Here is a 43807-nt window from a genome sequence, read left to right on the forward strand (position 1 = left end):
GAAGACCTTGCCGAGGTCTCCCTTCGCCGTCGAGCTCTCATAGAGCCCGCGGATGTCACCGCCGGCACATAGGCCGCGCTCGCCGGCACCTTCCAACAGCACGACCGCGATATCGGGATCGCTCTCGAACCGGTCCAGCGCGGCGTCGACCCCCAGGGCCATCTCCAAGCTCAGGGCATTGATTGCCTTCGGCCGGTTGAGCCGGATGACGCCCGCAGTCCCTTCGCGCCGGACGATCAGGTCGCCTTCTGCTCCCACCACATCATTCATCGTTCACTCTCGATCATATTGTGCGACATGACCATCGCGACGGTTCTTGGCAGCGTCAAAGGGGCCGCGCAGAGGAGCCAGGCCTATAGCCTCAGGATCCGCGTCCGTGGATATGGCACCTGGAAGTTGAGCGCAGAGCCGGACCCTGACTGTAGATGCCCCCCGCGCGGTAAGCGCGAAGACCTTCTTGCCGCCGAGCAGGCCCTGTGGTCCGGATGCCGTAGATGAAGGTCTCGCCCCATCGGGCGACGTGGTCAATCCAGGCCTTCAGCGTCGACGCCGACCTTCTTCCGCCTCAACAAATACAGCTAGTGCGCGTTGCCCAAAGGGGCCCTTGGAGGCCACATGCAAGAGCATATGACGAGAACAGAATCGACCCCGTTCACGCGACTTGCAAGGCAGGACTTCTGCAAAAACAGCTTGGCGCCGTTGGCCTCATCTGATCTAGTTTTATTATCGAACTCGGTATCCAGCCAACCATAGCGCCCACTCTACCGACACTGAGACACTCACTAAGATGCGACAAAGGCTTACAAAGGAAGTTCGCGAAAATCAGATACTCGATGCGGCAGCCGAGCTCTTTCGGGAGCGGCGTAGCTTTGCCGCTTCGACGCTTGAAATAGCGCAGAAGGCGAACGTCGTCGAAGGTACCTTGTTTCGCTACTTTCCGACAAAACGCGAACTTCTGCTGCGCCTGGCAGAGCGCTCATACCTGAGGACTCTCGCGGATTACGACGAGCAGCTTGCCGGGATCAAGGGCACATGGAACCGCCTTCGCTACATGGCCTGGCGTCAGCTCAAGAACATCCAGGATGATCCGGTCCTCTATCGATTCATTCACAACGACATCAAACTGGACCCCGAATTTCGATCGACGCGCATTTTCCATTTGCATCGCTCCTTTACCAAGCGAACCTTGGAGATCGTGAAGACCGCGATGGACACTGGCGAGTTTCTATCCGACATTCCGGTAAGACTTGTGCGGGACACCATATATGGCGCGATCGACCATCATGTCTGGCGCTACCTGAGAGGAGACGGATCGATCAATATCGATCGCATCGCCGATGACGTCACCACTCTGGTCTACCGCGGCCTCTCGTTGCAAAAGGGAGATCACAAGCAGGAAGAGGCAGCTTCGAAGATCGAGTCTCGACTGGCTCGCATTGAAGCCAAACTGAACCAGCTAACGAAAGCCTCCGAAAAAGCGTAGCGATCAGCACGACCTTTATCGATCCACGCTGGATCACCTGCTGCTGGTCGATATCGAAACCCGGAGCCGGTAGCGCTTGAATCGACTTAGCGATACCACTCAATCAGACGCTGCCTGATGGTTCCGACTATTCCACGCCTGAAGACCATCACGCATAGTATGAAGATGACACCCACCACCGCCGGTACCGGAAGGTCCGTCACCGCAAGGTAATTCTCAAGCGCAAGCGCTAGAGCCGCTCCGACCACCGGACCCGTAAGCGTACCCATCCCCCCCCAGAAGCGTCATCAAGACCACCTCCCCCGACATCTGCCAGGTCACGTCGGTCAACGTAGCGAGTTGAAACACCAGACTCTTCGTCGCCCCCGCCAAACCGGACAGCCCCGCCGACAATACGAAGACGACCAGCTTAAATCGCTCAGCTCGATAACCGAGCGATATTGCCCGAGCTTCGTTGTCCCGGATCCCCCGCAATGCGTGCCCAAAGGGCGAATGAACCGTACGCCAAACTACCCCAAAGCCGAAGATGAAGATCGCAAGCACCGTATAGTACATCGCGTACGTATTGCGGAGATCAAGGACGCCGAACAGATAGCCGCGTGGAATCTCCTGGATGCCATCCTCACCGTGAGTAAAGGGCAGTTGCAGCGCAAGGAAATATATCAGCTGCGACAACGCCAGCGTAATCATTGCGAAGTAGATGCCTTGCCGCCTGATTGCAACTAAACCGAAGGCGCTTCCGAGTAGGATCGAAGTCAGCGTACCAAGCAGAATGCCAAGCTCTGGCGGGAGGCCCCACACCTTCAGAGCATGCCCGGTGACATAGGCTGCGCTACCGAAAAACGCGGCATGACCAAAAGACAGCAGTCCGGCATAACCGATCAGCAGGTTGAATGCGCAGGCGAAAAGCCCAAAACATAGAACCTTCATCAGGAAGACTGGATAGACGACAAATGGCGCGGCTATGCCGACCATGATCGCAACAACAAAGCCGAGCTTGACGTTGCTTCGGCACATTACCTTTTCGCGGGCTGCAGCTCTCGGCTCCGCAGTTGATTGCACGCTCACGATCAAGGCTCCCGTCCGAAGAGCCCAGCCGGCTTGACGATCAGAACGATCGCCATCGCGATGAATATCGCGACGTTGGAAGCCGCAGGATAGAACACCTTGGTCAGGCCCTCGAGCAACCCCAGACAGATTCCTGTTACGATGGATCCCATAATCGATCCCAGGCCGCCGATTACTACTACCGCGAAGACAACAATCACGAGGTTGGAGCCCATAGTGGGGCTGACTTGGTAGATCGGCGCAGCCATTACGCCCGCCAGACCAGCAAGTGCGACGCCGAGTCCATATGTGAGCGCGATCATGCGAGGAACGTTGATACCGAACGCCTCTACCAGGATAGCGTTTTCGGTTGCCGCACGCAGATAGGACCCGAGACGGGTGCGCTCAATCAGGTACCAAGTGCCAAAGCAAACCGCCAGCGACATCGCGACGACCCAACCGCGATAGGTCGGCAGATAGACGAAACCAAGATCATTGCCGCCCCTCAACGCCGCCGGAATCGGATAGGGAAGGCCAGACGCGCCGTAGTTGTACCGGAACATGGACTCGAGCACTAGCGTTAGTCCGAACGTCAGAAGCAGACCGTACAGGTGATCCACCTCGTACAGATAGCGCAGGAAAACGCGCTCTATGACCATTCCAAGAACTCCGACGACGAGCGGTGCGATGAGCAGAGCTCCCCAATAGCTAATGCCAAGGTAGGTCAGCATCATCCAGGCGGTGAAGGCCCCGACCATGTACAAGGCGCCATGAACCATGTTGACGATGCCCAGCATGCCGAAGATCACGGAGAGGCCGAGGCTGAGCATTGCATAGAAGGACCCGTTGATGAGTCCGAGCAGCAATTGGCCGGATAGCGCCTGAGCTGGAACTCCCAGAATCGTCGTCATTTGAATCCCTTCGTTGACTGCAGGCGTCTACAGCCCGAGGTACTGATTGAGGATCGCCCGTTTCGAGGCGAGCTGGGCGTTTGGTATCATGTCAACAACGTGCCCCTCTTCGAGGATATAGTGACGGTCGGCAACCTTCGAAGCGAAGCGAAAACTCTGCTCTACCAACAGGATCGTAAACCCACGATCTTTTAGAGTGCGAATCGCGAGTTCAATCTGATCGACGATAACCGGCGCCAGGCCTTCCGTCGGCTCATCGAGCAAAATAAGCTCGGCTCCCGTCCGCAGCACACGCGCGATGGCAAGCATCTGCTGCTCGCCTCCCGACAGGCGGGTCCCCTGGGTCGAAGCACGTTCGTTCAGATTGGGAAACAGCGCGAATATCTGCTCGAGCTCCATACCCCCCTTCTTGATGATCGGAGGCAACAGCAGGTTCTCGATAACGTTGAGCGATGCGAATATGCCGCGCTCTTCCGGTACATAGCCGATGCCGAGCCGCGGAATTTGATATCGAGGAAGACCGACCAGCTCTTTGCCGCAAAGCCGGATCGAACCGCATCGCTTCGGCACGATACCGAGGATCGATCTCATGGCCGTCGTCTTGCCAGCTCCATTCCGTCCGAGGAGCGTAACCACCTCTCCCCGACCTACATGGAAGCTCACGTTGTGGAGGACATGACTTTCCCCGTAGAAGGAATTCAAGTCGTTGATTTCCAACATCGCTGCAGACGCCGTATCAGTCACGGCTCTCGTCTCCCTTGCCAAGGTAGGCTTCCATGACTTCGGGATCCTGTGACACGACGGAATAGGGGCCTTCGGCCAAGATCTGTCCCCGACGAAGCACCGTGATGCAATCCGACAAGCTCGCCACTACCGACAGGTTGTGTTCGACCATCAACACCGTGCGATTTTCGGCGAGGCGCTTGATCAACGCAGCAATTACCTGAATGTCTTCCCGGCCCATTCCAGCCATCGGTTCGTCGAGCAGCATAACGCGCGGTTCGAGGGCAAGCGTTGTCGCCAATTCCAGCGCTCGCTTCCGCCCGTACGGCAATTCGCCGGCTGGGACGTCCAGCCAACGAGTGAGGTTGACGGCGTCAATCAGCTGACGGGCTTGATCGTGCAGACAATGAAGGGATCGATCGGATCTCCAGAAATAGAACGACGTCCCGAGTTGTCGCTGCAAGGCGAACCGAACGTTTTCAAGTACGGTCAGGCTCGGAAATACGGCCGAAATCTGGAAGGAACGGACAAGCCCCAGTGATGCTACTTCGGCCGGCGTGAGCGAGGTGATATTCCTGCCCTCGAAGAAGATATCACCCTTCGTCGGGCGGTGAAATTTCGTCAGCAAATTGAAGACGGTCGTCTTGCCGGCCCCGTTCGGACCGATAAGTGCGTGAATCGACCCTCTTCTGACACGGAGGCTCACATCGTTTACGGCAAGAAATCCCGCAAAGCTTTTCGTTAGCCCCCTAGCCTCAAGAACGAACTCGCTTTGCTCCGCCCCCACCTCGCTCCTCCGTTACTCTCGTCGAGCTACGCTTCCCTTGAAGGTTAGACGCATTCCTTCCCCTACAACGCACTCAGCGAGAGGGGCCCGACTTCGCCTCTTATGCTCGCGCTGTCTTCCCTGCAAACGCGGGGCGCGCCGGCATACCAGCAAACACGCCCTACTTGTCAGGAGTCACGCACCCCGAAACAAAGGAACGAGCGTTCCGTCCTCGGTGGGCTGAAAGGTGACCGTGACCTCGCTGCCGATCCCGATCTTTTCGGGGTCCGTGTCGACAATGCTCGTCAGCATGATCGGACCTTCGTCCAACTTCACGTAGGCCACGATCGACTTGTCCTTCGTGAGGACCGTAAAGCTGTAGACCTTGCCTCGACCACTGGCTTTCTCCAATGCGACGTCCTGGCTGTAGCAATGGGGACAGAACGGCCTCGGATACCAGTGGGACCTATTACACGCGCGACAACGTGGCACCATGAATTTCCGTTCAGCCGACGCTTTCCAGAATTCAACCGTCTGCGGACTGGGGATCGGTGAAGGACGCTTGCTGGATAGCATCTTACTGCCTCTCAAGAATCAACGTTGCGGCCGCGTGGCGCGTGCCTACGATTGCACCAATACCGTTTGCGAGGACGACGTCGCAGTTCTTTACCTGCACGGCGGGGTGCGCCTCGCCGCGAACTTGCCGCACAGCTTCAATGATCTTCGTGATGCCGCCGCGGTTTGCCATGTGATTGTTGCAGAGGCCACCGCCATCGGTGTTGAACGGAAGCGCCCCTCTACCCGAGATCAGGTTTCCATCGGCAACGAAAGGCCCACCCTGCCCCTTCTTGCAGAAACCGAGGTCCTCGATCTGCAGCAGCGCGGTAATGGTGAAGCTGTCGTAGACCGACGTATACTTGATATCTGCCGGCGTTCGCCTCGCCTCAGCGAATGCTCGCGGTCCGGAAACCGACGTCGCCGTCGTGATGATGTGCGGCTCGCCGGCGCCAAAGTGGAAGATGGCTTCTGCCGCCCCGGCGACCTTCACGAGTGGGCGCTTCAACGAGCGCGCGATCTCAGATCGCGCCATCACGACAGCGGCACCTCCATCGCTCACGACGCAGCAATCAAGTCGATGCAGAGGGGAAGCGACCACTGGGGAGGAGAGCACGTCATCAACGGTCACCGGCTTTGGCAGCATAGCGTGCGGATTGTGCTGCGCGTGCTGAGAAGCAGCGACTTTGATCCAGGCAAGCTGCTCGCTCGTCGTACCGAACTCATGCATGTGCCGGGCGGCTGCCATAGCATAGAAGGCAACCACGTTCGTGTTGTACGGCACTTCAAACTGAGCATCTGGCTCAGCCATATCGGGCGAGCTTACGGGAACCACGGCAGCCTTGCTTGCGCGCGGACGACCGCCGCACGTAATCAACGCAACATCGCACCTGCCGCTCCTGATCGCATCCCGAGCATGTGAAACATGCGCCAGGTAAGTCGACCCACCGACATCGGTGGAATCGAAGTGGCGCAACTTCATGTTGAGATACGTCGCCATCGGTAACGGACCGAGACCCGTTGCGTCACCGCCACAATAGTATGCGTCCACATCGGACATCGAGAGCCCGGCGTCAGCCAGAGCCCCAAAAGCCGCCTCTGCGTGCAACTGCGGGACCGAGAGATCGGTAGCGAGCCGTGTCGGGTGCTCGAATATCCCAACTATATACGCATCGTCAGCCATTGCTGCTCCTCTGGAATTTCACGTAAGCGGCAGCACCGTGCCGCAATCGTTCGACCATGAACTTGCCGCCCTGCTGCACCACCGGCCGGCGCTTCCTTGACATTTCGGCATGAACCTCTCTAGCGAACCCAACCGAATTAGATCGGGGGTATGGTTACGCTCAAGCGGAGAATTCGACTTGTCATCCCCGAGCTGATGCTTTTCACAACCATGGAATCTTTCATCCGCTCTTCGACCTCGCGCAAGCTCCATTCAAGCCGACGCGTCCTCCGCATCAACCGGGCGTTATCACCACGCATCGACAAATGGCCGCTTTTTGTCTGACGAAGCAAAGCGCTTCGGGGCAGTCTTCAGGCCATGCATGATCCAACGGCGCGTATCTGCCGGATCGATCACGTCATCGATCTCCATGTACGACGCCGCGTTCATCGCCTTCCCTTGCTGATACAGTTCAGCAACGTAGCTCGAATAGGCGGCCTGACGCTTCTCGGGATCATCAATCGAATCCAACTCTTTCCGGTAAGCGAGCTGAACGGCCCCCTCAAGTCCCATCGGCCCCATTTCTCCGGTCGGCCAGGAAACCGAGAACACGGCGGAGCTGTAGGTACCGGCAGCCATCGCTTGTGCTCCCAAGCCGTAGGCCTTGCGCAACACCACGACCATCATCGGTACCGAGAGGTTCGCACCGATCACGAAGAGGCGCGAGAAGTGGCGCACTGTGGCGAGCCGCTCCGACTCAGGCCCAACCATAAAGCCCGGAGTGTCGCTAAGCGAAACAATCGGCAGATCGAAGGCATCGCAGAGCTGCATGAAGCGAGCCGCCTTGTCCGCGCCGGGAGCGTCGATAGCGCCGCCAAGGTGAAGGGGATTGTTGGCTATGACACCAACCGGACGCCCTTCGATTCGCGCGAGCGCCGTGATCATTCCGGGGGCAAAGTCGCGACGAATCTCGAGCAGCGAGTCCGTATCGGCGAGCGTCGCAAGTGCCTGACGCACGTCGTATCCACGCAGCCGGTTCTCTGGAACGATCCTACGAAGCAACCGCTGGTCCGGGCAGCTCCAATCCTTTAGATCTCCTTGAAAGAAGGAGAGATAGTGCTTCGCGACGCGAACGGCATCCTTCTCATCTTCAACAATAATATCGATCACACCGTTTGGAGCCTGCACCTCAACAGGCCCGACCTCATCCGGAGAGAATGCCCCAAGCCCGGCTGCCTCGATCATGGCGGGCCCGGCCATTCCGGTCGTCGAATTGCGGGTCGCAATGATCACATCGCAGCCGCCCAGCAGAGCTGCGTTTCCCGCGAAACATCGGCCAGAAGTCACGCCCACGAGGGGAACCCTCGCGCTAAGCCGGCCGAAGTGCCAGAAGGTCGGCATATTGAGGCCGGCTGCGCCGACAAAGTCCGTGTCCCCCCGGTCGCCCGCCACCGCCCTCTGCAAACAGCACGAGAGGCGTTTGCAGCTCGTCCACCAGGCTAAACATGCGATCCTTCTTCGCATGCGCTTGAAAGCCCTGGGTACCGGCCAGAACCGTGTAGTCGTAAGCCAGGACCGCGCACCGCGAACGTTCGCCAAAGAGCTTTCCGTTCACATCCCCGAATCCGGCAATCAACCCATCAGCGGGACTGATGGTCTTGAGCTCCTCGATCGACCTGCGACCGCGCTGCATGGCGAGAATGAAGGCTCCGTACTCGACGAAACTCTCTTCGTCGCAGAGATCGGCGATATTCTCCCGTGCCATCCGGCCGCCGCGCGCGTGACGCTTGGCAACTGCCTGCTGTCTTCCTGCGTCCGACACCTCGAATTTGCGCCTGAGCACTTCATCAAGATCCGGCCGGATTTCATCTAAGTTGACGGAATCCTGCTCTGATGCCTTGCCTTCGTGGCCTTCGGTCGGCTCAACAAAGGCGAGAATGTCCCCGGCCTTTACCAACATGCCAGGCGCGACAATGACCTGCCTGACGATTCCCGGAATCTCGGGGCGAACGGCCAACTGAGACTTCATCGCCTCAATAATGAATGCGTCTTTGGCCACGCTGACAGCGTCGTCGGGACCGACCATGATTTCGACGATCAATCCCGGGGTCGGAGACCGCAGAGGCATCGTATTGGGCTGACCTACGGGCTGAGCCGAACGATCTGCACGTCGCTTCGCTCCTTCGCCGACCGGAAAATTGAGCGTTTCCGAATCGTCGAGCTTCAGTGTTCCGGCGCCTTCCTCGATGAAGCGGGTATCGACGTTGTTCGATCTGACATCCGGGTTGCTTAGAAGCCCTCGGAGCAAGCCCAAGTTGGTCTCGACTCCCGAAATTCTGAACTCCGCAAGCGCTCGTTCCGCTCGTTGAACAAGCGTGCCGAACTCCGGTGCACGCACCACCACTTTTGCCAAAAGAGAATCGAAGCCGATCGCGGTTTCGTAACCAGTGTATCCGAAGGTATCAACTCGCACTCCGGGTCCGCCGGGCGGATCGAACACCTCCAATGTGCCCGCACTCGGAATGATCCCGCCGTCGGCGTTGGTCGTCTCCATATTGACCCGCAGTTGCACGGCAAAGCCGCGCGCTTCCGGTACCGACGCACCCGACAGCCCTACCTCGGACAGCTTCCCTCCATTGGCAAGACGGAGCTGCGTTCCGACGAGATCAACCCCAGTTACCTCTTCCGTTACGGTGTGTTCCACCTGGAGTCTGGGATTGCACTCGATGAAGATGAAATCCTCATCGGAGACCGCATTCTGTGAAACGAGAAACTCGAAGGTGCCAAGGCTTAGGTATTTCGCTCGGCTGGCCATTTCCTTTGCAGCCCCGAGTATTTTCTGCCGCAGCTCGGGCCTAAGGCTGGGACTGGGAGCGTACTCGACAAGCTTCTGGTACCGGCGCTGCAGGGTGCATTCACGCTCCCCCAGCACCGCGACCTCACCTGTCCCATCGCCTACTACCTGGACTTCGATGTGTCGCGCTTTGGGGACGAGCTGCTCGATGTAGACGGCGTCGTCTCCAAAGGCAGACAACGCCTCCGAACGGCAACGCGCAATTGCATCGGCGAGATCGTCGACGGCCAGAACGCGCCTCATCCCTCGCCCACCGCCGCCGGCGGCCGCCTTCACCAGCACGCCTTGTCCCGGTGGGAGCGACAAATAAAACTCTTTCGCCTCTTCGAGAGAAACTCCAGATTTGGTTCCCTTTGCGACTGGAACTCCGCATTTCCTGGCGAAAGCCCGCGCCTTTGACTTGTCGCCAAAGAGCTCGAGAAGATCCGCAGACGGCCCTACGAACCGGACGCTCGCGGACTCAAGCGCACGCGCAAACGCGGGATTTTCAGACAGAAAACCATATCCCGGATGAACCGCATCGCATTGTTCGGCGCGAGCAATGCCGACGATCTGCTCGATATCCAGGTAGCCGGCTGCACCTCGCCCCTCCAGCCGCACAGACTTGCTGGCGCGCTTGACGTGGAGCGATGCCGCATCGTCACCACTGTAGATCGCGACTGTCTCGATCTCCATCTCTGCCGCCACTCGCGCGATCCGGATTGCGATTTCGCCGCGGTTGGCGATCAAAAGCCTCCTTATGGGCCCGCCCAACAGATTCACCAGACTCTACCTTCCATTCGATGATCGAAACCGTGCTGCGATGTCGCCCCAAACCGCAATCCGCGACGTTCAGGTGCGAATGAGATACGTAACTGGGACGAGGGGAGCCGTTAAACGAGCGCCGAGTTCCGGCCCGCCCAATAGGGCATCCTGAGCTCGCGCTTGAGGATCTTCCCGGCACCCGAAACAGGAAACGGGTCGCTTCGAAATTCCAACGAGCGAGGGCACTTGTAGCCGGCGATCAGCCCATGGCAGTGGTTGATGATTTCTTCGGCCGTGGCCTGATGTCCTTCGCGCAGCATCACGACTGCATGAACGGCTTCGCCCCAACGTTCATTGGGAATACCGATCACGACCGCGGTGGCGATGGCCGGATGCGTCGCGAGCGCATTCTCGACTTCGGAAGAATAGATATTCTCGCCCCCGGACACGATCATGTCCTTTAGGCGATCGATCAGAAAGACGAAGCCCTCTTCGTCCATGTACCCGGCATCACCGGTCCGAATCCAGCCATTGTCGATTGTTGCCGCCGTTTCCTTCGGCTTGCGCCAGTAACCGAGCATGACGTGCGGTCCCCGCACTCGCAATTCGCCGACTTCACCGCGCGGCAATTCCTTGCCATCTGAATCGGCGATATAGGCCTCGGAGCAATACCCGACCTTGCCGATCGATCTGAGCTTGCCGGAGCCTGGTCCGTTCAGCACATGGTACTCGGGCCGCAAGGTTGATACATACGGAGCGAGCTCGGTTTGACCGTACCCGTGCTGCAGGTCGACGCCCGGAAGCTTTTCCATCGCCTCTTCTGCTTGCGCCTGCGACATTGGCGCGGCCCCGTACACCATCACTTTCAGGGCGGAAAGGTCGCGCTTCCTTTCGCCAATGCTGTCGAGGATCATACGAACCATCGTCGGGACGATCGAGGTGTGAGTAATTTTCTCGTCCTCGAGAGTTTGAAGGAACGTCTGAGGCAGGAAGGACGGCAGGAACACGTTGCAGCCGGCCCCGATAACGGTTGTAAGCACCGGCAAGACCCCACCGCTGTGGAATAGCGGCATCACGTTGAGCGTCCTTGAGGTATCCCGGGTTAAATCGCGAATATCGTTCCCGAAAGCTATGGCACTCGACCAAAGATTGAGGTGCGAAAGCATGACACCCTTCGACCTCCCGGTTGTGCCTCCGGTGTAGCAGATCATGGCCATGGTCTCGCCGGGCACAACGGGCGCATCAATGTCGTGACCAGCTCCCGCCAGCGCCTCGTAGGCAAGCACCCCTCCTCCAGGGCTGGGCCTATCGGCCATCAAGATCAGATGACGTACACCTGGGCAGCGCTGTCGCAATTGGCTCGCGATCTCGAAATGAGCGTCGTCACAAAGGAGAATGGTCGGCTCGGAATCCGTCAACCCATAGGCGAGTTCATCTACACTCCAGCGCGCATTCAAAGGAACGCACGCCGCCCCAAGCCAGAAGATGGCGTAGTAGGCCTCGAGGTAGCGCGCAGAATTCAGCGAAAGGACGGCTACTCGATCCCCACTATGGACGCCCAGATCAGACAGCCCCTTAGCGAGACTGCGAACGCGCCGTCCGACCTCGTTCCAAGTACGCCGATCAACGCCATCCACGGTCGCCGTTCTTGAACCACCGACCTGGACTGCGCGCCTGAACGACTGCGTAATAAACATCCGTATCCCCCAGCCCAAACTTCTTTATGTTCAGATGAGCCACATTAATGTGTGACACTCATTTACCTTTGTCAAACGCCCTTCAGCGCTCCTCCTCGCCCCCCTCAAAACCGTCGATCACCCCCACAGCCTTCCAGTAACAACAGACCTGCTGCCAACGTCCCTGAAAATAGCGAAGTAATCGCAAATCATTTAGCTTCCGCAGCGACCAAGAATCGAGCCATGCACCCGCGAAGTTTATCGCGCAGTGTACCGCGCCCATGCAGGCGGCCCGATTGACGCGCCTCAAAATCGGCGTGTAATGAGTCTTACATCACTAGTGTGTATTACATCACTAGCGTTCACGAGCCAACGAACTGCCGGCGAATTCAGGGAGATGAAAATGACTATTCGGTTCGATGGAAGAGTTGCGATTGTCACGGGCGCCGGCAACGGGATCGGCAAATCGCACGCGCTCGGGCTTGCCGCACGCGGAGCGAAGTTGGTCGTCAATGATTTGGGCAGTGCGACGAACGGTCTTGGCACCTCGTCCGCCGTGGCTCAGGCCGTAGTGGACGAAATCATTGCGGCCGGTGGCGATGCCATTGCGGACGGGGCAGACATTACAAACGAGGCTCAAGTTGAAGCGATGGTTCGACGCGCGACCGACAAGTGGGGACGCGTCGACATCCTCATCAACAACGCTGGAATTCTGCGTGACAAGACCTTCTCCAACATGACGATGGAAGACTACCAGAAGGTCCTGGACGTGCATTTGAATGGCACCGTCATCTGCTGCAAGGCCGTATGGCCGATCATGCGGGACCAGAAATACGGCCGCATCGTCCTGACATCTTCGACTTCCGGATTGTACGGCAACTTCGGTCAGGCAGCGTACGGGGTCGCAAAAACCGCGATGGTCGGCCTAATGAACGTGCTTCACCTCGAAGGCGCCAAGAACGACATTCGCGTCACTATGCTCGCGCCGTCCGCGATCACGCGCATGACCGAAGGGTTGTTGCCAGAAGACGCCGTCAAACTGATGCAGCCCGAAGCAATCACCCCGGGCGCGCTCTACCTAGTGAGCGAGGACGGACCTTCTCGATTTATCTTGAGCGCCTCATCCGGCAGCTTTGCTCGGATCATGCTCTATGAAACCCGACCGGCCTATTTCCCTGCGGATCAACGGACGCCCGAGGCCATCGCCTCTCATTTTGCCAACGAGATTTATGGCAGGGACATGCTCTACATGGAAAATGCCTTCGAGCAGAACAAAAGCCTAGTTGGCGAAGCGGCCAAGAAGCACGGCTTCACGGTGAGCTTCTAAACAATACCAAGACCGGGTGCCATTCAATCGAACGGCACTCGGGACGGCTGGGCGCCAAATGTCGATCGGCGCTGAATCGGTACCAAGTCTTTCATTTTGGATGGGCTCGACCAAAACTCAGCGAGTATTTCGGCTCCACCTGAGGCGGCCTTTTTTGTGAGGCCGACGCTGCTTGGCCCCGCTCCCGCGAAGACACGATCGCACGGCACGAGGTTTTTGGGCCGGTTCTGTCGCTCCTTCCGTTCCAGGATGACGCCGACGCAATCTCGCTTGCCAATGACACGCCATATGGTCTTGCGGCGGGCGACACGACCGATCGTCCTTATCGGCTCGATTAGGGCAGACCGGATCGCGCTTCTTCTCGCCATCAGGCTGACGTGATTTCCAAGACTCCTTGCTGTACAGACTGTTCTCGCCCTTTGTCAGACGCTTGGCCGAGCAGAAAGTCGAACACGGCCTGGACCTGCGCAGGAAGTACAGCCCCACGCCTAACGCAAACCCGTACCTCGCGCTTCGCCCAATCCTCGGAGAGCGGGAGAGCGACGATGCGATCGTGTGTTGCGTTGGTGACAAGGCCCGACGGTTGAATCATAGCTCCAAATCCAGCAGCAACCATGCTTTTGGCAACCTCATTCGTTTGGACCTGGAAGCGCAGATTGAGCTGCCGTCCAAGATCGGCGGCCGCACGGCGTAATTGGTTCGTCACCGAACTGTTGACATGGACGCCGATCAAATCGATGTCCAGCAACTCCGCAAACCCGGCGGAACGACGCGCTGCCAAGGGATGATCCTCCGGCAAAAAGGCCATGAGCTCATCCCGTTTGTACGCAAAGCTGCCGATCTCGTCTGCGATCTCCGGCGGCGTGGCGAAAACACCGATGTCGGCTATTCCCGTCGCCACTGCGTGCACCACCTCCGGACTAAGATGCTCCCGAATATCAAGGTCGACGCTGGGATAGGCGTCCGAGAATTCCTTCAAATGGGGTGCCAGCGAACCCACAAGCGCGGATGGAATAGCTGCAACCCGAACGTGCCCTTTGATACCCTCGGCAAACTCGCTCAAGTCGGTACGTACTTTGTCGATCAGGTGGAATATCTCGCGAGCATGATCGGCAAGCACCTGGCCCACAGGGGTCGGAACAGTTCCCTTTGCGTTTCGGTAGAGCAACTTGACGCCGAAGAGATACTCGATTTCCTGAATCCGCTTGCTCGTTGCGGATGGAGCAATTCTCTCCCGCTGAGCTGCTCTCAGAATACTCTGTTCTTCGCAGACCGTGAGAAACAGCCGAAGACTCAACAAATCGAGCTTGGCAATGGTCTTTTTAAGTGCCGGAGCTGCCATCCAGTCTCTCTTCAAGAGCAGGCTCTGCAAACAAGAGGGCACCTGCGCAGAGACGCGCGGTCGCCCTGCTTTCGGCGCCTGGAAAGGAAAGCGCGTGCGAAGAAGGGGATATTGCTAGTTCGGTTCAGCTTCGCAGATTTCGGAAGGAGATGGGCCCTTCTCTCCGTGTGGGGCGTCGTTGGCTGGCCGGCAGTGGAGCGCAGTATCAGCATCGTCAAATACCCTCTTCCGGATCCCCCACGGTCTCCAAGCGGACTCGCAGGAGATGAAAGGCGGGCCGGATACATACGGCCCGTCAAGAACGTTTCTCTCTCATTTCTTGACGAGTGGGCACTCGCTGGCCTCGAGGGGCCGAAAGGCCTCATCGCCGGGGACCGCCTGAACAAGATTGTAGATATCGAAAGCATTCTTCGCATCGGAAGGCTTCTTCGCGGTCAGGAGATACATGTACTTTGGGATCATCCGGCCATCGTCACGGATCTTCCCTTCGATCGCATAGAAATCCTTGACAGGCATCTTTTTCATTTGAGCATTCACGGTGGCGCCGGAGTCGGTATTGGCTTCCTTGACAGCCCTTAAGTAGTGGAGCGTGGCCGAATAGGCCGCGACCTGATTCTGGGACGGATAGCGCTTGAACTTGGCCTCGAATCTCTTGGCGAATGCCTTGCTGTCCTCGTCACGATCGTAGAAGAAAGACTCCGTCACCATCAACCCTTGAGCCACCGGCAGACCGAGGCCGTAGATATCCGTGTTGTTGGTGATCAGACCAATCAGATTCTGCCCGCCCTTGCGAATACCGAACTCTTCCGCCTGCTTGAGCGAATTGAGCGTGTCCGCACCGGCATTTGCGAGTGCGACGATATCTGCCCCAGATGTTTTGGCCTGCAACAGGAACGAACTGAAATCGGTCGTTCCAAGCGGAGCGCGAACACTGCCGACCACCTTTCCGCCAAGTCGCTTGATCTCCACCTCGGCATCCCGCTGCAGCGCCTCACCGAACGAATAATCGGCGGTTATGAAGAACCATGTCTTCGCGCCTGCATCGGTCCCGGCCTTGATGCTAAGTTTGGCAGCCGCATACGTATCGACGAGCCAATGGGTCATCAGAGCGTTGCATTGCTTGTTGGACAGATCGGCGCTGACGCCGCCAGCGTTGAGGAGGGCGACGTCATTGTCTTTCGCAACGGCAATCCCGGCTAGCGTGATGGCGGTGCCTGCCGAGGTCAGCAGAACGTCTACCTTGTTTTCATCGATCCATTTGCGCGCCGTCGTCGAGGCGATGTCTGCCTTGACCTGCGTATCGGCGTTAAGCACCTTGATGGGCTTACCATTGAGGGTGCCTCCGAAGTCGTCGATCGCCCATTGAACTGACTGTACCAGTCCCGGCCCGAGCACGTCAGAGTACGGACCGGTCATGTCGTTCAGAATGCCGAGCACCACTTCATCATTCGAAAAGCCGTCACGCGCGTGCGCAAATCCGGAATTGACGAGCGCCGCCATTGCGGTCAGCAGAATGGTGCCCTTGAGACGAGAAAGCATCGAGAAGTTCCCCCTGAGATATTCAAGCGCTGCTTGGACCCGCTTGCTCGCCAAAAGGTTAGCGTATCGCGCGTTCAAGTCACGCCTGCAGGCGAGCTAGATGCACGCATCGGGCCTCTTTTTAGATACGTGAAATGTCACCTGCTTTGCTTGTTACGAGATGCAAGCTCCCGAGCGACCAACGGACTTTCGAGTGCGGCCGAAAGTTAAAGAAGTAGCACTCATTAATTTCTCTTTCCCGGCCATTTCTGATGGCTTGCGGCGTTGCCTAATCGCCAAACTTTGCTAGATTTCTCATAGCCGCGAACCGAAAAGTTCGAACTTTTGCAGGGCAAGCTCGAGCATGACGCCTGATGTCGCGGAGAGCGCCAAAAGAGACAAAAATATAACAAAATCAGTAATATCGGTGAGGGAAATGAAGTCTGTTTCGCGTGGCACGGAGGAAGATTTGTCGACCATCAAATCGGCCCGACGCGTTCTACAGATACTGGAATACCTCAAGGAAACGAGGCAGCCAGCCAACACCACAGATATTGCAATGGCACTCAATTGCCCGATATCGAGCACGTCTCTCCTACTTAAGTCGCTCGCAAGCCTCGGGTATCTGGTCTTCGATCGTCAGACACGCACGTACCAGGCGAGCCTTCGAGTCGGTCTACTCGGCGGGTGGACTTATGATGAAGATTTCGATTTGGCGCGACTGAACGCGATCACAGGACGCCTCACAGAGGAAACGGGTGCAGACGTGTACCTCGCGGTCCGCAACGACATTCACATTCAGTATATTGGAGTAATGTCGATCCATAAGCTTCGTAAGGACACGGCACCCACTGTCGGAGACAAGCTCTATCTGACGGAAACGGCGATGGGCTTATTGCTGATGTCCACGTTTGACGACGAACTAATCGAACGCATCACCCGTCGCATTAACGCGGAATCACCCGTGCGCCGCCCGAGATTAAGCTACGCGGAAGTAAGCACCAGGATTGCCGCGATCCGGGAACGAGGCTACACCTACATGGCCGTGGATGAGGCGACCGAACGATCGATCGTCGCAAAGCTGATCGAGACCGGCTCACCGCAGCGGCTGGCCGTGGGTCTGTCAAGCCCGCGCGATGATGTCGCAATCAATTACGCCCAAATCGCAAACGCTTTGGACGATGCGCTTATCTGTATGCGCGCGCAAGATCCGTCAAACGCCAATGTTGTTGCGGCACGCCGCACTCGATACGGAGTTGCGGCGTCTCAGTCCATCAGCGTCGTATAGGCTGCGGTGAAATAGTCGGTATTTCCGAACTGCGCCTCGATCATACGAGCGCGCCTATAGTAGTGCGACACCGGCATTTCATCGGTCATTCCCATGCCGCCGTGCAGATGTAGGCACTGGCCGGCGACCATCGTCGCGATCGAGCCAGCCTGTATCTTTAGGCCGAAGATCGACCGTGCACGCAGCGTACGGGCCGAAGACGATTGCGAAAGAGCGTCGAGCAAAGACCAGCGAAGCGTCTCCGTCTCGACGAACAGGTCCGAAATCCGATGTTGTAGCGCCTGGAATTCGATCAACGAACGCCCAAATTGCTTTCGGTCGGCAAGATAGTCCTTGGTTTGAGTTAAGACCGCCTCACACAAGCCGATGGCCTCGGCACCGACCCCGAGCAGCGCAACATAGATGGCGTCGTCGAGCGCGCTCGCATAGCCAGGAGCCCCCACGAGCAACTCGGCTTCGGCCAGATCGAATTCCACATCCGACACCCAGTCGTTATCGACCGTCCTGTAGTGGCGCGTGGCTACACCAGTTCCACCCATAGGCACAGCAAAGAAGGACGGACCATCTGGGGTAACCGCGGATACGATCGTCTCGTCCGCAAAGCATCCCGAATAGACCAACCGTTTGCGGCCGGTCAAACGATAGGAGGAGCCTACGGCGATCCCGCGCACCGTTGGCGAATCCATCATTCCACGGCTGCCCGGCTCCAAGTGTGCAACGGTCAGATGCCTTTCACCTTCGGCGCTCGCCGCGAGTCGCTCCCGGGCTCCCCTGGAGTCTGCATTACGCAGCAACGCACTTGCGATACTCGCCGAAAGATAAGGCCCAACGTACAGATGCCGGCCGGCTTCCTCCATCAGGATGGCGAATTCCACCGCGGAGCCCCCAAGTCCCCCGGCTTCTTCGGGTAGCCAGGCTCCCAGCCAGCCGAGGTCAACAAGCTTGCTCCAGACGCCACTCGGGGCATCGTCAGCGATCAGTAGTTTCCGTCGATCGAACGCGTATTGGTCGCGAAGAAAACGCGCTGCACTTTCCTTGAGGAGCTTCTGTTCTTCATTCAGATGCAGATCCACGTCACGCTCTCGCAAGTTGCTTGAAGATGATGCTACGCTGGACCTCCGAAGTTCCAGCGTAGATGGTTCCTGCACGCCGATACAGCGCCTGCGCCATCAATCCAGGCGCCTCATCCTGAGCCCAGCTAAAAAAAATTGCTGACGGCCTCCTGCTCCGGATCCGGATAAAACGGGATTGCGTCCAATCCAAGCGCATCGAGTGCCAGGTCAAGGATGTTTTGGAGCAGCGCGCAGCCCTTGAGCTTGAGCGCCGACGCCGCAGCAGTTGGGTCAGGGACGTCACTATGCAGCATGCGCAAGACTCCCCATTCCAGCGCGCGCAACTCAATCTCAAGCCTTGCGGCCCGATTGCGGAAGCCTGAAACGTCGAACAATGGTTGGCCGTTGAACTGAGCCTTTTGGGCAATTTTCTTCGTTCGCCTGTAAGCGCGTTTCGAATGGTGGACGAAGGCATTCACGGTGCGCTCATTGTCGAGCAGGAACTTGGCGTAACTCCAGCCTTTACCTTCCTGGCCAACGAGGTCATCAGCGGATACCTTCACGTTGTCGATGAATACCTCGTTGACCGTATGCCCTGCATCCAATGTGCGGATCGGGCGGACTGTGACGCCGGGATCTTTCATGTCGAGCAGCAGGAACGAGATGCCTTCCTGCTGCTTCCTCCCCTGGCTAGTGCGCGCCAAGCAAAACATCATGTCGGCGAAGTGCGCATCGGTCGTCCAGATCTTGCGGCCGTTGACGACGTAGTCGGCACCATCCCGCACGGCTCGCGTTTGAAGGGAAGCCAGGTCGGAACCTGAGCCCGGCTCCGAAAAGCCCTGACACCAAAGCGTTTCCCCCGACAGGATCGCCGGCAAATACTTCTTCTTCTGGCTGTCCGATCCGAACGTGTAGATTACCGGACCTACAAGCCTCGTTCCGAACGGACTGACAGGGGGCGCATCAGCCGCGAGACACTCGTCGTCGAAAATATACTGTTGTATCGGACTCCAGCCCGTTCCTCCGTGCTCGACCGGCCAGTGTGGTACGGACCACCCCCGCTTGTGCAAGATCGCTTGCCAAGCTTGCAGGTCTTTTTTGGGAGGATGGTAGCCTCTGGAGAAACGGCGCGCGATATCCTTGGGAAGATTCTCGCTCAGAAAAGCTCGTATCTCATCACGAAATGCGATGTCCTCGGCAGAGAAGTCCAGATTCATTTTGCCTCACCAGATGAAGACTTCGCCGTAGCGGACCAGCGACACGCGGTCTAGCGATGTAATTTGGTTTCAAGCCGGATTTCGCATCCGTGAAAAATGTTTCTGGATCCCTTGCCTTGGCAGTAGGTTGCAACACTACCTTACCGATCTGCGCACGATAATCACTTTCGGTTCGGTAAACTCCTCGACCGCAAAGCGCACACCTTCTCGACCGAATCCGGACGTGCCTACGCCTCCGTAAGGCATGTGGTCGACCCGCCACGTGCTTGGCCCATTGACGATAACGCCACCGGCATTCACCTCTTCGCAGAACCTAAAAGCGGCATCGATGTTGGCCGTATAAATGCCGTGGTGAATGGCGCCGCTGACCGCGTTGATCTCAGAGATCGCTTCGTCGATCGACGAGACGGTCGCTACCGCGACTACCGGCCCGAAGGCTTCCATGCGCATCAAACTCATATCGGCGCTGGCACCGGCAACGAGCGTCGGCTCGAGATATGAACCTGTCCTCCTACCACCGCAGGCTACGGAGCCACCGCGCTGTACGGCGTCCTCGACTAGGTTCTGGACGCGGATAGCTGCGCTTTCATCGACCATGGGGCCGATCGGCGCACCGCCACTTGCCCCTTCTTGCATGGCGATGACGCTTTCCTTCAGAGCGCGCACGAATTCCTCGTAACGTTGCTGCTCCACGTAAATCCGCTGAACGGAAATGCACGACTGGCCGGACCTGACAAAACCGCCGGCCGCACACTCGCGAGCGGCCAGTGTAATGTTTGCATCAGCCGCAACGAAGACAGCTCCTACACCGCCAAGCTCGAGATGAACTCGCTTTCGCGGCACCATGTCCTTGATTTTCCACCCGAACTCGCCTCCGGTGAAGCTAATGACTGGCAGGCGCTGGTCGCGGATGAGAGCCGCCGTGGTTTCGTTGTCAACATCGAGAACGGCAATTGCCTCCTTGGGCCAGCCTGCTTCGACGAAAAGTCGCGCCAGACTGATCGCAGATCGAGGGACTCGGGGAGCAGGCTTGATCACGATCGGAGCCCCCGCCGCAATCGCCGGCGCGATCTTGTGCGCCGGAATCAGCAAGGGTCCGTTGTATGCCGTAATTCCCAGGATCGGACCGATCGGTTCGCGTTTGACATAGCCGAACGCGCCGCGCGCACGGTCAATGGCGTCGACGTTGAGCGCCTCGGACATTCCGGTGCGGGCAAATGCCGCTGTCAGGGTGAAGACCTCGATCGCGCGCTGTACCTCCAGCTGCATGTCGAAAAGAGTCAGGTACCCACTTTCGTCTTCAAGTGACTGGGCGATGAGATCGGCGCGCTGCGCCAAACTGGTAGAAACCCTATCGAGAACGGCCGCCCTATCGGCACTGCTGGTCTTCCGCGTGGTAGCGGTGCTGCCCGCCGCCAAGGCCACCGCGCTTTCGACGCTTTGCCCGTCAAAAGGCTTCTCTTCACCCGCAATGAATGTTGCTTTGACCATGCCTACCATATCGCCTCTCGGACCCGCTGCGACGATTGCCCCCCTTTCGTTCGGCAGCAAGTCGCATTTCGGAACTTGTTGTGTGACGAAAAGAGATGAGTTTTACCTATCGTCGCTCGGTCCTACACCTATACGGGAGCGAGTCGTCGCAGTGTCGAGGAGGGGGAGCATGGAGACTGCTGGAGCAGGTTTCGACTATGTGATCGTGGGCGCCGGGACGGCTGGATGCCTGCTGGCGGACCGTCTTTCGGAGAACCCTGCCAACAAGGTCTGTATCGTCGAGGCAGGGCCACGCGACAACTATCCCTACATCCATCTGCCCGCAGGTTACATCAAAACGCTCTTCAACCCTGCCTACACCTGGCAGTTCAAGACAGAGCCATCCGACTTGATCCACGGTCGCAGCATCAGTACCACGCAAGGCCGCACGCTCGGCGGATCCAGTTCGATCAACGGCTTAGTATATAATCGGGGACAAGCTGCCGACTACAATAACTGGGCGCAGTTAGGCAATCACGGATGGAGCTATGCCGATCTGCTGCAGTATTTTCGTCGCACGGAAAGGCGGATCGGAGAAGCCGACAGCGTTTATCGCGGACGTGATGGATCCCTTCCGGTCACTGACATCGATTGGCGGCATCCGCTCTGCGAAGCGTTCGTCAGAGGCGCGCAAGGCATCGGAATACCGTACAACCCAGACTATAACGGCAGCTCCCAAGAGGGCGTCGGCTATTATCAACGCGTGATCCATCGAGGACGCCGGTGGAGTTCGGCCCGAACTTTTCTGTCTAACGCGCGCAAGCGTGCAAACGTCACTTTGGTAGTCGATGCACAAGTTACACGTATTGTTTTCGAGGGGCGGCGCGCTGTCGGCGTAACCTTGGAACGACCCGACGGCAGTCAAAGCACGCTTATGGCCAGAAATGAGGTGATTGTTTCCGCAGGAGCTATCAATAGTCCCAAGCTGCTGCAGTTGTCGGGAATTGGTCCAAGCGAACTCTTCAAATCCTTAGGAATCCCACCGGTTCATGTCTTGGAAGGCGTTGGCGAGAACCTGCGCGATCACTGGGCTATTCGTGTCGTCGCACGCGTCAAGAACGTCGCAACGATCAATCGTTTGGTCACCGGATTTCCCCTCGCGCTGCAAGCTCTACGCTGGGCGTTCGGTTTCCCCAGCGTTCTGGCCGTCAGTCCTTCGTTGGCCCATGTGTTCTGGAAGTCGGACGACGCGTTGTCGTCTACCGACCTGCAACTGACATTTACTCCAGCCAGCTACCGAGAGGGGGTAGCCGGGCTTTTGGACAGCTTTGATGGGATGACGTGCGGTGTCTGGCAGCAGCGGCCCGAAAGCGTCGGCTACGTACGTGCTCGGAGCACCAATGCTCGCGAAGACCCGGTAATTCAACCGAACTATCTGAGCGCCGAAAACGACCGAAGGGTGATTGTGAACGGAATCAAGCTTGCCAGGTCTCTTCTGGAGACGGAGCCGTTGAGGCCCTATTTCGATAGTCGGGAAAGTCCCGGTGTCGAGATCAATACCGATGCCGAAATCCTCGATTTCGCAAAGAGTAAGGGATCGACCGTCTTTCACCTTATCGGCTCTTGCCGGATGGGACCCGCACAAGACGCCCGCTCGGTGGTAGACGACCGGCTGCGGGTTCATGGCGTCGCTGGGCTCCGGGTGATCGACGCTTCAATCATGCCCTCTATGCCTTCCGCAAACACCATGGCTGCTACCTATGTAATTGCCGAAAAAGGCGCCGATCTTATCCTTGCCGATAACAATGCTTGACGCCGTGGCGCTTTCAAGCTTCGGCGGGATCAGATCGTTAACGCCTCGGGAAATTGATGGGTAACGGCGGCGGCCGTGCGGCCGCTCGTGTTAATGCGATCGTCGTACGGCTTTCGACGAACCGCCCGATCGTTGAGGGGGAGGAAGCGCCCCTCAACCGCAAGCGAAAAGTGACGTCTACCGATCGTCACCTTCTCTCCGGACGACCGACTGATCTCTCTTTCGAAGATCCGAATACGAGCCGAGGAAAGCTCGTCAACAATAGCGCGGCACCAATTTGTCTCAAGCCACTTTTCTGGCTCCGGCGGTATCAAGAAAGCCGCCAAAACGATTTCTCATGATGTCTTCCGCTTGGAGCATGATGCGGTCGATCAATTCCTTAACGCTGGGGACATCGTGAATGAGGCCGGTCACCAATCCACAGCTCCAGACCCCCACATCCATTTGTCCGTCGACCATGATCTTCGGGTACACCCCGGCCACCTGGGCGTAAATATCATCGACCTTGAGTTCGTCTCTCTTCTCGCATTCGATCTGCCGCACCCGTTCCACGCTCGCATTCTTCAACACGCGCTCCGTGTTGCGTAGGGAACGCATGATCAGCGCAGTGTCGAGCTCGGTAGCCGCAACGAGTGCGTCTTTCACGTTCTGATGTACCGGCGCCTCTCTAGTCGCAATGAAGCGCGTTCCCATGTTCATGCCGGCGGCGCCCAGCGCCAATGCCGCGACGAGGCTGCGGCCATCCGCCATGCCTCCCGAGGCAATAAACGGAATCTTCAGTTCGTCCGCCGCGCGCGGTAACAAGATCATGTTTGGAATATCGTCTTCGCCCGGATGACCGCCGCATTCAAAGCCGTCGACACTCACTGCGTCGCAACCAATGCGCTCGGCTCTTAGCGAGTGGCGGACCGATGTGCATTTGTGAATCACCTTGATCCCGGCAGCCTTAAGCGCGGGCAAGTATTGCTCCGGGCTGCGGCCGGCGGTCTCGACCATCTTCACGCCACCTTCGGCGATGGCGGCAATGTATTCCGGATAAGGTGGCGTCGAGAAGGTGGGGAGAAACGTGAGGTTCACACCGAATGGCTTGTCGGTCATCTCACGGCAGCGAGCGATTTCCCCGAGCAGAACGAAGGCCCCTCACCGCGAAGCAGCACTGCAAGCACCGATGGATCGTGGTTGACCCGACGAAAAGCCTCCCCCATCGCGTCGTTTTCAGCATTATGACGTTTCGGCCTGTTTAGCGAAATGATGCCGACGCCCTCGCGCACCTCGACAAGGATAAGTTTCTTTTCCGCGGCCTCCTTATTTTCTGTCATCAATTTCTCCAATCGTTGTTGAATTTGAATCAAGCCGTCCGTGCCGGCTAGTCGGCTGCATTTACTGAAGAGCCTGCTCTGCCATCGCCCTAAGTTCGCCTCACTGCACTTTCCTGTCGTTGGGGCCATCAACGTAAGGAAACCCGTGAATCGCGGTGTAGCGCACCGGCAACTTGTATTTCGCAAGCGCACGCATGCAGTAGGATGAGAGTTCACTATCCCGGATCTCGGCACCCTGCTGTGGGAGCCTGCATCGAGGTTCAACGTAGCCGCAGCTGTCCGGCGTTGATCACGATGACTTCGCGCTCTATCACCCGACAGCGGAACAAGACCTCCTTGGGTGATGATCGCCAAATCTCAGTTCTTATCGTTTCCCCGGGATAGACCGGAGCAGAAAAGCGTACGCGAAGACCAGCAATCCGAGCGGGATCGTAATCGCAGACGGCCTTCAGCAGCGCGTGACAGGCCATACCATAAGTGCACAATCCATGCAGAATCGGGCGCTCGAATCCAGCACCGGTTGCAACCGCTGGCTCGATATGAAGGGGATTATCGTCCCCATTCAATCTGTAGAACAGAGCCGCCTGGGGTAAGGTCGGCAGGTCGATCGCAAGATCAGGAATTCGAGAAGGCAGATCGAGGAGCGGCAACCGCGGCCCCTGAGGGCCGCCGAACCCCCCCGTTGGTCCGCATGAACGCGGTTGCATAGACAGAAGCAATCAGGTCGTTTGTTGCTCGATCCCGAAGGTCATTGCGCGTTGTCATGATCGCGCCCTTGCCCGCGCCGCGATCCACCAACGTCTCCACTTGCATTTGGCCGACGATTGTGCCTTCGGGCGGCAGAGTCCTGTGCAGGACTATGTCCTGCTCGCCATGCAACGAATTCGCCCAATCAATGCCCGTGTCAGGATGCCGTACCCAGAATCCAGGATTTGCGAGCACACTTGCCATGGTCGGCATAGCCTGCAACCAAGGCTCGTAGATGAACTTCAGTTGCTCTCGTGCGCAAGGATCAGATCCCATGCCTACGCTGAGAGCGTAAAATGAAGTATCCTTCCACGTGTAGGTCTGTGTGATTTCCGGAAACGGCCAGTTCTTTAGCCGGTCATAAATGATGGCCATCCGTGCAACGTGCGCATTTTCTTGATGGTCCCTAGCGATGATGTCATCTCGCGGAGATAGCCTGCCATAGATTCCCGCGTTCGGCAGAGCCATCGCTGAGAATTCAAGTATGTGAAATCTCTGAAAGCGGTTTGCGGGGAGACGAAACTCTCCGGAGGGACCTGAAGACCATCGACAGCGTTCAGAAAACCGCCTTCTCGGCTTTTCACATATGAAGAAAGTTCGCGAACGCTGCTAGCATTTTGCTTGATGGGTGCTACATCAGCTCCGACACGGTTCGATCAGGGTCGGTCCGACATGCTGCTTGCTCGTCGTGTCTGCCCACTTGGGCGTTTCCTCCCTCACTAGCCCAGCGATCCCGGATCGCTGGGCCTTTTCATTGGTTTCAGTGGATGACCTCGCGTGGCAGCCCGGCGACGGCGCCAAGGTGGTGACACTCAGTGATGGCAGGAGCTTGCTGCAATAGCCTACTTTGCATGGGGCGATACGCCGAACTCGTGGAGGTGGAGATTAGAAACGGACGCATTGTGCTTGGCCGCCAGATCGTGTGCCCTGCTCCAGACATCAGCCGCCGGCAGCAAACGAAGCGACTGTAGCAGGCGGTACGTGGGCGCTAGCGCGCTTGGCAGATCGTGCCGGGTCGCCGTCCCGAAATCATAGCAAGAACGCGCTAAAGCCGCCGCCTTCGAGTCGCCCCACGCTCAATGCCGCAGCGGCGCTCCACGTCAGCAGGTTCAACGACCGCGCCTGGGTCATCGTCACCACCAATCCAGCCTTCGGAGAATGGCCCAGCGTGTTCGGCGATGCCGAGGTGACCACCGCGCTGCTCAACCGGTTGATCCACCACTGCGACATCGTCGAGACCGGCAACGACAGTCTGGCGATTCAAAAGCCGCGACGACGATCACGCAACCCGCGCTCGTCTCGCCTCCGCAATCCCGGCCAGCTCCAACGAGACGAGCGCTACCAGAAAACCCCGCCGCTCAAAGGGGGCAGAATTGGACGCCGATGAGGGGGCAAATTTGAACGCCAATTGACATGGAAGCAAACGGAACGATCGAGCGCTACACGCGATCATCAACAAGCCGCACTCGGCTTGAATGATATCGTTTTCATCGAGGCTACACTTCAGCGGCATGACGAGTGCGTTCTTCAGCAGTTTGGTAGCGAGCTGGCTAAAATTCCGGAAGTACTGGAGGCGCACCCGTGACCGGCGAATATGACTACCTAGTCAAGGTTGCCGTGGCCGGCACCGCCGATTACGAACGTTTTCTTCGCGAGCGGCTCTATCGAATAAGGGGCATCTGTCACTTCCGTACCACCTTTTCGCTACGCGCCTTGATGCGAGCTGTCTCGGCAGATCCCCTTGCAGTCGGCTAATGTCGCCTAAGCGGATCCCCTGTGGCTGGCCCGCGCCAAAAGCCTTTTTGCCGCGGCTAGATGAGGCGTATCGATCATGCGCCCGTTGTATCGAAACGCAGCCCCACCGCCATCCTGAGACATCTGCAATATGCAACGAGCTTCTTCGATCTCTTCAATCGTGGGGGAGAATGCGGAATTGATTTCGTCCACTTGAGATGGATGGATTGCAAGTTTTCCGGAGAACCCCATCCAGCTTGCTTCGATAGCTTCCTTGATGAGGCCTTCGCTGTTGGATATGTCGACGAAGGGTGTGTCAACACAGGCGATTCCGGCGGAAGCGGCGGCAAAGAGGGCAAGCGACCGGACTGTCTTGAACACTTCCAGAATTTCACCGTCAGGACGACGCGTCCGGCGCGATCCCAGTTCCGTACCGAGATCCTCCATCCCCCAAAAAATGCCGCGTACCCGTTCGTGGGCCCCTGCGATTTCGGGTAGTCTGAACACTGCCTCCGGCATCTCAGTGGCTATCGGGATGAGGGAAGTGGTCCGAGCTCCAGATTCGACACCACTCAACATTGAGGCCACCTTTTGCAGGTCAGATGCCGCCGTAATCTTCGGCACGACATAGCCGTCGGGAGCCGCCTTGATCGTGCCGGCTATGTCGTCCTCAATGAGCCCTGTCTGCAGCGCATTCGTTCGGATGACGATGGCACTGGAAACGCCGGATTCCCTCGCTCGTCGAATGGCACTGGCTGCCGTCGCACGCGCGTTTAGCTTGTTCTCCGCTGTGACCGAATCTTCCAGATCGATGATTATTGCATCAGCCGAACACGACAAGCACTTGGCCAATTTGCGTTCTGAGTCGCCAGGCACAAACAGCCAGGAACGGATAGCGCGAAAATCAATCATGGGTGTCTGTCACTGCACTCTTTGAACGCCGGAGCAAATGGATGGCTTGGCCTATACAGATGATACGCCGCCCCTCTCTCGGTTTAGCTCACGCAAGATTTCTGCTCTGTGTTCGTCGAGCATCGGCGCCGGGCGTCTGATTGCACCGGGAGTCGCGCTCAGGCGAGCTACCACCGAATGCATGGGCAAGGAGCCCGTCTCCTTATCTTCCATTTCGACGAACGTCCCTCGCGCCTTCACATGCGGATCTTCCATAAGAGATGCCGCATCGTAAATCGGCCCCACTGTCACCTCTGCCGCTTCGAAGTGGGCGAGGTTTTGCGCGAGCGTCCGCGCTGCAATGAAGGTCCCGATGATTTCGTCAAGCTGCTCAACATTGTCGACGCGCTTCTCATTGGTCATGAAGCGCGGGTCACTACAGAGTTCAGGCCGATCAATCGCTCGGAATAGCCGAAACGCCATTTCCGGTGTGGATGCCGATAGTGCTACATATTTGCCGTCGCTCGTTATATAGATGTTTCTCGGTGCGGACAGAGCCGTGCGGTTACCGGTACGCCCCGGCACCGTTCCTGTGGCCCTGAATACGGCTTGGTCGGCGCCGAGAACTGAGATGATCGGCTCAAGCAAGGAGAGATCGATTTCTTGTCCTTTCCCGGAACCGACTTCGGCCTCCCTTAGCGCGACGAGTGCTGCTGTGGCTCCGTAGAGGCCGGCGATCGAATCCGCCAAACCCAGATTGGGAAGGAGGGGTTCGCGATCTGGAAAGCCATTCTTGAAGGCAAATCCGGAGGCGGCTTCGACCAGTGTACCAAAGCCCGGTTTGTCACGATAAGGTCCTGTCATTCCCCAGCCACTGATACGCAAGACGACCAGCTTCGGCTGAACCTTGTGCAGTTCGCTCAGACCGAAACCCAATCGATCGAGCACACCTGGCCTGAAATTCTCGACCAGTATTTGAGAACTCGCCACCAATCGGCGAAAAATACCTCGATCTTCGTCTTTCTTAAGATCAATAACGATGCTGCGTTTGTTGCGCGCGTAAACCTTCCACTGAACCGAGATGCCGTTCGATTTCCAGGCGCGAAGAGAGTCCCCTTCGGGCGGCTCCACCTTCACAACATCTGCGCCGAGATCGGCCAGCACATGAGTCAGCATGTTTCCGGCAACGAGGCGAGAAAGATCGAGTACGCGCACTCCGTCCAGCGGACACTTCTTGTCCCGTGCGTAAGCTTGTATCACCCGAATTCCTCCATCTGCAGCCGCAAAGTTGATAGAGCAAATCGGGAATTCAGAGAAATAGCATCTGGTGAGTGGGCTATTGCAAAAACCTTGCGCTGCGGAAAGCGAACGAGCATGTGCAGTGGAACGCTTCAAGCCGAGGCAAGGACCGCCTGACAAAAAAAAACGCTCAGATGCGATCACGGCTCCGAGCGCTGTTCGCGCGTGAGTGACTATGCGGCGCGGCGTGCGTCATCTATGATCATGTCGGAAGCCTTTTCTCCGATCATGATCGTAGGTGCATTGGTGTTGCCGGTCGTTAGGACCGGCATGATGGAAGCATCGACCACTCTCAGTCCGTCCAAGCCGCGAACTCTGAGCTTCGGATCAACAACCGCCATGTCATCGATCCCCATCTTGCACGTCCCAACCGGATGATAGAGCGATGCCCCTTCCCGCCTTATAAATTCCTCGATTTGCGCATCGGTCGTGACATTTCGACCGGGACGCGTTTCCTCCACTATGTAGTTGGAGAAAGACGGCGCAGAGAAAATCCTTCTGGCGTGCTCAAGTCCCGCCGTCATGACCCGAATGTCGTCCCTATCCGTCAAATAGCCATAGCGTATCTTTGGCGGCGCCATAGGATCGGCAGTAGCGATCATAACGGATCCGCGGCTCCCCGGGCGCGTGGGGCAGACAGCCACCGTCATTCCCGGTGTCTCTTCCAGAACGAGGGCTTTTCCGAAGATGTAACTTGCTGGCGTAAACAGAAGCTGCAAATCCGGGCTCTGCAGACCTTCCCGACTCTTGCAGAATACCATGGCGCTTGTAACGCCGAAGGTCAGCGCTCCGTTGCCGAAGAGCCCAAACTTCACAATCTCTCGGGCAAGACGCCAACCGCGTGCGAGTTCGTTGATTGAGGTCACGTTGCGAAGCCGACAAACCAACCTTGCGGTTAGATGATCGGAAAGATTGCGACCGACCCCGGGCAGTTTGACACGAGTTGAAACTCCAACAGACGCCAAGTGGTCGGGGTCTCCGATGCCCGACAATTGCAGCAACTGCGGCGAACCGATTGCGCCGGCGGAGAGTATAACTTCCCTACTCGCCCGAATTTCCCGCATCTGCGCTTCCTGGCAATACCGAACTCCGACGCATTTTCCGTTCTCGATGATGAGTTCGGATACATTCGCCTTTGGAATGACGTGCACGTTTCTGCGCGCTGCCGGGTCCTGCAGGTAAGTTCGGTAAGTGGAGCCCCGAAACCGACCGCGACGCGTCATCTGTGCATAGCCAACGCCTTCCTGCTGCGCACCGTTGAGATCGGGGGTGAATGCAAACCCTGCTTCCTGAGCCGCGCTTACGAACAAGCGCGTAAGTGGAAGGATCGTCCTATAGTCTTCGACCTTAAGGGGGCCTGACTTACCCCGATAGTGAGGATCGCCTTCGCCGCGGTACGCTTCGGCACGCCTGAACAGGGGCAGGACGTCTTCGTAGCTCCAGCCACTGCATCCGAGTTGAGCCCAGCCGTCATAATCCGCCGGATTGCCTCGGACATAGAGCATCCCGTTGATCGAACTGCTGCCTCCAAGAACCTTGCCGCGCGGCGTGTGGATCGGCCGCCCGAATGTCCCCTCTTCGGGCTCGGACGCATACATCCAGTTGTAGGTCTTGTTGTAAAGGAGGTGGCCTACTCCCGCCGGAATTTGAATGAGTGGATACGTGTCCCGCCCACCCGCTTCGAGAAGACATACAGCGAAGCCAGCCTCGGAAAGCCGGGCGGCAACCACGCATCCAGCCGACCCTGCGCCCACCACGACAAATTCTGGTTGCATAAACTTTCCTTATCTCGCGTTGATTGGTGGCTTCCACTTCGATCGGGAAACAGAAAGATCACAAGCATTGCTCGGGATGAAATATTGAAGATCGATATGGCTATCTGTAAGCCTTATAGCTGAGGTAATAGGTTTGATCCCTTTCTGCAGCCCACGATCGCCCAAGGAATTCGGATGGAACTTAGGCAGCTCCGCTACTTGATATCAGTCATCGACTTTGGAAGCTTCTCAAAGGCAAGCGGTCAGCTCAACATCGCTCAGCCAGCCCTAAGCCAGCAGATCACGAATCTCGAATCCGAGCTGGGCCGGCCCTTGCTCGTACGCAGCGGACGCGGCGTATCGCCAACCGAAGCAGGCCTTCGCCTGTATCGCCAAGCGCAAGTTATCCTTGCGCAAGTGGAGGAAGCAAAGTCCAATATCAGGACCTCGGGATATGCTGAGCAGTTTGTAGGCCAAGTCTCGGTAGGCTTGCCCACCTCCGCGGCCACCATGGTCGCACTACCCTACCTACAGCGAATGCGCAGTAGCTTTCCAGGTGTCCATCTGCGCATTGTCGAGTCCTTGTCCGGCCACCTGCTCGAAATGCTGCTGAAAAATAGGATTGATCTGGCAGTTCAATTTCGTGATGATCCGGCTGCGGGTTTGGAGGTAGTGCCATTACTGACTGAGGATCTATTCTGGGTTTCGTGCGACGCAGAGAACGCCGGTCGTCCTATATCTCTTCGAGAAATCGCCACTCTTCCAGTCTCAGTCCCTGGAAAGCCGCACGCCATGAGGTTGATCGTCGACCAGGCTTGCCAGCAGCAAAACCTAACACTCGATGTCATTGCCGATGTCGATTCGTTGCCTGCCCTGCGTGGAATAGCGGCCACAGGTCTCGCTGGAGTCATACTTCCCCAATCGGCGCTGGCAGAGTCGAGCGTTTACGGCAGCTTTTTTAGTCGTCCAATAGAACCGAGTCTCAGCCGACCGTTGTCGCTCTGTCGCTCCAAGGACGCTCCGCGCAGCCGGGCCATGCAAGCTGCGGAAGAAACCCTAAGCTTTACGATTAAAGATTTGGTCGAGTCGGGCACATGGAGGGGAGTACGGCTGGATCCAGCCCTGGCCACCCGCGAACCCGACAGAAGTTTGGTACCTAGGACCAGACAGACGCGGCGATCGCACTCTGCAGCGGAATTGAGGGTCCCCTCCGATGATCATGACTGATACATCGTGCGATCGGGCGGCTTATTTCTTGGAGTGGTCCTCCTCACGCGCCTAGGCCAGCGCCGCGTGTAACTTTGCGCGGCCTGAGCCTCAACGTCGTGACTCACGAACCCTACGGGTTTCCTTGATTGCGAGATCTTCGATCAATGCCCGAATATCGTCTGCAAGGACGTCCGCCGTTACCTTGTCGGACGGCCCCTGGTTCGGAATCTCGCCCCCTGAAGCCGGCGTAAACACCGAATATCGGCTGCTTAGCAGCGGCATGAGCCGCCTCCACACGGCTGAAAACTCCGGCCAGCCGTGGAGCAAGAAGGGCGGGGGCCCTTCTCCTTCGCGCAACAGATTCATACGAATACCGTTCGCGCACACGCTGATCTTCTCAACCATCTGTTCAATGCATGGTGACCAACATGGATACGCTCAACTCTTCTTCACAAGCGGGCAATCGCTTTCGCCGACGGGCTTTACCAGCTGATCTCCCGGAACCGTAGTGATTAGCTTGAAGTAGTCGTATGGATACTTGGACTCCGCCGGCGCCTTCACTTCCCAAAGAAAGTGATCTCGCACAACCCTGTTGTCAGGCCGGATCTTCACACCATGTGTGTAGAAATCATCGACTGGAATTTCTCTCATTTTTGCAGCAACGGCAGGACCATCAACTGACCCTGCGGCTTTGACGGCCTTGAGATAGTGGGTGACGGCGCTATATGCGGCGGCATGTACTTGAGTGGGAGCCCTTCCACCAAAGGCATTCATAAAGCGCTTGCTCCATGCCCTGGTTGCATCGTTTTGGTCCCAATAAAATGTATCCACGAAGCGAGTTCCCTTGGCGATATCCAAGCCCATCGAGTGCACATCGCTAATGTAGACGAGAAACGCTGCGAGCTGCTGTCCCCCTTGCGCTATGCCAAACTCGCTCCCTTGCTTCATCGAGTTGACAAGGTCACCGGCGCCATTGGCAAGCCCGATCACCTTGGCGCCCGAAGATTGCGCCGTAACGAGATACGACGAGAAATCTGCGACTCCGAACGGATGGCGGACCCTGCCCAGCACTTTTCCTCCCGCTTCCCTAACGGCGTCGCTGGCATCCTTGTCGAGTGAGTTACCGAATGCATAATCGGCTGTGATGAAGAACCAATCCTTACCACCATTGCTGACGATTCCCTTCGCGACACCGCGCGCCAAGGAATAGGTGTCGGTCGTGAACTGGAAGCCAGTGTCTATGCACTTCTCGCCCGCAAGTAGCGATGAGATTGCCGCCGTCGCAATGACAACTTTCTTGCGTGCCTTCGCGACCTCGAACGCAGCCAATGCCGTCGAGGAATTGGGTAGATCGATGATCATGTCGACGCCCTTGACGTCATACCATGCCGAAGCGATTTGAGCCGCCGTATCCGGCTTATTTTGGTGATCGGCAATAACGACCTCTATCGGCTTGCCAAGGACTGATGAGCCGAAGTCTTCAACCGCAAGCTTGACCGCCACCACTGTACCAGGACCGGCCAGATCGGCGGCCATGCCGGTCTGATCGTTGAGGACGCCAATCCTGACGGTCTTTTCATCGGCGTGCGCCGCACCCAACATCGCGCTGGCCAGCAGCAAACCGGCTAGAAGCCTCCGATGCATCGCCCCCTCCATGATTATTCTATGCTCTGTGCTGGCAGCTATAGCCTGTTGGCCTCATTTTCCATCATAGAAAACGGATATAGGACGATAACAAAAAGCTAGAGGCCCACCGTGAGACCACGCTCCGGGTGGCCCGCCTGTCTAATCGTGAATACTTATAGCCACCTACCTATTTGCTATTTCGCCTGACAAAACATCAATCATAAAAGGCAAGACGCAGATTGCATTAGGAGGAACCCATGTCCGGCGGAAGCGCGACGAAGGCAGAACAACCGACGATGGAACACCACGCGAACCTGATCGCCGGAAAGCGATGTCCAGCTTTGGATGGGCGCACCATCGACGTCGTATGTCCGTCCGATGGTCAGATCTTCGCGACAATCGCACGAAGCGGGATTGAGGACGTGGATGCTGCCGTCCGTGCAACTCGTCTAGCCTTCGATATCGGGCCCTGGCCGAGAACGTCCGCCACGGATCGCGGCAGGGTCTTGGCGAGGATGTCGGACTTGATCCTACGCTATCGAGAGGACTTGGCTCGCTTGGAAGCCAAGGATGTGGGGAAGATATATGCTTCCACCAATTCGGACCTGACGGTTCTAGCCCGCTACTTTGAATTCTACGCCGGGGCCGCTGACAAGATCGGGGGAGATGTCATCCCTCTTCCAACCGGCCTGACGGCCTTTACGCTCCGAGAGCCGCTGGGCGTAGTAGCAGGCATTCTGCCGTGGAACTCGCCGACCCAGATGTTCGGCCGCGTCGTCAGCCCCGCCCTGGCCATGGGGAATACCGTCGTGTTGAAGCCCGCAGAAGACGCTTGCCTGACGGTCCTCCGTCTCGCCGAACTGGCGATAGAGGCCGGATTGCCCGAAGGAGCGCTGAACGTGGTTACGGGATATGGCCACGAGGCAGGCGCCGCATTGTCTGCCCATCCCGCGATAGATTTCATTAGTTTCACGGGATCGCCGGAAGTGGGCGCGCTCGTTCAGCAGGCCGCGGCGAAGAATCACGTCGGGGTCACACTTGAGCTTGGCGGAAAGTCCCCGCATATCGTGTTTGACGACGCGGACTTTGCAGCCGCACTACCCGTGATCACCAACTCGATCATCGTGAACTCTGGACAGACCTGCGTAGCGGGCAGCCGATTGCTGGTTCATGCCAATGTCATCGACGAGGTCAGCCAATTGTTCGGCGCTCATTTCCGGAAGCTTTCAGCCGGACCTCACGATATCGACTGCGATCTAGGCCCCTTGATCAACGCCAAGCAGCACAGACGGGTCCTTTCCATGGTCGACCAAGCCGTCAACGAAGGCGTGCCGCTGATCGCCCAGGGAAAGATCGCTAATGGAAGTTCTGAGCAGGGATATTTCGTACGCCCTACTCTCCTCGGTCCGGTTCCTCGAGAGAACGCAATTGCCAAGAAAGAAGTGTTTGGCCCCGTGCTTTCTCTACTGCCATTCGTAAATGAAGCAGACGCAATCGCTCTGGCCAACGATACTTCATATGGATTGGCGGCCGCCGTTTGGACGAAGGATGTCGGTCGCGCGATGCGCACAGCGCGTCAACTCCGTTCCGGTCAGGTCTATATCAATGGATACGGTGCGGGCGGAGGCGTGGAGTTGCCATTCGGCGGCTTCAAGAAGTCCGGTCATGGTCGCGAGAAAGGGCTCGAAGCCTTGTATGAGTTCTCAGCGACAAAAACTGTCGTCCTAAATCACACTCAGTAAGAAGTTACATCAGATCAAGTTGATCTTCTATAACTGGTCTTCCGCTCAACTCTCGTAGGATCCCGGCCTCGCTTATGTCGGCGCGTTCAGCTATGCCCCGTGTCAACGTAAACTTCGCTTTCCTAGAAAGCCGTCCCCTTGGGCGGATTTCAATGCTTTCAGAAACGCGCGTGCCGCCGCCGTTTGGTGATTGCGATCCTAGACTACCCCAAGCGTATCAAACCCCGCTAAGGGAAGAACTCGGCCTCCAATAGCTCCGGGATGATCCACGCTTCTCTCTTAACGAGAAGCGCGTTGCCGGGCCGTGCGGAGATCAATTCCATTCTTGAAGCGACGATGCGCAGTCAGAGGAAGGACCACTGGATAGCGAGATTGAATAGGGCTGGTGTGCCTTGCGGACCACTTCACGATATGGATCAAGCCTTTGCCGATCCACAGGTCGCGAGCCAAACTGCCGTCCTGATGGTATCCCTCGAGAGCGAGCAAATCAAAATCATTGCATCTCCGTTCCGCTTCGAGGGCAAGCAATTCGATCTACGCCTCACCTCCGCCGGCGACTGGGAGAGCACACGGCCGAGATACTGCGCGATTGCGGATACGATAATGCCGAGATCGATCAATTCGAAGCGCTCGGCGTCAGATAACTCTTTTCACCGAGGCCGCGCAGGATCGCAAAAGACTACATCGTCGTTTCCAGTAGATCCGAGCTGGAATGGTCCGCACACAGTCAGTGAACTGCCGCGTACATAATTTTGGCTTCCGTCGCCTGCTTCGGTGAAAACTCTTCGACAATTCTGCCCAATCGCGACACCAGTATCCGATCGGACAGGTTCAGTATCTCCGGTAGATAGGATGAGATAACCATCACAGCGAGGCCGTCATCCGCAAGCTCGTTGATTACTTGGTGGATCTCGGCGATGGCACCGACATCGACGCCTCGTGTGGGTTCGTCGAAAATTATAAGCCTTGGCCGCTGTACCAGCGAGCTTGCGATGACGACCTTCTGCTGATTACCGCCCGACAATTCGATCACGCGCGCGTTTCCGTCAGTCGCGCGGATGCTCAATCCTCGTATCCACTGGTCAGCAAGAGCCTTCATCTGGCTGACGCCGACAATGACACTCTTGTCGATATTCGCGCCGAGAACGCCCATGAATATGTTTTCGGCGATCGTCTGCGTCTCGAAGAAGCCCTCGACTTTGCGATCCTCGGTCACGTAGACGATGCCGTCGCGAACCGCTAGTCGCGGAACCCTGTACCGGACCGGAGATCCCTCGAACCATACCTCTCCGCCGTAGAAGTAATTGCGTTTGTAAATGCCGGCGATGATCTTCGCTGTTTCAGTCCTGCCAGAGCCGATGAGGCCGAATACGCCGGTGATCTGTCCCCGGTAGACTGAAAAGCTGTTGTTGCGAACCATCGCCCCCATGGAGAGATTCTGCACGCTCAGTATCTTTGCGCCCGCCTTGCGGATCTTCCGCTCTTTCCTGCTATAGAGTTCACCCGAAAGCTGCCGTCCGACCATGGCTTGGATGATCGATTCGCGGTTGAATTTGGATGTTCTATCAGTTGCGACAAGCTCACCATCACGCAGGATCGTGATGCGATCGGCGACGGCGAGCGCTTCTTCTAGCGCATGGCTGATGAATATGATGGATACGTTGCGCCTCTTGAGGCGTTGTATTAATCCAAAGAAGTGATGCTTCTCTTCTGGGGTCAACGATGCCGTCGGCTCATCGAAGATGATCACCTTAGCCTCGTGCCGGACGGCTCGTGCAATCTCGACCATCTGGCGCTTCGCCGCCCCCAGACTTGAAACCGTAGCCCACGGATCAACATTGAAGTTTAGCGATTGCAGAAACTGCTGAGCCGCAATGTACAATCCCCGCAACCGGTTAAAGAGTTTCTCATCGCCAAGGTAAAGGTTCTGGGCAACGCTCATCGACGGCACCAGGCTTGTCTCCTGGAAAACCATGGCCACGCCGTTAGCAAGGGCTGCCGCAGGCGAGGAAAATGACACCTCGCGACCGCCCATGAGCATCTTGCCCGAGGTTCGCTCAGTGACGCCCGCCATGATCTTCGTCAGCGTCGATTTACCTGCCCCGTTTTCGCCCAGCAGCGCATGAACCTCGCCTTTCATCAACGTGAAATCCACGCGCTTGAGCACCGGCACACCACGGTACTCCTTTGTCACCTGCAGCATCTGGATGAGGGAGTCCACCGTCATTCGTCCTCGTCCTTCAATAGGTTCAAATCGGCGCAAGCGATGACCCCTCCTCCCTTGCTTGTAAACGCCAGCTTTCCGCCGATTTCCAAGCAACTCGTGACGCCGTGGCGCTTTCCGTCGGCGCGGCTGTGCAGGCTTGCGACAGGAGTGCCAGACGCATCCAGCTTGACAAGGAGGCCATAGGATCGGGTCGGCGCCCACGGCTTCCTGATGCCGAGATGTTTTACGGTGCCACCCTGGATAGGCTCAAGAAAGCTCCCGCCACTGCTCAACGCAGGAGCCATCCAATAATCGGAATGGACTTCCCGGAGCATCCGCTCACGGTAGTCTCGCTCACGCAGCACGAATTCCACCATCTGACGGCGCGGGGCAAACACTGAGACCCAACTTCCGCCATCGGTCGCTGGTGCTATCCGCGAGGGATAACCCGGAAGATCTGCCAGGACCGGGCGGGGCCGCTCGCCAGGTCGAAACTGGATGATGCGATGGCTCCACGACTCCGAGACCCGAAGGGCTCCCGAGCCGACGAGCTGTACACCATAGGGAAACCCAAGACCGTGAACGAGACAGGTACTCTCACCTCCGACGAGATCGATCCTCCAGACCGAGCCCGAGCGGCCCTGCTCCATCAGATCGCGCTTCCACTCCCCAGGAGAGAGGCGATCAGAACCTATGCAGACGATCAGCGAATTGTCGCCATCAAAGACGAGAGCCGTTGGACACGCCAGCGGACGCCCACTTAGTCGCGATATGGTCGTTCCTTCGTGCTTACTGCCCCGCAGAAGGATGCCGGCTGTCGTACCAATGGCAAGTATTCCTGACGGATGAGACGCAAGGCAGCTCACGTCGTTGGGCATTTCATATCGGGGCGGCGTTTCTGCTGAGGCTTCCATGTTCATCTGGAAGATCTTGTTGCCGCTCGAATAGAGCAACCCTCCCTGATATTCCGTAAGATTGTCCGGTTGCTGGACAACCTGAACTTCGATCGCTTGGTCGAGCAAATCGTTTGGCCGGAGAGCGCCGTCCATCGAGGGAATAGTGATGGAGGCATCACCCCGTCCCCAAAAGGAATCGAGCATGTTGCGAATCGCGTTCATCACTTTCGCTTGTCCCAATATAGATGACGATCATTGAAACTCGGATCCGCGCCGGGAATTCTGTAGCGACCGATCCTATTATTGTAGACTCCGGCCAAATAGAGATACCCTTTGTGCTCGCGCATCGACGTGATCATGGGATATTTGTCACCGCTGGCGTCCCAAAGAGATTCCAGCACGTTGCCGTTTGCGTCGAACTTGACTACGCCGCCGGTATTGATGTTTGGGTAGATCCACTCCTCGAATGCCACGCGCTGCGCCATGCGGCGACGGAACCCAGGCATCTTCATCGCGAGATCCAGCGCGGGAGTACGCATGCCAAGCATCGCAACCCAAAAATTGCCGTCTGAGGAGCGCCTAATGTTGTCGGGATATCCGGGCATGTCCGGAATCACGCACTCAACTTTTCCTTTGTGCGGCCCGTCGAACCAATAGCGATTGATCCGCGCCGCCCATGTCTCTGCGAACAGCAGGGATTCGTTGTCGCCGATCATGCAAATTCCGTTCGGAAACATCCGCTTGGGCAAGACCGTACGCGACGCGTTCGTTCGCGGGTCCCAGCAAATGATGCGGCCGTTGCCCCGCGCTTCCAGCGAGTCCGTCGCCCAATCGAAGATGTCGTAACGAATCGTGGCTTCGCTGAAGAACACGCGCCCATCCGGCGCGAAATCCATGTCGTCTGCAAACCGCATACGGCTGTCGTCGACGATCGAAAGCAACGTTCTATTTGTTTCGTCAGACAGCCGGATGATCTCACGATCGCGGGTAATCTTGTACAAACCCATTCCGCTTACGCAGGCGAACAGGGACCCATCCCCGTCGAAATGCAGGCCCAATGGTTGCCCGCCGATATGCGCGAATACTTCTACGCTAGCATAGTCGGGAGCCTCGAATCGCAGGATGTCACCGTGTCGGCTACCCGTGTAGAGATTGTCATCGGCGTCAAACGCAATGTCTTCCGCGCCATCGACCTGGTCTAGACCGATTGGTTCTGCATCTTGGAGCTTGTTATTGACTGCATAAGGTGTTCCCGAGTCGGGGGCGGTCGAGAGCAGTGGCGGCGGTTCGAAGTAAGCTGGAGACACATAGACTCGCGAGAGCAGCTTATGGCGGTTCTTGAGCCAGCGGACGTCGGTCGCGACGGCCAGGAGCAAGATCAAGCCTATGGCCAAGGGATTGGCGCCACTTGGCAGCGTGAAACGGAGCAGCGAGTTGGTAAAGAGCGCAACGATGAATGCGCCCAACGCTGCTTTGGGGATCGAGCCACGGCCACCGCCGAGGCTGTTCCCTCCAAGAACCGCGGCGGTGAGTGCAACCACTTCCAAGCCGACCCCAGCCTCGGTGCCGGCGTTATTGAGCCGTGCGGCGTAAAGAACTCCGGCAATCCCGGTAAGCAAAGCAGAGACGATATAGGATAGACACACCGTCCGCCGAACATTGATACCGGCATTGTGCGCCGAACGCCGAGAACCACCGACGGCCCTGATATGCCAACCAAGCCGCATACGAGTAAGAAAGACGTGGAGAACAACGGCGGCCACGATCGCAGCCAGATAGTTGAATGGAAAGCCGAACACCGTTCCAAACGATAGAAAATCCCAAAACTCGGAGTCCGGCGATGATTCAACTACCTTGGATCCATAGTGAAAGAGCAGATAGTCGACCAGCGCACGGACAATGATCAGCGTGGCCAGTGTCGTCAGGAAGGCGCGCAATCGCAGATAGCCTACGAGGACGCCGTTCACCAATCCACAGAGACCGCAGATAGCGATCACAATAGGAAGCGCGAGATATGGCGGCCAGGCGAGATAGTTGACGCAGGCAAGAGTGAGGAAGTTCGCTAACGCAAAGACTGAGCCGACGCTGAGATCGATGCCACCGGCCATAATGACAATCGCCATTCCCATAGTCACGAAAGTCAACTCGCCCATCTGACGGAGCAGTTCGACGATCCCACCTAACGACAGGAAGTGCGGAAGCAGGAGCGAAAAGGCAATGATGGATGCGATGAACATGACGACGGGAATTGCCGTGTCTATCCATTCTTTTGTGAGGATCTCGCCCACAACATGATCGGGAATAAAGCGAGATCGCCACTTCGCAATGGTATCGGAGCTGTTCATTCTCACGCTTGGAGGCTCTTATGTTCGGAGAGGCGATTGCTGGAGCAAAGATGCCGCTAGAGCGCCTAAGGAAGGACGGCTTGGCCGTCCTTCCGAAGCAAACTTGCGACAAGCCGTTAAGGCGGGCTGGCACTATTTCCAGGGCGTCTGCTTGAGCTGTTCGAGGCTCCAGCACTGATCGGGCGAAAAAGTTGCCTTGGTCAGTTCCCGTCCAGGTACATAGTTCGCATAGGGATACGCTCCGGCCTTGGTGTTCTGCTGCAGGGCCACAGCAACCGCAGCGCCAAGCTCGCGAGTGACCAGGGGGATATTGTAGGCGACATAGTTGTCGAAGCTACCGTCGGTAACCTTGTCACAGGTGGACTTCTCGCCGGCACCCGAGCTCGTCACGAAAACTTTGCCCTTCAGCCCCGCCTCGGCGACGGCCGCGGCCATGCCTGCGTCCTGGCCGTCCCAGAAGCCCATATAACCGCAGAGATCCGGCGTCTGCTTGAGCACAGTGGCGACCACGCCATGCGCCTTGCTGGCATCCCAATCGGCCGACGCTTTCGATACCGCCGTTATTTCCGGGTGCTCTGCAAGGACGTCCTCAACGGCCTTCATTCCCACGAAGTTGGTCGGGTTGTTAGGAGTACCTTGAAGGATGGCGATCTTGCCGCTCTTGCCGGCTTTGGGGCTACAGAGGCTGACCAGCTTGGAGATGTTCTTATGTGCAATCTGGTACCAGTCGACGCCGACGTAGGCGTCAGTATTTACCGTCGACTTAACCTGCACTTGGATGGTCTTCACGCCTTCCTTGATGGCTCTCTTGAACAGAGACGCGTAGGCCTGCATGTCAAGATTTTGAACGACGAGGACATCCGGCTTCTCGGAAATCGCCTGGCTGATTGCCTGCGCTCCCTGATCATTGTTCCAGTTGTAGTCCCGAACTGAGAGCTCATAACCTAGATCTTGGGCTTGTCGGGTAAGTCCGGCGGCAAGACCTTGCGCGATGTCCATGCCCGAGGAAATGACGATGAGCACGACCTTCTTCCCCTTGACCGTTTCTTGAAACTTCACGGTCAGACCGTCATCATATTCCGCCGCTCGAGCTCCCGCCCCCGCAAGACCACCTACGGACGCAAGAATTGCCGCAATCGTCGCAACCCTCTTTATCATAGTGCTCATACTTATTCCCTTCCTTAGATGTCGCCTTGTTGTGACGTCTGTTCATCGCGGGGGTTCACAAACGAATCCACGATTATTGCGACCAAAAGGATCAGCCCCTTGATGAGGTTTTGAAGGATGTACGGAACGTCCATGATCGTCATCCCGTTCAAGAGGATTCCGATCAGCAAAGTCCCGACTAGAACGTTCCGAACCCCACCGCGGCCGCCACTCAACCCAACACCGCCAAGAACGACCACGAGAATGACGTCATAAACCATCGTGGAATTGACCTGACGCGTGTTCATGCTTCCGATCAGCATCGCCATGATCAATCCCGCAGCGAACCCCGTAAGAGACGACGCGACGTATTGCAGTACGATCATCGGCCTGACAGGTATCCCTACGATACGAGCTCGAAAGGGGTTGTCTCCCATCGAGAGCAGAAATCGCCCAGGCTTTGTGAAGCGAAAGAAGGCGGCGACGAGCGCAGCGAAACTCAAAAAGAAGACCACATTGTTGGGCACGCCCAGTGTGACGGCATTGCCCGCCACTCTGGTCCAGCTCGCACTGGGGGGGACGTAAACGAGATCTTCGCCAACGAGGACCATTCGACTGAAGCCATAAATCACGCTTGCCATAGCAAGCGTGGCAAAAATGGCGGGAATCTCGACGTAAGCGATGAGGACGCCAAGAACGATACCGATCACTGCGGAGAGGCAAAAGCCCGCAGCGGCTGCAGTCAGAGGTGGTGTGCCATGCCCCGCCAGACTCAGGACCCAGGCGGTCATCATCGTCATGGTCGTAACAATCGCCAGATCGATACCGCGACCAATGATCGCGATGGCCATTCCGAGTCCAAGTATGCCGAGGATCGAGACGTTCTGTACCAGAGCCAACAGATTGCCAGGCGCGAAAAAGCCCTTCAACGTGACTGAGAAGGCAACGAACAACAGGACGGACAGTGCAAGGACGATCTGCTCCTGCGTAACCTGAGTTGAGCCCGTCCGCGGCCCCATTTGCGCTCTCCCGATTTCATGTTTCTTGCGAACGCTTTCGTTCGTCGCAACGTGTCGCAAACAAGGTCGGACTACGGCCGTCTCTTCCGCCGTTGATCTTCCCCACAAGGTCTGCAGCTAGCACCAGTCGCTTTAGATCAGAAGCATCATGTTCTAGGTGAAACGGGAAGACGTATTTTGTTATAGGGCCATCTCCTTTCGCGAAGGGATTCGTTCCGACGTGACAGGCATTCAAAGCCTGACGACCGTCGGGCACGTTTCGCGTCTGCGAGCCATTCCGCGCTCGATTCCTATGTTCCTGAGCTAAATACGAACCGCGCCCCCTCTTTCCCAAACGAGAACGCCTCAAGGTGGACTTCAGCCGCCTAGAACGCGCAAGTTCGCCAGCATCCATTTGCCTGCAGGCTACATCAAGACGCTGTTCAATCCGAACTACACTTGGCAATTCAAAATGGAGCCATCCCAATTGATTCAGGGCCGAAGCATCACTACCACGCAAGGTGGCACGCTCGGCGGATCTAGTTCGATCAACGGCCTAGCTTATAACCAGTGACAGGTCGCCGACTACAACAAATGGGCTCAGCTAGGAAATCGCGGATGGGGTTTGCCGATCCGCTGCATTATTTTCGCCTCACGGAAAAGCGAATCGGAGAGGCCGACCGCGTTTTTCGCGGGCGCGATGGATCCCTTCCGTAAATCTTGGCGTTCGCCGAAGACTACGACATGATCAATGCATTCCCTTCGGATTGAACCGATCAACCGTTCTGCGTAGCCGTTTTGCCAGGGTGAGCGGAAAGACGTCGGGCGTCTCGAATGCCGATCGACCGCACCCGGCGGACAAAAATCTCGCCATAAGCTCGATCGCGGTCCCTGATTAAGTAACGAGGGATTTGCTCCCAGCCACAGGCTTCAGTGAGCTGATTGGC

At 57.3% G+C, this 43807-nt stretch carries 35 protein-coding genes and 5 pseudogenes; 10 read left to right on the forward strand and 30 right to left on the reverse strand.

Features of this window, described 5'->3' with window-relative positions:
• Positions 1 to 270, reverse strand: a 270-nt coding sequence (locus tag AC630_RS08760; protein WP_208866984.1) for an enoyl-CoA hydratase/isomerase family protein, incomplete at its 3' end; no start/stop codon positions are given.
• Positions 271 to 787: 517 nt separating this feature from the next.
• Here AC630_RS08760 and AC630_RS08765 point away from each other — a divergent pair.
• Positions 788 to 1483 carry a TetR/AcrR family transcriptional regulator gene (locus AC630_RS08765; protein WP_074118082.1) on the forward strand — a complete coding sequence of 232 codons (696 nt, stop codon included), beginning with the start codon at positions 788 to 790 and terminating at the stop codon, positions 1481 to 1483.
• Positions 1484 to 1569: 86 nt separating this feature from the next.
• On the opposite strand, the pseudogene AC630_RS08770 reads toward AC630_RS08765, so the two are convergent.
• The 9 genes and pseudogenes from AC630_RS08770 to AC630_RS08805 all read right to left on the reverse strand — a co-directional run bounded on the left by AC630_RS08770 (position 1570) and on the right by AC630_RS08805 (position 11942).
• Positions 1570 to 2500: pseudogene (locus tag AC630_RS08770) on the reverse strand (branched-chain amino acid ABC transporter permease).
• 53 nt (positions 2501 to 2553) lie between these two features.
• Positions 2554 to 3441 (reverse strand): branched-chain amino acid ABC transporter permease, encoded by an 888-nt coding sequence (locus AC630_RS08775; RefSeq protein WP_074118083.1) that lies wholly within the window; start codon positions 3439 to 3441, stop codon positions 2554 to 2556.
• A 27-nt stretch (positions 3442 to 3468) separates the two neighbouring features.
• Positions 3469 to 4161, reverse strand: coding sequence for an ABC transporter ATP-binding protein (locus tag AC630_RS08780; RefSeq protein ID WP_074118101.1), 693 nt, complete (start codon positions 4159 to 4161; stop codon positions 3469 to 3471).
• Positions 4162 to 4177: 16 nt separating this feature from the next.
• Positions 4178 to 4951: an ABC transporter ATP-binding protein gene (locus AC630_RS08785; RefSeq protein ID WP_074118084.1), complete on the reverse strand. Its 774-nt coding sequence runs from the start codon at positions 4949 to 4951 to the stop codon at positions 4178 to 4180.
• A 174-nt stretch (positions 4952 to 5125) separates the two neighbouring features.
• Complete coding sequence (locus AC630_RS46805; protein ID WP_245330310.1) at positions 5126 to 5341, reverse strand: Zn-ribbon domain-containing OB-fold protein; 216 nt, start codon at positions 5339 to 5341, stop codon at positions 5126 to 5128.
• A 15-nt stretch (positions 5342 to 5356) separates the two neighbouring features.
• Positions 5357 to 5506 (reverse strand): annotated as a pseudogene (locus tag AC630_RS48250) (zinc ribbon domain-containing protein); the annotation flags it as partial.
• Between the two features lies 1 nt (position 5507).
• Positions 5508 to 6668, reverse strand: a complete 1161-nt coding sequence (locus AC630_RS08795) for a thiolase family protein (RefSeq protein WP_074118086.1) — start codon at positions 6666 to 6668, stop codon at positions 5508 to 5510.
• 288 nt (positions 6669 to 6956) lie between these two features.
• Positions 6957 to 10263: pseudogene (locus AC630_RS08800) on the reverse strand (acetyl-CoA carboxylase family protein).
• Positions 10264 to 10373: 110 nt separating this feature from the next.
• Positions 10374 to 11942, reverse strand: a complete 1569-nt coding sequence (locus AC630_RS08805; RefSeq protein ID WP_074118087.1) for a long-chain-fatty-acid--CoA ligase — start codon at positions 11940 to 11942, stop codon at positions 10374 to 10376.
• 382 nt (positions 11943 to 12324) lie between these two features.
• On the opposite strand from AC630_RS08805, the gene AC630_RS08815 reads away from it, so the two are divergent.
• Positions 12325 to 13248 (forward strand): SDR family NAD(P)-dependent oxidoreductase, encoded by a 924-nt coding sequence (locus AC630_RS08815; protein ID WP_074118102.1) that lies wholly within the window; start codon positions 12325 to 12327, stop codon positions 13246 to 13248.
• Between the two features lie 197 nt (positions 13249 to 13445).
• Positions 13446 to 13586 carry an aldehyde dehydrogenase family protein gene (locus tag AC630_RS08820; RefSeq protein ID WP_083636164.1) on the forward strand — a complete coding sequence of 47 codons (141 nt, stop codon included), beginning with the start codon at positions 13446 to 13448 and terminating at the stop codon, positions 13584 to 13586.
• 29 nt (positions 13587 to 13615) lie between these two features.
• Here the strand turns inward: AC630_RS08820 and AC630_RS08825 are convergent, their stop codons facing one another.
• From AC630_RS08825 to AC630_RS45310, 3 genes are all read right to left on the reverse strand, one after another.
• Positions 13616 to 14590 (reverse strand): LysR family transcriptional regulator, encoded by a 975-nt coding sequence (locus AC630_RS08825; RefSeq protein WP_074118089.1) that lies wholly within the window; start codon positions 14588 to 14590, stop codon positions 13616 to 13618.
• Between the two features lie 312 nt (positions 14591 to 14902).
• Entirely contained in the window at positions 14903 to 16129 is a 1227-nt protein-coding gene (locus AC630_RS08830; protein WP_074118103.1) for an ABC transporter substrate-binding protein, read from the reverse strand.
• Between the two features lie 294 nt (positions 16130 to 16423).
• Complete coding sequence (locus tag AC630_RS45310) at positions 16424 to 16588, reverse strand: hypothetical protein (RefSeq protein ID WP_167561157.1); 165 nt, start codon at positions 16586 to 16588, stop codon at positions 16424 to 16426.
• Here AC630_RS45310 and AC630_RS08835 point away from each other — a divergent pair.
• Complete coding sequence (locus AC630_RS08835; protein ID WP_167561158.1) at positions 16578 to 17396, forward strand: helix-turn-helix domain-containing protein; 819 nt, start codon at positions 16578 to 16580, stop codon at positions 17394 to 17396. The two genes, AC630_RS45310 and AC630_RS08835, sit on opposite strands and share 11 nt — an antisense overlap.
• On the opposite strand, the gene AC630_RS08840 is transcribed toward AC630_RS08835, so the two are convergent.
• The 3 genes from AC630_RS08840 to AC630_RS08850 all read right to left on the reverse strand — a co-directional run bounded on the left by AC630_RS08840 (position 17375) and on the right by AC630_RS08850 (position 21156).
• Positions 17375 to 18469 carry an acyl-CoA dehydrogenase family protein gene (locus AC630_RS08840; RefSeq protein WP_074118091.1) on the reverse strand — a complete coding sequence of 365 codons (1095 nt, stop codon included), beginning with the start codon at positions 18467 to 18469 and terminating at the stop codon, positions 17375 to 17377. The genes AC630_RS08835 and AC630_RS08840 overlap by 22 nt on opposite strands.
• A gap of 125 nt (positions 18470 to 18594) precedes the next feature.
• On the reverse strand, positions 18595 to 19665 hold the full coding sequence (locus AC630_RS08845) for an acyl-CoA dehydrogenase family protein (RefSeq protein WP_143197913.1): 1071 nt from the start codon (positions 19663 to 19665) through the stop codon (positions 18595 to 18597).
• Positions 19666 to 19800: 135 nt separating this feature from the next.
• Positions 19801 to 21156, reverse strand: coding sequence for an aldehyde dehydrogenase family protein (locus AC630_RS08850; RefSeq protein ID WP_074118104.1), 1356 nt, complete (start codon positions 21154 to 21156; stop codon positions 19801 to 19803).
• A 169-nt stretch (positions 21157 to 21325) separates the two neighbouring features.
• Between AC630_RS08850 and AC630_RS08855 the strand changes: the two genes are divergently transcribed.
• The gene (locus tag AC630_RS08855; protein ID WP_074118105.1) at positions 21326 to 22948 is read left to right on the forward strand and encodes a GMC family oxidoreductase; all 1623 of its coding nucleotides are present in this window, start codon (positions 21326 to 21328) and stop codon (positions 22946 to 22948) included.
• A gap of 282 nt (positions 22949 to 23230) precedes the next feature.
• Here the strand turns inward: AC630_RS08855 and AC630_RS08860 are convergent.
• From AC630_RS08860 to AC630_RS46815, 4 genes and pseudogenes are all read right to left on the reverse strand, one after another.
• Positions 23231 to 24079: pseudogene (locus AC630_RS08860) on the reverse strand (NAD(P)H-dependent flavin oxidoreductase); the annotation flags it as partial.
• Positions 24043 to 24396, reverse strand: a complete 354-nt coding sequence (locus tag AC630_RS48020) for an enoyl-CoA hydratase/isomerase family protein (RefSeq protein WP_074118092.1) — start codon at positions 24394 to 24396, stop codon at positions 24043 to 24045. The gene AC630_RS48020 and the pseudogene AC630_RS08860, both read right to left, overlap by 37 nt.
• A gap of 131 nt (positions 24397 to 24527) precedes the next feature.
• A complete protein-coding gene (locus AC630_RS46810) occupies positions 24528 to 24917 on the reverse strand; it encodes a MaoC family dehydratase (RefSeq protein ID WP_245330311.1) in 390 nt (129 codons plus the stop codon).
• Positions 24883 to 25389, reverse strand: coding sequence for a MaoC family protein (locus AC630_RS46815; RefSeq protein WP_245330312.1), 507 nt, complete (start codon positions 25387 to 25389; stop codon positions 24883 to 24885). The genes AC630_RS46810 and AC630_RS46815 overlap by 35 nt, the downstream gene beginning before the upstream one ends.
• Before the next feature lie 754 nt (positions 25390 to 26143).
• On the opposite strand from AC630_RS46815, the pseudogene AC630_RS08875 reads away from it, so the two are divergent.
• Both AC630_RS08875 and AC630_RS46820 read left to right on the forward strand, forming a co-directional pair.
• Positions 26144 to 26426, forward strand: a pseudogene (locus AC630_RS08875) (ATP-binding protein); the annotation flags it as partial.
• A 169-nt stretch (positions 26427 to 26595) separates the two neighbouring features.
• Complete coding sequence (locus tag AC630_RS46820; RefSeq protein WP_245330313.1) at positions 26596 to 26769, forward strand: Lrp/AsnC ligand binding domain-containing protein; 174 nt, start codon at positions 26596 to 26598, stop codon at positions 26767 to 26769.
• Between the two features lie 6 nt (positions 26770 to 26775).
• Here AC630_RS46820 and AC630_RS08885 read toward each other — a convergent pair whose 3' ends face one another.
• From AC630_RS08885 to AC630_RS08895, 3 genes are all read right to left on the reverse strand, one after another.
• Positions 26776 to 27660, reverse strand: a complete 885-nt coding sequence (locus AC630_RS08885) for an HpcH/HpaI aldolase/citrate lyase family protein (RefSeq protein WP_083636162.1) — start codon at positions 27658 to 27660, stop codon at positions 26776 to 26778.
• Positions 27661 to 27711: 51 nt separating this feature from the next.
• Entirely contained in the window at positions 27712 to 28899 is a 1188-nt protein-coding gene (locus AC630_RS08890; protein ID WP_245330314.1) for a CaiB/BaiF CoA transferase family protein, read from the reverse strand.
• A 212-nt stretch (positions 28900 to 29111) separates the two neighbouring features.
• Positions 29112 to 30713, reverse strand: coding sequence for a GMC family oxidoreductase (locus AC630_RS08895; RefSeq protein ID WP_074118093.1), 1602 nt, complete (start codon positions 30711 to 30713; stop codon positions 29112 to 29114).
• A 174-nt stretch (positions 30714 to 30887) separates the two neighbouring features.
• Here AC630_RS08895 and AC630_RS08900 point away from each other — a divergent pair, with 174 nt between their 5' ends.
• The gene (locus AC630_RS08900; protein ID WP_074118094.1) at positions 30888 to 31919 is read left to right on the forward strand and encodes a LysR substrate-binding domain-containing protein; all 1032 of its coding nucleotides are present in this window, start codon (positions 30888 to 30890) and stop codon (positions 31917 to 31919) included.
• A gap of 90 nt (positions 31920 to 32009) precedes the next feature.
• On the opposite strand, the gene AC630_RS08905 is transcribed toward AC630_RS08900, so the two are convergent.
• Positions 32010 to 32306: an alpha/beta fold hydrolase gene (locus AC630_RS08905; RefSeq protein ID WP_074118095.1), complete on the reverse strand. Its 297-nt coding sequence runs from the start codon at positions 32304 to 32306 to the stop codon at positions 32010 to 32012.
• Positions 32307 to 32339: 33 nt separating this feature from the next.
• The gene (locus tag AC630_RS08910; protein WP_245330315.1) at positions 32340 to 33557 is read right to left on the reverse strand and encodes an ABC transporter substrate-binding protein; all 1218 of its coding nucleotides are present in this window, start codon (positions 33555 to 33557) and stop codon (positions 32340 to 32342) included.
• A gap of 266 nt (positions 33558 to 33823) precedes the next feature.
• Between AC630_RS08910 and AC630_RS08915 the strand changes: the two genes are divergently transcribed.
• On the forward strand, positions 33824 to 35269 hold the full coding sequence (locus AC630_RS08915; protein ID WP_074118109.1) for an aldehyde dehydrogenase family protein: 1446 nt from the start codon (positions 33824 to 33826) through the stop codon (positions 35267 to 35269).
• A 261-nt stretch (positions 35270 to 35530) separates the two neighbouring features.
• Positions 35531 to 36019, forward strand: coding sequence for a CoA transferase (locus tag AC630_RS48255; RefSeq protein ID WP_074118096.1), 489 nt, complete (start codon positions 35531 to 35533; stop codon positions 36017 to 36019).
• On the opposite strand, the gene AC630_RS08925 is transcribed toward AC630_RS48255, so the two are convergent.
• The 5 genes from AC630_RS08925 to AC630_RS08945 all read right to left on the reverse strand — a co-directional run bounded on the left by AC630_RS08925 (position 35997) and on the right by AC630_RS08945 (position 42881).
• Positions 35997 to 37496 (reverse strand): sugar ABC transporter ATP-binding protein, encoded by a 1500-nt coding sequence (locus AC630_RS08925; protein WP_074118097.1) that lies wholly within the window; start codon positions 37494 to 37496, stop codon positions 35997 to 35999. The genes AC630_RS48255 and AC630_RS08925 overlap by 23 nt on opposite strands.
• Positions 37493 to 38593 carry an NHL repeat-containing protein gene (locus tag AC630_RS08930; protein WP_074118098.1) on the reverse strand — a complete coding sequence of 367 codons (1101 nt, stop codon included), beginning with the start codon at positions 38591 to 38593 and terminating at the stop codon, positions 37493 to 37495. The genes AC630_RS08925 and AC630_RS08930 overlap by 4 nt, the downstream gene beginning before the upstream one ends.
• Entirely contained in the window at positions 38593 to 40716 is a 2124-nt protein-coding gene (locus AC630_RS08935) for an ABC transporter permease (protein ID WP_074118099.1), read from the reverse strand. Before AC630_RS08935 ends, AC630_RS08930 begins: the two co-directional genes overlap by 1 nt.
• A 132-nt stretch (positions 40717 to 40848) precedes the next feature.
• A complete protein-coding gene (locus AC630_RS08940) occupies positions 40849 to 41883 on the reverse strand; it encodes a sugar ABC transporter substrate-binding protein (RefSeq protein ID WP_083636163.1) in 1035 nt (344 codons plus the stop codon).
• A gap of 14 nt (positions 41884 to 41897) precedes the next feature.
• On the reverse strand, positions 41898 to 42881 hold the full coding sequence (locus AC630_RS08945; RefSeq protein ID WP_074118100.1) for an ABC transporter permease: 984 nt from the start codon (positions 42879 to 42881) through the stop codon (positions 41898 to 41900).
• Positions 42882 to 43807 lie beyond the last annotated feature (926 nt).

It is taken from the genome of Bradyrhizobium sp. AS23.2, from assembly GCF_001908185.1.
In the GTDB taxonomy this organism is placed as follows: Bacteria; Pseudomonadota; Alphaproteobacteria; order Rhizobiales; family Xanthobacteraceae; genus Bradyrhizobium.

What these genes read in the sequence shown, in the direction of transcription:
- AC630_RS08915 (WP_074118109.1), top strand. Translation starts at nt 33,824, where the DNA reads ATGGAACACCACGCGAACCTGATCGCCGGAAAGCGATGTCCAGCTTTG.
- AC630_RS08895 (WP_074118093.1), bottom strand. Translation starts at nt 30,713, where the DNA reads ATGCAACCAGAATTTGTCGTGGTGGGCGCAGGGTCGGCTGGATGCGTG.
- AC630_RS08910 (WP_245330315.1), bottom strand. Translation starts at nt 33,557, where the DNA reads ATGGAGGGGGCGATGCATCGGAGGCTTCTAGCCGGTTTGCTGCTGGCC.
- AC630_RS08765 (WP_074118082.1), top strand. Translation starts at nt 788, where the DNA reads ATGCGACAAAGGCTTACAAAGGAAGTTCGCGAAAATCAGATACTCGAT.
- AC630_RS08780 (WP_074118101.1), bottom strand. Translation starts at nt 4,161, where the DNA reads ATGTTGGAAATCAACGACTTGAATTCCTTCTACGGGGAAAGTCATGTC.
- AC630_RS48020 (WP_074118092.1), bottom strand. Translation starts at nt 24,396, where the DNA reads ATGGCCCCAACGACAGGAAAGTGCAGTGAGGCGAACTTAGGGCGATGG.
- AC630_RS08795 (WP_074118086.1), bottom strand. Translation starts at nt 6,668, where the DNA reads ATGGCTGACGATGCGTATATAGTTGGGATATTCGAGCACCCGACACGG.
- AC630_RS08805 (WP_074118087.1), bottom strand. Translation starts at nt 11,942, where the DNA reads ATGTTTATTACGCAGTCGTTCAGGCGCGCAGTCCAGGTCGGTGGTTCA.
- AC630_RS08940 (WP_083636163.1), bottom strand. Translation starts at nt 41,883, where the DNA reads ATGAGCACTATGATAAAGAGGGTTGCGACGATTGCGGCAATTCTTGCG.
- AC630_RS08925 (WP_074118097.1), bottom strand. Translation starts at nt 37,496, where the DNA reads ATGACGGTGGACTCCCTCATCCAGATGCTGCAGGTGACAAAGGAGTAC.
- AC630_RS45310 (WP_167561157.1), bottom strand. Translation starts at nt 16,588, where the DNA reads ATGGTCGACAAATCTTCCTCCGTGCCACGCGAAACAGACTTCATTTCC.
- AC630_RS08830 (WP_074118103.1), bottom strand. Translation starts at nt 16,129, where the DNA reads ATGCTTTCTCGTCTCAAGGGCACCATTCTGCTGACCGCAATGGCGGCG.
- AC630_RS08815 (WP_074118102.1), top strand. Translation starts at nt 12,325, where the DNA reads ATGACTATTCGGTTCGATGGAAGAGTTGCGATTGTCACGGGCGCCGGC.
- AC630_RS48255 (WP_074118096.1), top strand. Translation starts at nt 35,531, where the DNA reads ATGATCCACGCTTCTCTCTTAACGAGAAGCGCGTTGCCGGGCCGTGCG.
- AC630_RS08825 (WP_074118089.1), bottom strand. Translation starts at nt 14,590, where the DNA reads ATGGCAGCTCCGGCACTTAAAAAGACCATTGCCAAGCTCGATTTGTTG.
- AC630_RS08850 (WP_074118104.1), bottom strand. Translation starts at nt 21,156, where the DNA reads ATGGTCAAAGCAACATTCATTGCGGGTGAAGAGAAGCCTTTTGACGGG.
- AC630_RS08845 (WP_143197913.1), bottom strand. Translation starts at nt 19,665, where the DNA reads ATGAATCTGGACTTCTCTGCCGAGGACATCGCATTTCGTGATGAGATA.
- AC630_RS08885 (WP_083636162.1), bottom strand. Translation starts at nt 27,660, where the DNA reads ATGATTGATTTTCGCGCTATCCGTTCCTGGCTGTTTGTGCCTGGCGAC.
- AC630_RS08930 (WP_074118098.1), bottom strand. Translation starts at nt 38,593, where the DNA reads ATGAACGCGATTCGCAACATGCTCGATTCCTTTTGGGGACGGGGTGAT.
- AC630_RS08855 (WP_074118105.1), top strand. Translation starts at nt 21,326, where the DNA reads ATGGAGACTGCTGGAGCAGGTTTCGACTATGTGATCGTGGGCGCCGGG.
- AC630_RS08945 (WP_074118100.1), bottom strand. Translation starts at nt 42,881, where the DNA reads ATGGGGCCGCGGACGGGCTCAACTCAGGTTACGCAGGAGCAGATCGTC.
- AC630_RS08935 (WP_074118099.1), bottom strand. Translation starts at nt 40,716, where the DNA reads ATGAACAGCTCCGATACCATTGCGAAGTGGCGATCTCGCTTTATTCCC.
- AC630_RS08775 (WP_074118083.1), bottom strand. Translation starts at nt 3,441, where the DNA reads ATGACGACGATTCTGGGAGTTCCAGCTCAGGCGCTATCCGGCCAATTG.
- AC630_RS46815 (WP_245330312.1), bottom strand. Translation starts at nt 25,389, where the DNA reads ATGGCCATCATTTATGACCGGCTAAAGAACTGGCCGTTTCCGGAAATC.
- AC630_RS08905 (WP_074118095.1), bottom strand. Translation starts at nt 32,306, where the DNA reads ATGGTTGAGAAGATCAGCGTGTGCGCGAACGGTATTCGTATGAATCTG.
- AC630_RS08900 (WP_074118094.1), top strand. Translation starts at nt 30,888, where the DNA reads ATGGAACTTAGGCAGCTCCGCTACTTGATATCAGTCATCGACTTTGGA.